At 71.0% G+C, this 54,794-nt stretch carries 60 protein-coding genes and 2 pseudogenes (2 of these 62 cut by a window edge); 25 read left to right on the top strand and 37 right to left on the bottom strand.

The window, feature by feature from the left end; translation table 11 throughout:
* On the top strand, positions 1 to 1,038 hold the 3' portion of the coding sequence (locus tag FVE25_RS25660) for an ATP-binding protein (protein ID WP_246267422.1). It extends 234 nt beyond the left edge of the window; only the last 1,038 of its 1,272 coding nucleotides appear in the window; its start codon lies beyond the left edge, outside the window; it ends in the stop codon at positions 1,036 to 1,038.
* Here FVE25_RS25660 and FVE25_RS25655 read toward each other — a convergent pair.
* Together FVE25_RS25655 and FVE25_RS25650 are read right to left on the bottom strand one after the other, a co-directional pair.
* Positions 927 to 2,516, bottom strand: coding sequence for an alpha-amylase family glycosyl hydrolase (locus tag FVE25_RS25655; RefSeq protein ID WP_157249577.1), 1,590 nt, complete (start codon positions 2,514 to 2,516; stop codon positions 927 to 929). The two genes, FVE25_RS25660 and FVE25_RS25655, sit on opposite strands and share 112 nt — an antisense overlap.
* Positions 2,513 to 3,169: an RraA family protein gene (locus FVE25_RS25650; RefSeq protein WP_157249576.1), complete on the bottom strand. Its 657-nt coding sequence runs from the start codon at positions 3,167 to 3,169 to the stop codon at positions 2,513 to 2,515. Before FVE25_RS25650 ends, FVE25_RS25655 begins: the two co-directional genes overlap by 4 nt.
* 70 nt (positions 3,170 to 3,239) lie before the next feature.
* Here FVE25_RS25650 and FVE25_RS25645 point away from each other — a divergent pair, with 70 nt between their 5' ends.
* The 4 genes from FVE25_RS25645 (at position 3,240) to FVE25_RS25630 (ending at position 6,978) form a co-directional block, all read left to right on the top strand.
* Complete coding sequence (locus FVE25_RS25645; RefSeq protein ID WP_157249575.1) at positions 3,240 to 3,986, top strand: IclR family transcriptional regulator; 747 nt, start codon at positions 3,240 to 3,242, stop codon at positions 3,984 to 3,986.
* Positions 3,987 to 3,995: 9 nt separating this feature from the next.
* Positions 3,996 to 4,754 (top strand): SDR family NAD(P)-dependent oxidoreductase, encoded by a 759-nt coding sequence (locus tag FVE25_RS25640; protein ID WP_157249574.1) that lies wholly within the window; start codon positions 3,996 to 3,998, stop codon positions 4,752 to 4,754.
* Between the two features lie 21 nt (positions 4,755 to 4,775).
* Positions 4,776 to 6,515, top strand: a complete 1,740-nt coding sequence (locus tag FVE25_RS25635) for a dihydroxy-acid dehydratase (protein WP_157249573.1) — start codon at positions 4,776 to 4,778, stop codon at positions 6,513 to 6,515.
* 145 nt (positions 6,516 to 6,660) lie between these two features.
* A complete protein-coding gene (locus tag FVE25_RS25630; protein ID WP_157249572.1) occupies positions 6,661 to 6,978 on the top strand; it encodes a hypothetical protein in 318 nt (105 codons plus the stop codon).
* A 503-nt stretch (positions 6,979 to 7,481) separates the two neighbouring features.
* On the opposite strand, the gene FVE25_RS25625 is transcribed toward FVE25_RS25630, so the two are convergent.
* The 10 genes from FVE25_RS25625 to FVE25_RS25580 form a co-directional block, all read right to left on the bottom strand.
* Positions 7,482 to 8,027 (bottom strand): dihydrofolate reductase family protein, encoded by a 546-nt coding sequence (locus tag FVE25_RS25625; RefSeq protein ID WP_157249571.1) that lies wholly within the window; start codon positions 8,025 to 8,027, stop codon positions 7,482 to 7,484.
* Between the two features lie 114 nt (positions 8,028 to 8,141).
* The gene (locus FVE25_RS25620) at positions 8,142 to 10,964 is read right to left on the bottom strand and encodes a CDP-glycerol glycerophosphotransferase family protein (RefSeq protein ID WP_246267420.1); all 2,823 of its coding nucleotides are present in this window, start codon (positions 10,962 to 10,964) and stop codon (positions 8,142 to 8,144) included.
* Between the two features lie 95 nt (positions 10,965 to 11,059).
* Positions 11,060 to 11,377: an MGMT family protein gene (locus FVE25_RS25615; RefSeq protein WP_157249570.1), complete on the bottom strand. Its 318-nt coding sequence runs from the start codon at positions 11,375 to 11,377 to the stop codon at positions 11,060 to 11,062.
* The gene (locus FVE25_RS25610; RefSeq protein ID WP_157249569.1) at positions 11,371 to 11,724 is read right to left on the bottom strand and encodes a hypothetical protein; all 354 of its coding nucleotides are present in this window, start codon (positions 11,722 to 11,724) and stop codon (positions 11,371 to 11,373) included. Before FVE25_RS25610 ends, FVE25_RS25615 begins: the two co-directional genes overlap by 7 nt.
* Positions 11,725 to 11,748: 24 nt before the next feature.
* Positions 11,749 to 12,903 (bottom strand): S8 family serine peptidase, encoded by a 1,155-nt coding sequence (locus tag FVE25_RS25605; RefSeq protein ID WP_157249568.1) that lies wholly within the window; start codon positions 12,901 to 12,903, stop codon positions 11,749 to 11,751.
* Positions 12,897 to 13,799, bottom strand: a complete 903-nt coding sequence (locus FVE25_RS25600) for a hypothetical protein (protein ID WP_246267418.1) — start codon at positions 13,797 to 13,799, stop codon at positions 12,897 to 12,899. Before FVE25_RS25600 ends, FVE25_RS25605 begins: the two co-directional genes overlap by 7 nt.
* Before the next feature lie 97 nt (positions 13,800 to 13,896).
* Positions 13,897 to 15,117 (bottom strand): S8 family serine peptidase, encoded by a 1,221-nt coding sequence (locus FVE25_RS25595; RefSeq protein WP_157249567.1) that lies wholly within the window; start codon positions 15,115 to 15,117, stop codon positions 13,897 to 13,899.
* Positions 15,111 to 15,830, bottom strand: coding sequence for a hypothetical protein (locus tag FVE25_RS25590; protein WP_246267416.1), 720 nt, complete (start codon positions 15,828 to 15,830; stop codon positions 15,111 to 15,113). Before FVE25_RS25590 ends, FVE25_RS25595 begins: the two co-directional genes overlap by 7 nt.
* A 49-nt stretch (positions 15,831 to 15,879) precedes the next feature.
* A complete protein-coding gene (gene moeZ / locus FVE25_RS25585; RefSeq protein ID WP_157249566.1) occupies positions 15,880 to 17,061 on the bottom strand; it encodes an adenylyltransferase/sulfurtransferase MoeZ in 1,182 nt (393 codons plus the stop codon).
* 43 nt (positions 17,062 to 17,104) lie between these two features.
* The gene (locus FVE25_RS25580) at positions 17,105 to 18,037 is read right to left on the bottom strand and encodes an alpha/beta fold hydrolase (protein ID WP_246267415.1); all 933 of its coding nucleotides are present in this window, start codon (positions 18,035 to 18,037) and stop codon (positions 17,105 to 17,107) included.
* Between the two features lie 205 nt (positions 18,038 to 18,242).
* Between FVE25_RS25580 and FVE25_RS25575 the strand changes: the two genes are divergently transcribed.
* Together FVE25_RS25575 and FVE25_RS25570 are read left to right on the top strand one after the other, a co-directional pair.
* Positions 18,243 to 18,590 (top strand): hypothetical protein, encoded by a 348-nt coding sequence (locus FVE25_RS25575; RefSeq protein WP_157249565.1) that lies wholly within the window; start codon positions 18,243 to 18,245, stop codon positions 18,588 to 18,590.
* A gap of 207 nt (positions 18,591 to 18,797) precedes the next feature.
* Positions 18,798 to 19,238 (top strand): hypothetical protein, encoded by a 441-nt coding sequence (locus FVE25_RS25570; protein WP_157249564.1) that lies wholly within the window; start codon positions 18,798 to 18,800, stop codon positions 19,236 to 19,238.
* A 113-nt stretch (positions 19,239 to 19,351) separates the two neighbouring features.
* On the opposite strand, the gene ku is transcribed toward FVE25_RS25570, so the two are convergent.
* On the bottom strand, positions 19,352 to 20,245 hold the full coding sequence (gene ku / locus FVE25_RS25565; protein WP_157249563.1) for a non-homologous end joining protein Ku: 894 nt from the start codon (positions 20,243 to 20,245) through the stop codon (positions 19,352 to 19,354).
* Positions 20,246 to 20,329: 84 nt separating this feature from the next.
* On the opposite strand from ku, the gene ligD (FVE25_RS25560) reads away from it, so the two are divergent.
* From ligD (FVE25_RS25560) to FVE25_RS25540, 5 genes are all read left to right on the top strand, one after another.
* A complete protein-coding gene (gene ligD / locus FVE25_RS25560) occupies positions 20,330 to 21,211 on the top strand; it encodes a non-homologous end-joining DNA ligase (RefSeq protein ID WP_157249562.1) in 882 nt (293 codons plus the stop codon).
* Positions 21,208 to 22,086 carry a non-homologous end-joining DNA ligase gene (gene ligD / locus FVE25_RS25555; protein ID WP_157249561.1) on the top strand — a complete coding sequence of 293 codons (879 nt, stop codon included), beginning with the start codon at positions 21,208 to 21,210 and terminating at the stop codon, positions 22,084 to 22,086. Before ligD (FVE25_RS25560) ends, ligD (FVE25_RS25555) begins: the two co-directional genes overlap by 4 nt.
* A 35-nt stretch (positions 22,087 to 22,121) precedes the next feature.
* Positions 22,122 to 22,328, top strand: coding sequence for a hypothetical protein (locus FVE25_RS25550; RefSeq protein ID WP_246267413.1), 207 nt, complete (start codon positions 22,122 to 22,124; stop codon positions 22,326 to 22,328).
* Positions 22,329 to 22,401: 73 nt separating this feature from the next.
* Positions 22,402 to 23,022: a TetR/AcrR family transcriptional regulator gene (locus FVE25_RS25545; RefSeq protein WP_181019709.1), complete on the top strand. Its 621-nt coding sequence runs from the start codon at positions 22,402 to 22,404 to the stop codon at positions 23,020 to 23,022.
* Between the two features lie 85 nt (positions 23,023 to 23,107).
* Entirely contained in the window at positions 23,108 to 23,338 is a 231-nt protein-coding gene (locus FVE25_RS25540; RefSeq protein WP_157249559.1) for a DUF3107 domain-containing protein, read from the top strand.
* Positions 23,339 to 23,635: 297 nt separating this feature from the next.
* Here the strand turns inward: FVE25_RS25540 and FVE25_RS25535 are convergent, their stop codons facing one another.
* Entirely contained in the window at positions 23,636 to 24,280 is a 645-nt protein-coding gene (locus FVE25_RS25535; protein ID WP_157249558.1) for a ferritin-like fold-containing protein, read from the bottom strand.
* 339 nt (positions 24,281 to 24,619) lie between these two features.
* Here FVE25_RS25535 and FVE25_RS25530 point away from each other — a divergent pair, with 339 nt between their 5' ends.
* From FVE25_RS25530 to FVE25_RS55380, 3 genes and pseudogenes are all read left to right on the top strand, one after another.
* Positions 24,620 to 26,419 (top strand): DEAD/DEAH box helicase, encoded by a 1,800-nt coding sequence (locus FVE25_RS25530; protein ID WP_157249557.1) that lies wholly within the window; start codon positions 24,620 to 24,622, stop codon positions 26,417 to 26,419.
* A 118-nt stretch (positions 26,420 to 26,537) separates the two neighbouring features.
* Positions 26,538 to 26,948, top strand: a pseudogene (locus tag FVE25_RS55385) (RNA polymerase sigma factor); the annotation flags it as partial.
* Between the two features lie 100 nt (positions 26,949 to 27,048).
* Positions 27,049 to 27,300, top strand: coding sequence for a hypothetical protein (locus FVE25_RS55380; protein ID WP_246267451.1), 252 nt, complete (start codon positions 27,049 to 27,051; stop codon positions 27,298 to 27,300).
* A 3-nt stretch (positions 27,301 to 27,303) separates the two neighbouring features.
* On the opposite strand, the gene FVE25_RS25520 is transcribed toward FVE25_RS55380, so the two are convergent.
* Complete coding sequence (locus FVE25_RS25520) at positions 27,304 to 27,867, bottom strand: GNAT family N-acetyltransferase (protein WP_157249556.1); 564 nt, start codon at positions 27,865 to 27,867, stop codon at positions 27,304 to 27,306.
* A gap of 82 nt (positions 27,868 to 27,949) precedes the next feature.
* On the opposite strand from FVE25_RS25520, the gene FVE25_RS25515 reads away from it, so the two are divergent.
* Both FVE25_RS25515 and FVE25_RS25510 read left to right on the top strand, forming a co-directional pair.
* The gene (locus tag FVE25_RS25515; RefSeq protein WP_157249555.1) at positions 27,950 to 28,840 is read left to right on the top strand and encodes an alpha/beta fold hydrolase; all 891 of its coding nucleotides are present in this window, start codon (positions 27,950 to 27,952) and stop codon (positions 28,838 to 28,840) included.
* Positions 28,841 to 28,853: 13 nt separating this feature from the next.
* Positions 28,854 to 29,795, top strand: a complete 942-nt coding sequence (locus FVE25_RS25510; protein ID WP_157249554.1) for an oxygenase MpaB family protein — start codon at positions 28,854 to 28,856, stop codon at positions 29,793 to 29,795.
* On the opposite strand, the gene pqqE is transcribed toward FVE25_RS25510, so the two are convergent.
* The 10 genes from pqqE to FVE25_RS25460 all read right to left on the bottom strand — a co-directional run bounded on the left by pqqE (position 29,710) and on the right by FVE25_RS25460 (position 36,796).
* Entirely contained in the window at positions 29,710 to 30,792 is a 1,083-nt protein-coding gene (gene pqqE / locus FVE25_RS25505) for a pyrroloquinoline quinone biosynthesis protein PqqE (protein WP_181019708.1), read from the bottom strand. The genes FVE25_RS25510 and pqqE overlap by 86 nt on opposite strands.
* Positions 30,789 to 31,031 carry a pyrroloquinoline quinone biosynthesis peptide chaperone PqqD gene (gene pqqD, locus FVE25_RS25500; protein WP_157249553.1) on the bottom strand — a complete coding sequence of 81 codons (243 nt, stop codon included), beginning with the start codon at positions 31,029 to 31,031 and terminating at the stop codon, positions 30,789 to 30,791. The genes pqqE and pqqD overlap by 4 nt, the downstream gene beginning before the upstream one ends.
* Positions 31,028 to 31,699, bottom strand: a complete 672-nt coding sequence (gene pqqC / locus FVE25_RS25495; RefSeq protein ID WP_157249552.1) for a pyrroloquinoline-quinone synthase PqqC — start codon at positions 31,697 to 31,699, stop codon at positions 31,028 to 31,030. Before pqqC ends, pqqD begins: the two co-directional genes overlap by 4 nt.
* Positions 31,696 to 32,520: a pyrroloquinoline quinone biosynthesis protein PqqB gene (gene pqqB / locus FVE25_RS25490; RefSeq protein ID WP_157249551.1), complete on the bottom strand. Its 825-nt coding sequence runs from the start codon at positions 32,518 to 32,520 to the stop codon at positions 31,696 to 31,698. The genes pqqC and pqqB overlap by 4 nt, the downstream gene beginning before the upstream one ends.
* 9 nt (positions 32,521 to 32,529) lie before the next feature.
* On the bottom strand, positions 32,530 to 32,685 hold the full coding sequence (locus tag FVE25_RS25485; RefSeq protein ID WP_157249550.1) for a hypothetical protein: 156 nt from the start codon (positions 32,683 to 32,685) through the stop codon (positions 32,530 to 32,532).
* A 136-nt stretch (positions 32,686 to 32,821) separates the two neighbouring features.
* Complete coding sequence (locus FVE25_RS25480; protein WP_157249549.1) at positions 32,822 to 33,652, bottom strand: NmrA family NAD(P)-binding protein; 831 nt, start codon at positions 33,650 to 33,652, stop codon at positions 32,822 to 32,824.
* A gap of 63 nt (positions 33,653 to 33,715) precedes the next feature.
* Positions 33,716 to 34,738, bottom strand: a complete 1,023-nt coding sequence (locus FVE25_RS25475) for a RecB family exonuclease (protein ID WP_425489499.1) — start codon at positions 34,736 to 34,738, stop codon at positions 33,716 to 33,718.
* A gap of 2 nt (positions 34,739 to 34,740) precedes the next feature.
* On the bottom strand, positions 34,741 to 35,454 hold the full coding sequence (locus FVE25_RS25470; RefSeq protein ID WP_157249548.1) for an MBL fold metallo-hydrolase: 714 nt from the start codon (positions 35,452 to 35,454) through the stop codon (positions 34,741 to 34,743).
* A gap of 60 nt (positions 35,455 to 35,514) precedes the next feature.
* Positions 35,515 to 36,123, bottom strand: a complete 609-nt coding sequence (locus FVE25_RS25465; protein ID WP_157249547.1) for a MarC family protein — start codon at positions 36,121 to 36,123, stop codon at positions 35,515 to 35,517.
* Positions 36,124 to 36,163: 40 nt separating this feature from the next.
* Positions 36,164 to 36,796, bottom strand: coding sequence for a DUF6758 family protein (locus tag FVE25_RS25460; RefSeq protein ID WP_157249546.1), 633 nt, complete (start codon positions 36,794 to 36,796; stop codon positions 36,164 to 36,166).
* 101 nt (positions 36,797 to 36,897) lie between these two features.
* On the opposite strand from FVE25_RS25460, the gene FVE25_RS25455 reads away from it, so the two are divergent.
* Positions 36,898 to 37,278: an NUDIX hydrolase gene (locus FVE25_RS25455; protein ID WP_246267411.1), complete on the top strand. Its 381-nt coding sequence runs from the start codon at positions 36,898 to 36,900 to the stop codon at positions 37,276 to 37,278.
* On the opposite strand, the gene FVE25_RS56390 is transcribed toward FVE25_RS25455, so the two are convergent.
* The gene (locus FVE25_RS56390; RefSeq protein ID WP_157249544.1) at positions 37,275 to 40,469 is read right to left on the bottom strand and encodes a hypothetical protein; all 3,195 of its coding nucleotides are present in this window, start codon (positions 40,467 to 40,469) and stop codon (positions 37,275 to 37,277) included. The two genes, FVE25_RS25455 and FVE25_RS56390, sit on opposite strands and share 4 nt — an antisense overlap.
* A gap of 227 nt (positions 40,470 to 40,696) precedes the next feature.
* Positions 40,697 to 41,608 carry a CPBP family intramembrane glutamic endopeptidase gene (locus FVE25_RS25445; protein WP_157249543.1) on the bottom strand — a complete coding sequence of 304 codons (912 nt, stop codon included), beginning with the start codon at positions 41,606 to 41,608 and terminating at the stop codon, positions 40,697 to 40,699.
* A gap of 173 nt (positions 41,609 to 41,781) precedes the next feature.
* On the opposite strand from FVE25_RS25445, the gene FVE25_RS25440 reads away from it, so the two are divergent.
* Both FVE25_RS25440 and FVE25_RS25435 read left to right on the top strand, forming a co-directional pair.
* Entirely contained in the window at positions 41,782 to 42,462 is a 681-nt protein-coding gene (locus tag FVE25_RS25440) for a hypothetical protein (protein WP_157249542.1), read from the top strand.
* On the top strand, positions 42,459 to 43,001 hold the full coding sequence (locus FVE25_RS25435; RefSeq protein ID WP_157249541.1) for a DUF6529 family protein: 543 nt from the start codon (positions 42,459 to 42,461) through the stop codon (positions 42,999 to 43,001). Before FVE25_RS25440 ends, FVE25_RS25435 begins: the two co-directional genes overlap by 4 nt.
* Here the strand turns inward: FVE25_RS25435 and FVE25_RS25430 are convergent.
* Positions 42,991 to 43,923 (bottom strand): HpcH/HpaI aldolase/citrate lyase family protein, encoded by a 933-nt coding sequence (locus FVE25_RS25430; protein WP_157249540.1) that lies wholly within the window; start codon positions 43,921 to 43,923, stop codon positions 42,991 to 42,993. The two genes, FVE25_RS25435 and FVE25_RS25430, sit on opposite strands and share 11 nt — an antisense overlap.
* A 105-nt stretch (positions 43,924 to 44,028) precedes the next feature.
* Between FVE25_RS25430 and FVE25_RS25425 the strand changes: the two genes are divergently transcribed.
* On the top strand, positions 44,029 to 44,388 hold the full coding sequence (locus FVE25_RS25425; protein WP_157249539.1) for a hypothetical protein: 360 nt from the start codon (positions 44,029 to 44,031) through the stop codon (positions 44,386 to 44,388).
* Positions 44,389 to 44,425: 37 nt separating this feature from the next.
* Here the strand turns inward: FVE25_RS25425 and FVE25_RS25420 are convergent, their stop codons facing one another.
* A complete protein-coding gene (locus FVE25_RS25420) occupies positions 44,426 to 45,043 on the bottom strand; it encodes a class I SAM-dependent methyltransferase (RefSeq protein ID WP_157249538.1) in 618 nt (205 codons plus the stop codon).
* A gap of 60 nt (positions 45,044 to 45,103) precedes the next feature.
* Entirely contained in the window at positions 45,104 to 46,078 is a 975-nt protein-coding gene (locus FVE25_RS25415) for an EamA family transporter (RefSeq protein ID WP_157249537.1), read from the bottom strand.
* Positions 46,079 to 46,181: 103 nt separating this feature from the next.
* Here FVE25_RS25415 and FVE25_RS25410 point away from each other — a divergent pair, with 103 nt between their 5' ends.
* Positions 46,182 to 47,396, top strand: a complete 1,215-nt coding sequence (locus tag FVE25_RS25410) for a magnesium transporter MgtE N-terminal domain-containing protein (RefSeq protein WP_157249536.1) — start codon at positions 46,182 to 46,184, stop codon at positions 47,394 to 47,396.
* Positions 47,386 to 47,841, top strand: a complete 456-nt coding sequence (locus FVE25_RS25405) for a DUF1003 domain-containing protein (RefSeq protein ID WP_157249535.1) — start codon at positions 47,386 to 47,388, stop codon at positions 47,839 to 47,841. Before FVE25_RS25410 ends, FVE25_RS25405 begins: the two co-directional genes overlap by 11 nt.
* Here the strand turns inward: FVE25_RS25405 and FVE25_RS25400 are convergent.
* A complete protein-coding gene (locus tag FVE25_RS25400; RefSeq protein ID WP_157249534.1) occupies positions 47,825 to 48,286 on the bottom strand; it encodes a MarR family winged helix-turn-helix transcriptional regulator in 462 nt (153 codons plus the stop codon). The genes FVE25_RS25405 and FVE25_RS25400 overlap by 17 nt on opposite strands.
* A 109-nt stretch (positions 48,287 to 48,395) precedes the next feature.
* Between FVE25_RS25400 and FVE25_RS25395 the strand changes: the two genes are divergently transcribed.
* Positions 48,396 to 49,535, top strand: a complete 1,140-nt coding sequence (locus tag FVE25_RS25395) for an Mrp/NBP35 family ATP-binding protein (RefSeq protein ID WP_157249533.1) — start codon at positions 48,396 to 48,398, stop codon at positions 49,533 to 49,535.
* Positions 49,536 to 49,832: 297 nt separating this feature from the next.
* On the opposite strand, the gene FVE25_RS25390 is transcribed toward FVE25_RS25395, so the two are convergent.
* The 5 genes and pseudogenes from FVE25_RS25390 to sigE form a co-directional block, all read right to left on the bottom strand.
* Positions 49,833 to 50,201, bottom strand: a complete 369-nt coding sequence (locus FVE25_RS25390) for a sec-independent translocase (RefSeq protein WP_157249532.1) — start codon at positions 50,199 to 50,201, stop codon at positions 49,833 to 49,835.
* 443 nt (positions 50,202 to 50,644) lie between these two features.
* Complete coding sequence (locus FVE25_RS25385; protein WP_157249531.1) at positions 50,645 to 52,546, bottom strand: trypsin-like peptidase domain-containing protein; 1,902 nt, start codon at positions 52,544 to 52,546, stop codon at positions 50,645 to 50,647.
* A 156-nt stretch (positions 52,547 to 52,702) separates the two neighbouring features.
* On the bottom strand, positions 52,703 to 52,828 hold the full coding sequence (locus FVE25_RS56385) for a hypothetical protein (RefSeq protein WP_281367892.1): 126 nt from the start codon (positions 52,826 to 52,828) through the stop codon (positions 52,703 to 52,705).
* A 285-nt stretch (positions 52,829 to 53,113) separates the two neighbouring features.
* Positions 53,114 to 53,206: pseudogene (locus FVE25_RS55370) on the bottom strand (zf-HC2 domain-containing protein); the annotation flags it as partial.
* Positions 53,207 to 53,208: 2 nt separating this feature from the next.
* The gene (gene sigE / locus FVE25_RS25375) at positions 53,209 to 53,826 is read right to left on the bottom strand and encodes an RNA polymerase sigma factor SigE (protein ID WP_181019707.1); all 618 of its coding nucleotides are present in this window, start codon (positions 53,824 to 53,826) and stop codon (positions 53,209 to 53,211) included.
* A 161-nt stretch (positions 53,827 to 53,987) separates the two neighbouring features.
* On the opposite strand from sigE, the gene FVE25_RS25370 reads away from it, so the two are divergent.
* Positions 53,988 to 54,626 (top strand): O-methyltransferase, encoded by a 639-nt coding sequence (locus tag FVE25_RS25370; protein WP_157249528.1) that lies wholly within the window; start codon positions 53,988 to 53,990, stop codon positions 54,624 to 54,626.
* 119 nt (positions 54,627 to 54,745) lie between these two features.
* Here the strand turns inward: FVE25_RS25370 and FVE25_RS25365 are convergent, their stop codons facing one another.
* Positions 54,746 to 54,794, bottom strand: partial view of a leucyl aminopeptidase gene (locus FVE25_RS25365; protein ID WP_157249527.1) — the 3' end only. The gene runs 1,358 nt beyond the window's last position; the window shows 49 of its 1,407 coding nt (coding positions 1,359-1,407); its start codon lies beyond the right edge, outside the window — the gene reads right to left on this strand; it ends in the stop codon at positions 54,746 to 54,748.

The following is a 54,794-nucleotide window of genomic DNA, read 5'->3' as shown; positions in this document are numbered from 1 at the left end:
CGCGCTCCTCGGCTACTCCTGCCGATCAAGCACGAGGTCGACCGGGACCCACGCGCGGGTCGCTACCTCCTCACCGGCTCCGCCCGCCTCCTCGGCCTGCGCGATCTCCCCGACGCCCTGCCCGGACGGACGGAGACGATCGAGTTGTGGCCACTGTCTCAAGGGGAGATCGACGGCAGTCCAGACGGGTTCGTGGACTATGTCTTCTCCCGCGGCGTCGACGTCACCATGCCTCCCTGCCCGCTACGCAAGCACGACTACGTGGACAAAGCCCTGCGGGGCGGCTATCCAGAAGCGGTCCGGCGAGACCCCGGACGCCGCCGGAGCAGGTTCTTCGACTCCTACATCACCGACCTGATAAGCAGGGACGTGCGCCAGATCTCCGACATCGAACGGCCGGCGGAGATGCGCAGGCTCCTCAGCGTCATCGCCGCCCGGATGGGCGGGCTCGCCGTCGTCCAGTCGATCGCGGGCGACGTGGGCCTTCTCAGGATGACGCTCTCCCGCTATCTGGACCTCCTGGAACTGGTCTTCGTCATCAAGCGCATACCGGCCTGGTCGTCGAACCTCACCCGCCGCGCGATCTCCACGCCGAAACTGCTGGTCACGGACAGCGGGCTCGCCGGCCGGCTCATCGGGATGTCACCCGAACGCGCCAGAGACGTCACCGCCCCCGTCGGCCCGTTGCTCGAGAATTTCGCGATCGGCGAGGTGGCACGTCAGCTCACCTGGGCCAACGAGCCGGTCCAGCTCTTCCACTACCGAGATCGCGACAAGGTCGAGGTGGACGTCGTCCTGGAGCATGCCTCCGGGGAGGTGATCGGCATCGAGATCAAGGCCGCGGAAACCGTGCGAAGCGACGACTTCCGCGGCCTGCGCCATTTGGCTGACCGGCTCGGTGCCCGCTTCCGTGCCGGCTTCGTCCTCTACACCGGCGAGCAGGCACTGGCTTTCGGCGAGAAGCTCCGTGCCCTCCCCATGGCCTCGTTGTGGACGCTGCCGGCTGGTCCGCTGAGCAGGGTGACGCGTCCCTCGTGAGGGCGTAGCACGGGGCTTGTTCCCCCATGGGTGGACAGCAGTGGTGTGCCGGGGATCGGGAGGTCCAGGGCGGCGTCGGTGAGGTTGAGCGTGATCAGCACGTCTTCGCCGGCATGGCTGCGCCGGTAGGCGAGCACGCCGTCGGGGGCGGGCGCGGGCTCGTACGACCCGTCTCTCAGTGCGGCGTGTCCGCGGCGCAGCGCGAGCAGGGCGCGGGTGAGGCGGAGGGGCGAGCCGGGGTCGGATGCCTGGGCGGCGACGTTGACGGAGGGGTCGCCCAGCGGCAGCCACGGCCGGGCCCCGGGCGGGCTGAATCCGGCGTTGGGCGCCGAGGTCCAGGGCATCGGAGTGCGGGCCGGGTCGCGTCCCTCCCAGGGGTCGCGGGCCTGGTGCGGGGGGATCGGCACGTCGGTCATGCCGAGTTCGTCGCCGTAGTAGAGCACCGGTGTGCCGCGCAGGGTGAACAGCAGCATCAGCGCCACGCGCACCTGGCCGGGGCCGAGCCGGGTAGCCATGCGGGAGATGTCGTGGCTGCCCAGCACCCAGTTGGGCCAGGCGTGCCCGGGCAGTGCGCGGTCGTAGGCGGTGACGAGGGTCTGGAGGTCGTGCGCCTGCCAGGGGGTGAACAGCAGCCAGAAGTTGATGGGCAGGTGCAGCATGTCGTCCTGGCCGTAGTAGCCGCTCAGGCGGGGAAGCGGGAGGCGGTATTCCACCTCGCCGATCAGGACGCGCCCTGGATAGGCGTCGGTGACGGCGCGCAGTTCCCTGAGCAGGTCCAGGGTGCCGGGCTGGTTGAGCTGGTGGCGGGCCAGCGCGGGCTCGTAGCGGCCGTGCCGGTCGAGGGGCTCGTCCCGGAAGTGTTCGTCTTTCAGCAGGTAGTCGACCATGTCGATGCGGAAGCCGTCGACGCCTCGATCCAGCCAGAACCGCATCACCCGGTGCATGGCCTGCCGTACCCCCGGGTGGCGCCAGTTGAGGTCGGGCTGCTCGGGCAGGAACGAGTGGAGGTAATACTGGCCGGTCCGCGGGTCGAGGGTCCAGGCCGGCCCGCCGGTGACCGCGCGCCAGTTGTTGGGCGGCCCGTTGTCTGTGGGATCGCGCCAGATGTACCAGTCTCGCTTGGGGTCGTCCGCGGATGCGCGGGACGCGGCGAACCACCGATGGTCGATGGAGGTGTGGTTGGGCACGAAGTCGAGGATCACGCGCAGCCCGCGGCGGTGTGCTTCGGCCAGCAGGCGGTCGACGTCGGCGAGGGTGCCGAACAGCGGGTCCACCTCGGTGTGGTCGGTGATGTCGTAGCCGAAGTCGCGCTGGGGTGAGCGGTAGAAGGGCGAGAGCCAGATCGCCTCGACCCCGAGCCAGGACAGGTAGTCCAGGCGCGCGGTGATGCCCGGCAGGTCGCCCACGCCGTCGCCGTCGCTGTCGGCGAAGGATCGGGGGTAGATGTGGTAGATCGCGCCGTGCTTCCACCAGGTCACAGGACGCCGTGCCGCTGGAAGGCGTCGGCGAGCGAGCCGCTCTCGGCGACCGCGGCGCGGAAGGCGTCCTCGGCCGCGCACTTGCCCGCGACCAGTTCGGCGACGCGGCCGGTGACCTCGGCCGGGATGACCGTGACCCCGTCCAGGTCGCCGACCAGCACGTCGCCCGGCCGGATCCGCACGCCGTCCAGCGTGACGGCCTCGCCGTACGCGATCACGTCGAGTCTGCCCTTGCTGTCGTAGGGCACCGTCCCCCGGCTGAAGATCGGGAAGGGCCCGCCGGCCAGCTTCGCCGCGTCCCGGACCAGGCCGTCGGTCAGGGCTCCGGCGACCCGGCGCGTACGGCAGGCGGTGGTGATCAGCTCTCCCCACACGCCCGCCGCGTCGGACCTTCCGGTGCCGAACACGACGATCTCACCGGCTTGCACGTGCTCCATCGCGCGCAGCAGTCCGTGGTACGGCACGGCCGGCCGCTTCTCGCGGGCAGGCTCGGCACGCAGGCAGAAGGCCCGGCCGAGCAGCGTGTGCGCGGGTGAGAGGGGTACGACGTCCGGGGCCAGGCACTGGTTGGGCAGGTTCAGGTGGTCGAGCGCGTCGGCCGCGAGGGCGCTGGAGACGACCGGGAACAGCTCGTGGAGTGAAGGCTGTGACATGCCGGGAGTGTGCCTGCTTTAATCTCATATATGCAAACAAGGTTGTTGCACTATATGAGACAGAGGTGAGATGTCCAGCTCGCTGGAGCGCGCCCTGGACGCCTTGGAGCTTCTGGCCGAGGGCCAGGAGACGACGCTGGCCGGGCTGGCCAAGCGGCTCGGCGCCTCTCGCGCCACCGTGCACCGGCTGCTCGCGGTGCTGCAGGCGCGCGGTTACGTCCGGCACGTGCCGGAGACGCATGAGTACCGGCTCGGCCCGGCACTGAACGATCTGACGGCGCGCTCGGACTCCGGCTCGCTGGTTTCCCTGGCCGCGCCCGTGCTGGCCGAGTTGTCCGGCCTCACCGGTGAGACGATCAACCTCGCGGTGCTGCGGCGCGGGCGCATCGTGTGGGCGGACACCGTGGACGCCGTGCACGCCATCCGGCTGACCACGACGCTGGGCGAGCGGGTGCCCCCGCACGCCACCGCGATCGGCAAGGCCGTCCTGGCCGCGTTGCCCGAAGCCGAGTGGGGCGCGCTGCTGGGGCGCGAGCCGTACCCGCGGCTGACCCCGTCCAGCTGCACCACGCTGGCGGCGCTGCGCCCGGCTCTGGACGAGGCCCGCGCCTGTGGTTACGCCCTGGACGAAGAGGAGTCCGAGATCGGGGGCATCTGCCTGGCCGCCGCCGTCCTCGGCCGCGCCGGTCGGCCCATCGGCGCGATCTCGGTATCGGCGGTGGCGGCCCGCCTGCCCAGGACGCAGTGGCGGCAGGTGGGCGAAGCCGTACACGAAGCCTGCGCGCGGCTGTCGGCGTGGATCACGACCAACCCATGAGGAGGACCCTTGCGGCTGGCAGGGAAAGTAGCGATCGTCACCGGCGCGGCGGGCGGCATCGGAGCCGCGACCGCGGCCAGGTTCGCCGCTGAAGGCGCCTCGGTGGCCTGCGTGGACCGGCGGGCCGAGGCGGTGGCGGAACTCGCGCGGCGGATCGGCGCCAACGCGTTCGGCATCGCCGCGGACGTGGCCTCGCCCGACGGCAACGCGCGCATGGTCGAACAGACCGTCCGCAGGTTCGGCGGGCTCGACATCCTGCACGCCAACGCGGCGGTGCAGATCATGGGCCGGATCGAGGACACCGGCCCCGAGCAGTGGGACCAGTTGCACGCGGTCAACCTCCGCGGCGTCTACCTCGGCGTACAGGCCGCGCTGCCGGCGCTGCGGGAAAGGGGCGGCGGCTCGATCGTCATCACCGCGTCCCTGCTCGGCATCGTCGGCGACCCGGACCTGCCCGCCTACGGCGCGATGAAAGGCGGGCTGCGGTCCATGACCCGGGCGCTGGCCACCGCCCACGGGCCTGAGGGCATCCGCGTCAACACCATCTGCCCCGGCGACGTGGAGACGGAGCTGCTCGACGACTTCTTCGCCTTCCAGCCCGACCCCGGCGCCGCCCGCGCACGGCTGACCGAGCGCTACCCGCTCCGCCGCTTCGCCGCGCCCGAGGACGTGGCCGCCGCGGCGCTCTTCCTCGCCTCCGACGACGCCGCCTACATCACCGGCACCGATCTCGTCGTCGACGGCGGCCTGCTGGCCCGGATCTACTGACTCCCGAAAGGAGCTGACACCGTGTCGCTGCGAAGCGCCGCATGGTTCGCCGGCGAGGACCTGCCAGGGTTTCTGCACCGAGCTTCCCTGCGCGCCACGGGGCTGTCCCAGGCCGCGCTGTCCGGGCGGCCGATCGTCGGCATCGCCAACTCCTGGTCGGAGCTGGTCAGCTGCAACGCCCACTTCCGCGGGCTCGCCGACGCTGTACGGCGTGGCGTGCTCCAAGCAGGCGGCCTGCCGCTGGAGTTCCCGACGATCTCCCTGGGCGAGAACCTCATGAAACCCACCGCCATGCTGTACCGCAACCTGATGGCCATCGACGTCGAGGAAAGCCTGCGCTCCTATCCCTTCGACGCGGTCGTGCTCCTGGGCGGCTGTGACAAGACCATCCCGGCGCAGCTCATGGGCGCGGCCTCGGCCAACGTACCCGCCGTGATGGTGCCCGGCGGCCCCGCCGTACCCGCGATCTTCCAGGGACGGCGGCTCGGCGTCGGCACCGACCTCTGGCGCTACACCGACCGGCTGCGCGCCGGGCAGATGAGCGAGGCGGAGTTCGCCGAGCTGGAGCAAGCGGCCATGCCCGGAGCCGGGCACTGCACCGAGATGGGTACCGCGTCCACCATGGCCACGCTCGCGGAGGCCCTCGGCCTCGCGCTGCCCGGCTCGGCGGCCATCCCCGCCGGGGACGCGCGGCGCTACGCCGCGGCGGAGAGCGCGGGCGCCCAGGCGGTGTCCCTGGCACGCTCCGGACCGCGCCCCCGCCAGATCATCACGCGCGCCGCCCTGCTCAACGCGGCCACCGTGCTGGCCGCGATCGGCGGCTCGACCAACGCGATCGTGCACCTGCTCGCGCTGGCCAGGCGCAGCGGGGCGCCGTTCTCTCTCGACGACCTCGACGCCGCCGCGGCGCGCACGCCAAGGCTGGTCAACGTACGGCCGGCGGGCGAGCACCTGTTCGAGGACTTCTTCCATGCCGGTGGCGTCCCGGCCCTGCTCCGCGAGCTGGAGCCGCTGCTGAACACCGACACTCTCACCGTGACGGGCCGCCCCCTGAAGGAGCGGCTTCACGGACCCGTCTCACCCGACCGCCGCGTGATCGGCACGCTCGGCGAACCGTTCGGCGGCCCCGGCGGCCTGGCGGTGCTGCGCGGCAACCTGGCGCCTGACGGCGCGGTCATCAAGGCGTCGGCCGCCTCCGGCCGGCTGCTCCGCCACCGCGGGCCCGCCATCGTGTTCGACGGAGTCGCCGACCTGGCCGCACGCATCGACGACCCGGCGCTGCCGGTGACCGCCGATTCGGTCCTCGTCCTGCGCAGCGCGGGTCCCGTCGGGGGCCCTGGCATGCCGGAATGGGGGCAGCTTCCGATTCCCGCGAAGCTGCTGCGCGAGGGCGTCACCGACATGGTGCGCGTCTCCGACGCCCGGATGAGCGGGACCGCTTATGGGACCGTCGTCCTCCATGTCGCCCCCGAGTCCGCCGTGGGTGGCCCGCTGGCGGCCGTCCGCGACGGCGACCTCATCGACCTGGACGTCCCCGGGCGGCGTCTGCGTCTGGATGTGGACGACGCTGAGATCAGCCGCAGGCTCCGCGAGTCTCCGCCGCGGGCTCGCACGGGCGCGTCCGGCTGGGCCCGCCTTTACGGCAGGTACGTGCTGCAGGCCGATCAGGGGTGCGATTTCGCCTTCCACGCGCCGGAAACGGACGCGGACACCACCCCGTTGCCTTCCGGCCTGCTGAGTGGATGGCACGGGGGCTGGTGACCTTGACGTGCTTCGGCGGACGCGTATCTTTCGCTTAGGAAAGTTTCCTAAGAATTCCTGGCCACGCCGCATCCCCGGAATGAGGGCGTGACCTGGGGCGTACGGAACGTGCACCGGACATCCGCCACCAGTACCAGGAGAGAGTATGAGCAGAACCCTGCGCGTCCTCGCCGCGACCTTGCTCGCGGCGGGAGGCTTAGCCGTCGGGTCGGGCCTACCGCGCTCGGCCTCAGCGGCACCGCCTACTGACTGTCAGTTCAGATTCGGGCAGAACTCGTTCTCCGCCCTCTGCTGGGCGACCAGTCCCGCCTACGAGTACCGCACCTGGGTCGACTGCATCACCGGCGTCCGTAGGTACGGCGCCTGGACACGGTCCGACAGCGGGTGGTGGAGCGACGCGCTCTGCGGCCCGCCGTGGATCGACCGCATGAACTACGGCCTGGAGCACCGCCCGCTCATCTGACGCCGGTACGGCGGTGCCGCCTTTCGCGGCGGCACCGCCGGCCGGTTCGCCGTCCAGCGGCATGGCACGCGCCCATTGCAGCATGGGCAGCCGGCTTTCCGATCAGCACCGGTCACAGCGTTACCGGGCGGCTGTGAGCTGGTCGGGCGTGGCGTCGCCGCGGGCCAGAGTGTTGAGGATCTGCCAGTGCCGGCGTCCGAGACCGAAATCGGCCAGGGCCGCGTCGAGCTGCTTCTCCACCCTCCAAGCCGGGCTCCTGCGACGTGAGGCCGACCAGTTCGACGGCCGCCGGTCGTTGCTGGCCCTCACTCCCGAAGGGCGGGACGTACTCTCACGGATTCGAACATTCCGCCGCGAGATCATCGCTGAAGCCACCGCCGGCTGGACCACCGGAGACCGAGCCGTCCTCGCCGGCCTCTTGACCCGCTTCGTCCACGACTTCTCGGCCATCCCACCGCGTTAAGCCGGCCAGCCCTGCCCTAGGTCCAGCCTTCACCATGCGCCTACTTTCGCACGCGGAAGCGGAGCATGGTGACGGCGCCCAACCGGGTAGTGCTGAAAGGTTCCAGGTCGATCCTGCCGAAGCTGCCTGGAGGCGAGAAACGGACACCGTCGCCGAGCAGCAGCGGTAGGACGTACACCAGGATCTCGTCGACGAGGCCGAGCCGCAGGCACTGGGCGGCCACATCGGCGCCGAGGATCTCCAGGTTCTTGCCGCCCGCGGCGCTGCGTGCCGTGGCGACGGCTTCCTCGAGTTCACAGGTGAGGAATGTGACGGCGGGGTCCGGCTCGGCGGGAGGATTGTGGGTGAGGACGAACCGTGCTCCCCCGTCGTAGCTGGTGTCCTGGTCGGCCATACGCTTGCCGACCTCGTACGTACCCCGGCCGATGAGCATGGCACCCGTGGCCGCCATGACCTCCGGGACGGTGTCCGCCGTCATGTGCTCGAAGATCCAGTCCATCGCGTGGTCAGGACCGGCGATGAAGCCGTCCAGCGACATCACCCGGTTCACGACGACCTTGCCAGTGATGGTTCCTGCATCACTCATACGTTTCTCCAAGGATCTTGGAACCGAGGTCGGATCCTAGTTCGGCCCGGCGGGGAGGGCAAGGGCGTGAGGCGCACGCATCCGCGGTGGCACGACGCGTACCAACCTTGCCTGTCAGGAGAAGAGGCGGTCCACGACGCGCACCGTGGCCTTGCCGTCGTCCTTCGGGGCGAACGTGGCGCGGAAGGCCGAGTAGCGGTCCGCGTACGACGCCGATACCGTGTCGATCTCCCGCAGTGCCTCCACCACCTCGGCCGACGTCGACAGCACCGGCCCCGGCGCCTGGGAGTCCAGGTCGATGTACAGGCCCCGCTTCGACGCGTACTTCGCCTGGTCGTAGGCGTACAGGACGATCGGCTTGCCTGTGGCCGAGAAGTCGAACATCGAGGACGAGTAGTCGGTCACGAGCACGTCCGCCACCAGCAGCAAGTCCGTCATATCGGGATAAGTGGTGACGTCATGGGCGATATCCGGTACGGCGGGCATCGCCTGCATCGGGTGGGCCCGGACCAGCAGCTCGTGGTCGGCCCCCAGCGCCTGCCTGGCCTTGGCCAGGTCCAGCTTCACCATCGCGTTCTTGCGATCGTAGTCACGCCACGTCGGAGCGTACAACACCACGCGCTTGCCCTCGGCCAGCCCCAGGCGGGCGCGGATCTCGGCGGCCATGCGGTCGCGGTCCGGCGAGGCCAGGGCGTCGTTGCGGGGCAGGCCGCTCTCCAGGACCTCGCCCTTGTAGCCGAACGCCTCCCGCAGCACCGGCGTCGCCCACGGGGACTGCGACAGCAGCAGGTCCCAGCCGCGCACCTCGGCCGCCTGCCGGTGCCACACCGGCGGGCGCGGGTCACGGGTCATGTGCGGCAGGTCGTTGCCGATGTGCTTGGCGGGCGTGCCGTGCCAGGTCTGCAGCACCATCTGGTCCTCGCGGGAGCGGAACCACACGGGCAGGAAGGCGTTGGTGACGATGTGCCGGGAGCGGGCCAGGGCCGCGTGGTGTTCCCGGCTGCCGGCCCGGACCACGGTCGCCGGGCCGGGCGGGACGAAGGCGCCGTCCTTGACGATCCAGATGTGCTCGCGGTCGTCGCCGCGGCGCAGCCGCTCCTCGTAGACGGCACGGACGCTGTCGGCGTACAGGCGGCCGTCGTTGACCACGTAGACCGTGGCGTCGGTCAGCGGTTCCGTGCGCTGCGCGGGGTAGAAGACCCGGCGGAGCACGTGGGTGCCCGCCACGCCCTTCTCGTCGGCCGGCCGTACCTCCTCGACGAGCACCACGGGCACGTCGAAGCGGGTGGAGACCATGCGGTAGGCGTGGCCGCCGATCGTGCGCGGGTCCTCGTCGAGGGCGGCCAGGGCGGCGTGGTCCATGCGGGCCGGGACGATCTCGCCCGCGGGGTGCCGCATCGAGAGGTTCCACATGCCGGAGGACAGCGGCACCTGCTCGCCGAAGCGGTCCATCGCGGCGGGCGTCAGCCGTACCGTGAAGGTGTCTTCGGAGCGCTCCATCGGCGCGGTATAGGTCAGGCCGGAACGGTGGCGCAGCGTGAGCGTGCGCGCGCCCGCCGCGTCCGGGTAGGAGCCGCGCAGGACCAGCGACTCACCCTCCCACACCGCGGAGGTGATCACCGGGCGGATGCGGTGGGCGCTGACGACCACGCGGTCGCGGCGGTCGGCGAGCACGGTGATCTCGCGGTCGCCCACGCTCGCGCGCACCTCGGCGGCGTCGCCCAGCATGACCGAGGCCGCGGGGTCGCCCTTGGGCTCGACCCACAGCCTGCGCCCGTCCTTCTCCTGCAGCAGCGTGGGTACGGCGAGGCCGATCGTCACCAGCGTGCCGGTGGCCTCCGGCGTGAAGTCGGCGGCCATGCGGTGCCCGCCGAGCCGGGCGTGGCCCTTGGTGACGCTGCGGCCGGGCAGCGAGATCTTCAGCTCCAGCCGGTCGCCGTCGACGCTGACGCCGGTGAGCTCGGCGCGGTTGGGCTGCAGGACGACCTGGAGCGCGCGGTCGGAGGTCCAGACCGGGCGCACCCACAGGCCCTGCTTGACCCGCAGCCCGGCGGGGCGTTCGGTACGGCCGGCGGCGGCGCCGCGCAGGAGTCCGGTCGCCCGGGCGCCGCGGCTCCAGAAGACGATCTCGGCCCGCCACGTCGTGGCATCGCGTACGGCCGGCCGGTGCCGCATCCGGCGGCGTACCGCGGAGACCAGCCCCCGCAGCCCGCCACGCCAGCGCAGCGGCCAGGAGCCGAGCTCGGCGGTGAACCCGGACCAGTCGTAGTTGCAGCCCGGCTCGCGCGCGCCGTGGGTGGCCTCGGGCGCGTACACGCGGCGGGTGCGCATGCGCACCGGCGGCAGCCAGCGCGGCCCGCGCAGGACCACGGTGGCGCGGTTGAAGCGGCGGCTGCGCACCGACAGGCCGGCCAGGTAGGCGTGCCCGCGCACCTGCAGCTTGCCGTCACGCCAGACGATGTCGTCGATCTGCGTCACGGGCACGAGGTCGGCCCGGCGCAGCCGGTAGAGGGCGGGCGGCAGCTCGTCGCGATAGGGCAGATCGGCGTACCAGCGCAGGCCCTTGCGGATGCGCTTGGACGGCTCGGCCGCGGCGGCCACGACGGTGGTCAGCGCCTCGCCGTCGACCAGCTCGGCGAGGTCGCGGTGCTCGATCAGGTGGCACAGGAGCCTGCGGGCGACCGGAAGGTCACGCTTGATCTTGGGATCGACGCCGGCCAGGTAGGGGCGCAGGAGCGTGACGAGCTCGCGCCTGCGGGCGGGGCCGCGTTTGACCGCTTGGTCCATCCGGGCGCCCAGCGGGCCGCTGAGGATCTCGGCGGCCAGGTCGGGACCCGCGTCCCGGACCGCCTCCATGATCGCCTCGAGCGGCTCTCCGCGGTCGCAGAGGTCCTGGACAGCCCGCAGCCGCTCCTGGGCTGTGACGCCGGTGGCCATCAGGGAGGCACCGCCTTTCGGACCCGCAGTCACTGTTCAGGCCATCGTAATGGGAATCACATGCCCGGGATCCGCCGCCGGAGGGGTTCGGCAGCTCAGGGGGTTTCCTGAGAATCCGCTGAATCTCCGTGCCAGCGGGCCTTGCGCATGTCGACCCGGTCGCCGCGCAGCGGGGTGCCCTCGTCCCGCCAGTGCCGCAGGCAGCGTTGCTCGTGCTCGGAGTCGGCGGCGGTGCCGTTGGCGTGGACCACCCGCCACCACGGCACGCCGCCGCCCCAGACGGACATGACGCGGCCGACCTGCCGGGGGCCGCCTTCGCCGAGGTACTCGGCGATGTCGCCGTAGGACATCACCATGCCGGGCGGGATGCGCTCGACCAGGTCGAGGACCCGCTCGGCATACGGGTTCACCATGACGCGGGCCCCGCGGCGACGATCTCGTCGAACTTGCCGATCTCCGCGACCGTGCCGCCGCTGATCAGCTCGACGACGCCGTCGGTGAGCGCGTAGACCTCGCCGTCCTCGCCGACGAGCCGGCCGCCGAGCAGCGACGAGAGCCGCACGAGTTGTGCCACGTGCCAGTCGGAGCCGGGCTGGCCGACGATCTGGTCGCGCCACCGGCCCACGACGTGGGTGTCGTCGCCGTGCTTGACGACGATCTCCTCCGCTGCGCTCAGCTCGAATCCGGCCGGCGCGATCGCCCTCGCGAGCTCCGCGAACGCCAGGGGCGATTCACGAACCACGCGTAGCTCGTATCCCATGACGCGCGACCATAGCGGATCTTTTTACGGCTTGCGCTGATTGAGCACGACGATCGCGCCGCAGAACGCGACCAGGCCCAGAAGGACGCCCGCGCCGTACAACCAGAGCCGCCACGGATCCGGTCCGGGCGGGGAGGGCTGCGGTGATTCGGACCCTTCGCCGAAGTGCCGGCCGGAGGGGACGGCGACCTCCCGCTGCTGGCCGGCCAGCCGTTCGGCGGCGTTGAGCGCGGCGAAGGCGTCCGCAGTGCCGAATCCCACTTTGTCGTCGTATCCCGCCGCGGGCCGGCCGCGGGCGCTGAGCGCGATGGCCTGCGCCACCTGCGCGGGCGACATTTCTGGATATCTGGACTTGATGAGGGCGGCCACCCCGGCTACCAGCGCCGTGGCCGAGCTGGTGCCCGACGACAGGGTGTAGGACTTCCTGTCCTTCACCACCGGCACCTCCACCCCCGGCGCGGCCACCAGCACCGAGAGGTTGTCGCTGCTGAACGGCGCCCGCCTGCCCTGCTTGTCCACGGCGCCCACGCCGATCACGCCGGGATAGCCGGCCGGGAAACTCCAGTAGGAGGTCTGGTTGTCCTTGGCGTACGCGCCCTGCCCGTCGTTGCCCACCGCCGCGACCACCACCACGCCCTTGCCCAGCGCGTAGGAGACCGCCTCCCGCTCCGGCTTCTGCGCCCCGTAGGTGCCCAGCGACAGGCTCACCACCTTGGCCCCGTGGTTGGCGGCGTAGCGGATGGCCCGCGCCAGCGGGCTCTCCCTGGCCGGCATCTGTTCCTGCGCGGGCGGCAGGAAGGACGGGCGGTCCTCCTCCTCGGGCAACGGCAGCGACAGGATTCTGGCCGCCGGGGCGACGCCCACCAGCCCGCCGTCCGCGCCGGAGCCGGCGATCAGCGCCGCCATCGCGGTGCCGTGCCTGCCCGCCGGGAGCTTGCGCTCCAGGGCCGGCTCGGTCATGTCGGGGCCGACGGTGACCCTGTCCTTCAGCTCCTTGATCCCCGGGTCCACGGCGCTGTCCACGACCGCGACGGTGATGTTCTCGCCCTTGGTGACGGCCCACGCCTGCTCGACGTTGAGCGCGTCCAGGACCCACTCCTGCTGCGCGCGCACGGGCGGCGCCGCCGTACCCGCGAGTGCGAGCCCGGCGGCGGCCAGCAGGCGCACGGCGGTCAGCACACGTTCCCCTGGGTGCAGGGCGGGACGGTGGGCGGGTCGGCCAGGAAGTAGGCGATCTGGTTGCCGATCGACTTGGCGGCCGGCCAGAGCTCGCTGTGCAGGATCTCCTCCGGAGGCACGGCGGCGCGCGTGCGGCCGTCCACGTAGCCGCCGGTCGAGAAGACGAGGTACGGCCCGGCCCCCACCCAGCCGTTGCGCTGGCGCTGTTCGAGGCCGAAGCGCTCGGTCAGGGTGCCGGGGAAGGCGACGGGCAGCACGCCCACGCGGTCGTCCAGGGCGAGTTCCTCGGTGACCGAGGCGCGGGCCGCCTCGTCCCCGAAGACCGCGACGCCGACGGTGAAGACGAACGAGGCGGTCTGGTCGACGTAGGTGGCGCGGAGCATGGTGACGCAGCCGTACTCGTTGAGCACGCCGGCCACGGCCTGGTCGGCGGCCTTGCCGCACTCGGTCTCGGGGGCGATGCCGACCCGCCTGGCGTACTGGGTGGCCCGCTGCAGGCCGAGGTACTTCACCTCTTCGGGGAAGACGCCGGTCGTCGGCCACGCCTGCCAGCGGCGGGCGATCTCCTCCTGTTTGTAGCGGTTCTGCTCGGCCACGGTCAGCGGGCGGGACCTGGTCTCGGCGAACAGGCCGGCGGTGCCGATGAGCACGATGCCGGCCGCCAGGACGATGATGCCGGCGAGCAGGGCACGGAAGATCCTCCGGTAGCGGACGCCCTGGCGGAGGGTCGCGGCCTCGGCACGCTCCCTGAGCGCGGCCGCCTTGGGGCCGGTCGCGGGCGGCCAGGCGCGCACCCGGGAACGGCGGCTTGCGGCGGCGCCGAGGGGGTTGTCCCGTCGCGGCCCGTCGCCTCCCCCGGCGCGCGGCAGGCCCGAGCTTGACCTACGTGCCCTCACCACCGCCTCGTTTCCGAACCGATTCGCTTTTGTGCCTATTTCGTCCCCAAAGCGGGGGAGATCATGCGTCCCCGCGATGGGGAGTACCCCACCAGAATCACATGTCCCGGCGGATGACGATGCGCCGTCCCCTTCTTACCAGGGCTATCAGGACGGCCAGCGAGAGGAGCGCGGCCACGGCGCCCGCGGCGGAGATGACGGCGTAGACGGTGACCGCGCGCCGGTCGCGCTGGACGATCTGGATCGGCTCACCGGGGCCGCCGGCGAGCGGCTTGGCGGGGTCCTGGGCCTGGCGGCCCTTGGCGGTCTGCGTGTGCCCGGCGAGCCTGGCCGCCTCAGCGAGCGAGCCGGCGGCGTTGACGACGCCGAAGCCGGTGCCGGTGTCGTAGCCGCCCGGGGGCCGCCGGGTGGCGCCGGCGGTCAGCGCCTGGGCGATCAGCGCAGGCGACATATCCGGATATTTGGACTTAATGAGGGCGGCGACGCCCGAGACCAGCGCGGTGGCCTGCGACGTGCCCTTGCCCACCCAGTACTCGTCGCCGGGCCCCGCGCCCAGAATGTCCACGCCAGGCGCGGCCACCAGCACCGACGGGTTCCAGTTGGAGAACGACGCCCGCCGCAGCCCCCGATCGGTGGCCCCCACCGAGACCACGCCGGGGAAGGCGGCCGGATAGGAATAGGGCGCGAACCCGTTGGCGTCCGGCTTGCGCTGGCCGTCGTTGCCCGCCGCCGCGACCAGCACGACCCTCTTGGAGATCGCGTACCGGACGGCCGCGCGCTCCTCCTTGGTCGCCAGCTCCTTGGAGATCGACATGTTGATCACGTCGGCGCCCTGGTCCACCGCGTAGCGGATGCCCTTGGCCACCACGTCCTCATACCGCTCGGAGCTGTTGAAGTCGCGAAACCCCGGCTCCTCGTCCTCCAGGATCACCCGCACCGACAGCAGCTTGGCCTCCGGCGCCACCCCGATCACCCCGCGCCTGCCGCCGGGACCGTGGCCGTGCCCGGCGATGAGCGAGGCCATGTAGGTGCCGTGCAGCTTGCGCGGCGGCACGCCCGCCGGATTGGCCCCCGCCGTGAAGTCCTTCCCGGTCACCACCGACCCGGCCAGATCCCGATGCCCGGGATCGACCCCGGAGTCCAGCACGGCCACGGTCACCCCGGTGCCCTTGCTGACCCGCCAGGCCCGCTGCAGCTCCAGCGTCTTGATCACCTGCTGCTGGCTGCCGCGGATCTCGTCGGCCCGCGCGGGCACCCCAGGCAGGACCAGAAGCCCGGCCACGGCGACGACCCCGCCCCTCCGCAGCCCGCTCAGCATCGCCACTCCCTGGCGCCGCACTCGGGCATCCGCGGCTCGCTCAGATCGGCCAGGATCCGCTCGGACAGCTCCGCGGCGAAGGCGAAGATCGTGGGACGCTGCTCGCCGACCGCCTGCGCGGGGCGTCCGTCCACCTGGCCGGAGGTGGTCAGCACCAGGTACGGCCCGGCCTGCCGTACCGAGCCCGCCTGGCGGACCGCGGCGGTGAAGCGGTCGGTCACCGTTCCCTGGAAGGCGACGGGACGCAGGCCGGGCTCCGGCTTGCCCCCTTGCGGGAAGGCGGCCTTGGCCCGGGCGGCGCGCAGTTCGTCGGGCATGGCCACCACGCCGACGGTCACCACGACGCCCTGGAGAGCGTCCAGGTAGGTGGCGCGCAGCACCGCGCGGCAGCCGTGGACGCGCAGGGCCTTGGCGGCCTTCTTGTCGACGGCCTGCTGGCAGCCGGTCTGCGGGGTGATGCCGATGCGGGTGGCACGTTCCTGGCCGCCCTGCTCGGCGGAGTACGGCAGGGTGGCGGGGAAGATCTTCCCGGCCTGCCAGTTGCGCCAGCGTTCGGCCACCTCGCGTTTGGCGGCGGCGGCCAGCTCGGCGGAGGTCGGCCCGCGTGACAGCTCGGAGCCCGCCGCGCTGACCGCGACTCCGGCGGCCACCGCGCAGACCAAAGTCAGCGCGGAGGCCACCACGAGTGCGGGCCAGGGGCGGACGTTGCTCACGGCACCGACCTTAATGCTGGGAACCGAATGCCAGCCCCAGATGCCGAACTCAGTATGTCGGCAAGCTGGGGTCTACGGTCTTTACCCAGCTCAGGACCCCTCCACCCACGTGGACCGCGTCGGCGAACCCGGCGTTCTTGACGATCGCCAGGGCCTCGGCGCTGCGGGCGCCGGACTTGCAGTGGAGCACGATCCGCTTGTCCTGCGGCAGCTTCTCCAGGGCCGAGCCGTTGAGGAACTCGCCCTTGGGGATCAGCGTGGCGCCGGGGATGGAGACGATCTCGTACTCGCCCTGCTCGCGGACGTCGATGAGGAAGATGTCCTCGCCCTTGTCCTGCATCTCCTTCAGCTCCAGCGCGGTGATGGTGGAGCCGGACGCGGCCTGGGCGGCCTCGTCGGAGATGGTGCCGCAGAACGCCTCGTAGTCCTCGAGCAGCTCGGTGACCGTCGGGTTCTTGCCGCACAGGACGCACTCGGGGTCCTTGCGGACCTTGACGTCGCGGTACTTCATCTCCAGGGCGTCGTAGATCATCAGCCGGCCGACCAGCGGCTCGCCGATGCCGGTGAGCAGCTTGATGGCCTCGTTGACCTGGATGGAGCCGATGGAGGCGCACAGCACGCCGAGCACGCCGCCCTCGGCGCAGCTCGGCACCATGCCGGGCGGCGGGGGCTCCGGGTAGAGGCAGCGGTAGCAGGGCCCGTGCTCGGCCCAGAAGACGCTCGCCTGCCCGTCGAAGCGGTAGATCGACCCCCAGACGTACGGCTTGCCGAGCAGCACCGCGGCGTCGTTGACCATGTAACGCGTCGCGAAGTTGTCGGTTCCGTCGACGATCAGGTCGTACCCGGAGAAGATCTCCATCACGTTGTCCGTGGACAGCGCGACGTTGTGAATGACCACGTCGACCAGGGGATTGATCTCCCGGACCGTGGCGGCGGCGCTTTCGGCCTTCAGCCGGCCCACGTCGGACTGGCCGTGGATGATCTGGCGCTGCAGGTTGGACTCGTCGACGACGTCGAAGTCGATGATGCCCAACGTGCCGACGCCCGCCGCCGCGAGGTACATCAGCGCGGGCGAGCCCAGGCCGCCCGCGCCCACACACAGCACCTTGGCGTTCTTCAGCCGCTTCTGCCCAGCCATGCCCACGTCGGGGATGATCAGATGGCGCGAGTAGCGGCGCACTTCATCTACGGTCAGCTCGGCGGCCGGCTCGACCAGCGGTGGCAACGACACGTTCTACGCTCCCGATTTCGGGGTCCCTATCTCACCTAGAAACCTAGCTGGCGAGTGGGGCATTCCCCAATCGCGTCTCACCGATCAGACGACGGGCCTCGGCGGCCACGAGCGCGGGGTGCTCCATCTGCGCGACGTGCCCGGCGTGCGCCAGCAGGATCAGCCTGACCTGCCGGAAGGTACGGCCGGCCTTCGCGGCCATCGCGGGGCGGACGAGGCGGTCGTGCCTGCCGTACACGATGAGCGTCGGCGCGGTGATCCGGGCGGCCTGGCTCCAGAGGCTGCCGGCGCCGCGGCGGAAGTACTCGGCGACGATGCCGCGGGCGGAGGCGATCATGGCCCGGCCGGCGTACGGGAGGTCGTCGCGGCGGCGCAGTTCCTCGACTGCCTGGCTGAGGCGGTCGGGGTGGATCCTTCCGGCGTCCGCCCAGACCATGTTGAACGTCGCGTTGACCCGCTGCGCGGCGGGGACGAACCTGAGCCGGTCGGCCACCCACTCCCCCAGGCGCGGGGTGGCCGCCGCGGCGGCGATGCGGGCCGGGCCGTACCTCGGCAGGAGGTCGGGCAGCGCGGGCGAGATGAGCGTGAGCGAGCGGACGAGGTCGGGGCGGAGGGCGGCGACGCGCACGGCGACTGCGCCGCCGAGGGAGTTGCCGAACAGGTGGGCGGGGCCGACGTCCGCCAGCAGGCCGATGACGGCGCGGGCGTGGCCGTCCACGGTGTAGTCGCCGTCCGCCGGGGCCGGTGAGAACCCGGCGCCGGGCAGGTCGAGGGCGTAGCCGGTGGCGACGTCCTTGAGCTCGTCCATCAGGTCGGTCCAGTTGGTCGCCGATCCGGCCAGGCCGTGGACGTAGACGGCACGTTCTGGCGCCCCCTCGGGGGTGGATCGGACGAAGACCGGGCCGAGCATGCGTCCCGGCCAATGCGGAATCGGCTGCTGCGTCACGCCTTCTCCCTTCTCGTCGGCCCTTCTCACGGTAGCCCGTCCTTCCGGATGGGGCGCACAAACCAGGACATATAGGGCTAAACACTCTTATTAACTCATAAGTTAGGAATAAAAGACATAAAGTGCTGTTTCTCGGGACGAATGGCTGGAAATCTCGCCTGCAGGATGTCGTCACGGTTGCGTGTCATCTCAACGCGACCAGGCACGAGAGTGCAGACCGATAGGGGGAAGCACGATGTCCAGGTTCAAATCCACGCTCATGGCAGCGGCTCTCACAACCGCCCTCGCCGGCGGCACCATCGTGCTCGGCGCGGCCACGGCCGGCGCCGCCAGCGCGGCCACCAGCGTCACGGCCGCATCGCCCGTGCTCACCGGCCGCGGCAGCTGCTGGTACCGCGGCAAGAAGTGCACGTACAAGCTCGAGACCAACAGGCCCAGGTCCCGCTTCTTCGCCGGCCACTGGCGGGTGAACAAGAAGTACTGCCCCGGCGGCAAATGGAAGAAGTCCGGCTTCGGGCCGTGCAGCAAGGGGCCGAAGGCCGGGCCCAAGCACCGCTACCACAAGAACATGTGGCTGCAATAGCACCGAGCCGCCCCGCCTGATGTAGGCGACGGCTCAACGGGCGAGGCCGCGGAACTCCGAGGTTCCGCGGCCTCGCCATGCCCGTGTTTCCCCGTCCGTCTCCTGCCGACGAATACCGACATATCCGTGCGAGCCATGCCAGGCTCGACCTGCACAAATCGGGACAAAGCGTGAGAAGAACTATCAATAAATGCAATCTCAGGGTTTATGGGTGGCAAAACCATTCCGTCCACCGTTTATGATCATGAATGGTCGGAAATTCTGACAACCAGGATGGCTCTAGAAGTACGAACCATCCCAGGCATTAGCCAGGCAAAACCGGCCGAGTGCCTGAAAATGCAAGAGACCGTCAAGGGGAAGCACATCATGTCCACAGTCAAGAGGATGCTCACGGCCGCGGCTCTCAGCACCGCCCTTGCGGGCGGCGTCGTCGGCCTCGGAACGACCATGACCGCAACCGCGGCGAACGCCAGCGCCTCCAGCGTCGGCTTCTCCGAGTGGCGCGGTCCCTGCCTCTTCGCCGGCCCTGCCGGCGCCATTCGCAGGGGCCACTACATCAACAAGGCACACCTGAGCTTCAAGCACTGGCGCGGCTGGAAGGTCCACCGCGAGCGTGGCTGCGTCCGGACGCGTCACTTCGTCTGGTAGTAAAAAGCTCCAGCCGTAGAAAGAAGGGGGCCCCAGCAAATGGGGCCCCCTCCCAACGTGTGTTCACACCCATGTTTCCATCCTGACGACGGAATGGAAGAAAAGGGCAGCGCTCAGGCGGACTTCCTGGATTTCCGCTTGCGCGCTGCTTTTTCGTCGTCTTTGGCTGCTTTTTCGTCGTCGTCTTTGGCCGCCGCGGTCTTCTTGCGCGGAGTGCCGCTCTCACCGGACCGCTCCCGCTTGGCCGCCTCGACGCTGGCCCGGAGCGCGGCCATGAGGTCCACGGCCGGCCCGGCCTCCTCCTCGCCGGCAGGAGGCGCGATGACCTCCTTGCCCGCCACCTTCGCCTCGATCACCTGCTGCAACGCTTCGCGGTAGGCGTCGTGGTACTCGGTCGGGTCGAAGTCCGCCTCCATCGTGGTGATGAGCGACTCGGCCATCTTCAGCTCCTGCGGCCTGACCTCGACGTCCTCCTCCAGGAAACCGAAGTCGGGCGTGCGGATCTCGTCCGGCCAGAGCATCGTCTCCAGGACGAACACCCCGTCGCGCACCCGCAGCGTGGCCAGCGACTCCCGCTGACGCAGCGCCACCTTCACCACCGCCACCTGCCCGGAACTCTCCAGCGCGGTGCGCAGCAGCACGTACGGCTTGGCGCCCTGCCCATCGGGTTCCAGGTAGTAGGACTTGGCGAAGTAGATCGGGTCGATCTGGTCGGCCGGCGCGAACTGCAGCACGTCGATCCGGCGGGAGGTGGTCAGCGGCAGATCCTCGAAGTCCTCGTCGGTGAGCACGACGATCTCGCCGGTGGCCAGCTCGTAGCCCTTGGCGATGTCGGCGTACGCCACTTCCTCACCGTCGATCGTGCACACGCGCTTGTAGCGGATCCTGCCGCCGTCCTCGCGGTGCACCTGGTGGAAGGTGACGTCCTTCTGCTCGGTCGCCGAGAACAGCTTCACCGGGATCGTGACCAGCCCGAAGGAGATCGCACCTTTCCAGATGGCGCGCATCGACCCTCCTCACCGGCTACAAAAAGGCGTACCAATGGGCACATACCCGTCATGGCTCAACCAATGCCATACCCGGTCGAACCTATGCTCGCCGTGGCCGGAGATCTCCCTTCCGACCGCGAGCGGTACGGCCTCGAGGTCAAGTGGGATGGCATCCGCACGCTCATCCACGTCAACGGCGAGCACCGCCTCACCGGCCGGCACGGCGCCGAGTACACCCGCCGCTACCCCGAGATCACCGCCTTCGGCCTGCGCGACGCCATCATCGACGGCGAGGTCGTCGCGCTCGACCCCCGCGGGCGCCCCAGCTTCGTCCGCCTCCAGCGGCGCATGCACCTGACCGACCCCGAGCCCTTGATGCTCGCGCGCTACCCGGTCACCTACCTCCCCTTCGACCTGCTCTATCTCAACGGCACCACACTGTTCGACCTGCCCTACCGGGATCGCCGGGCGCTCCTGGACGAGCTGGACATCGGGGCGCCGCCGTACTTCCCCGGAGAATCCGACCTGCTCGGCGCGACGCACGAGCAGGGGCTGGAGGGGGTCGTCGCCAAGCGCCTCGACTCGCCCTACCGGCCGGGCGTGCGCTCGCCGTGGTGGGTCAAGGTGAAGAACCTGAGCACCCGCGAGGTGGTCATCGGCGGCTGGAAACCCGGCAAAGGCCGCCGGCAGGGCGGTATCGGATCACTGCTGATGGGCGTCTTCACCGGCCACGGCCTGACGTACGTGGGACACGTGGGCACCGGGTTCACCGAGGCCGCGCTGACCGGGCTCCTCGCGGCCCTGCGGCCGCTGGAGATCGCGCACAATCCGTTCCGCAATGCGGTCCCTTGGCGAAACCACTGGGTTAGACCCGATCTGGTAGGGGAGGTCGCTTACACGATGGTGACCGATGACCTGCGGCTTCGTCACCCGGTCTGGCGCGGACTGCGGCCGGACAAGATTCCCGCGGAGGTACTGCTGTGAGCTCCAAGACGCCCGTGCGCGTGGACGGGCGCGACCTCGTCCTGACCAACCTCGGCAAAGTGCTCTACCCCGAGGCCGGCTTCACCAAGGCCGAGGTCATCGACTACTACTCACGCATCGCCCCCGTCCTGCTCCCCCACCTCGCCGGCCGCCCTCTGACGGCCAAGCGCTACCCGAACGGCGTGGACGGCGCCTTCTTCTTCGAGAAGAACGCCCCGAGCCACGTTCCCGAGTGGCTCCGCCGCGCCACCCTGCCCGTGCCGGGCAGCACCATGGACCGTGACACCATCGACTTCGCCATCGTGGGCGACCTGCCGAGCCTCGTGTACTACGCCAACCTCGCCGCCCTCGAACTGCACGTCCCGCAATGGCGCGTGTCCCCCGACGGTACGGCGCGGCCGCCCGACACCCTGGTCTTCGACCTCGACCCGGGCGCCCCCGCCACGATCGTGGAGTGCTGCCGGGTGGCGCTGGCGCTGCGCGAGGTGCTGGCGGCCGACGGCCTGAACGCCCGGCCCAAGACCAGCGGCAGCAAGGGCATGCAGCTCTACGCCCCCTGGGACGGCAGGCAGGAGCCCTCGGCCTACGCCAAGGAGCTGGCCCAGCGCCTGGAGAAGGCCGACCCCGCCCTGGTGGTCAGCGTGATGGCGAAGAAGGCCAGGCCCGGCAAGGTCTTCATCGACTGGAGTCAGAACAACCCCGCCAAGACCACCATCGCGCCTTACTCCCTGCGCGCCAGGCCGTACCCGACCGTCTCCACCCCCCTGACGTGGGAAGAGGTGGAGGAGTGCGGACATCCCGGCGACCTCGTCTTCACCGCCGCCGACGTGCTGGCCCGCGTGGAGGAGCACGGCGACCTTTTCGCCCGGGCGTAGGCTGGATCCGTCCGCACCGGAAAAGGGGATCTGAGATGTCGGAGATGGACGTACGCGGGGACGACCTCCCCTTCGACGATGACGAGTTGTCGCCGGAGACGCCCGAGGCCGACGCGGCGGAGCAACATCGCCAGCTACGCGACCAGGAGGACCCGCGCCGGGAGTATCCCCTGGAGGTCGATCCGGCCGACGCGGCCGAGCAGGATCGCGTGGTGGACTACGACGATGACGACTATCGCTGAAGCCATCGAGCGCGGGATGGTTACCCGCACGTAGGATGTCCCAACCCGCTAGAGAAGACCTATGGAGACGCGCGTGACCGCTACCCCGGACGCCAAGCCCCGGGGCACCCGGCTGCCCCGACTCGCCCGCCGCAGGCAGCTGCTCACTGCCGCGCAGGAAGTGTTCGTCGAGAACGGCTACCACGCCGCCGCCATGGACGAGATCGCCGACCGGGCGGGGGTCAGCAAGCCCGTTCTCTACCAGCACTTCCCGGGCAAGCTCGAGCTGTACCTTGCGCTGCTCGACCTCCACGTGGACGACATGGTGGGCCGCTGCCGCGAGGCGCTGGCCTCCACGAACGAGAACAAACTGCGTGTGCAGGCGACCTTCAGCGCCTTCTTCGACTTCGTCTCCAGCCAGGGCGAGGCATTCCGGCTGGTCTTCGAGTCCGACCTGCGCAACGTGGCGCCCGTGCGCCAGCGGGTCGAACGCTCGCTGCGCGAGTGCGCGGAGATGGTCAGCGCCGTCATCCAGGAGGACACCGGCTGCTCCAGCGAGGAGGCGCACCTGCTGGGCGTGGGCCTGGTCGGCATGGCCGAGGTGAGCGCGCGCTACTGGGTGACCACCCACGGCTCCATCCCGAAGGACGCCGCCGAGCAGCTGATGGCCAGGCTGGCCTGGCGGGGCATCAGCGGTTTTCCGCGTACGGCGTAAACCCGTTCGCTGGGCGCGATCAGCGGCGTTTCCGGGCTGGGGAGCGGCGACGATGGGTGCAGGCCCGTCGAAAGGGAGCACCACGATGGAAGTCAAGATCGGCGTACGTTCGGTACACCGTGAGCTCGTTATCGAAACCGACCTCACCTCCGAGCAGGTGGAGTCCGAGATCAGGCAGGCACTGGCCGCCGAGCGCGGCGTCTTCGCCATCACCGACGCCAAGGGCCGCCGCGTGGTGGTTCCCGTAGCGGCGCTGGGCTTCGTCGAGATCGGTGAGGACGAGCAGCGTCCCGTCGGTTTCGGCGGCACCCTGTAGCCGAAGTTCCTTCACGAGGGCGGCGCCGCGTATGGGCCGCCCTCGTGCGCGGACAACGTTCCCGGACCGGAAGTTCAGCAGGTCAACGGGAGATCCGGCACCAGCGTCCCCGGCGTACGGTCACCGGCGCGTGCCGGCGATCCACCGCAGGGCAGGGCGAACTCTGCCGGCTCATGATAGGTCGGGCGATCCAGTGATTCTGCGCACATCTGGTGGAGCAGCTGCCGTAGCGGCGCGTGGCCCTCATGACCGCACGGTACAACCCTTTCGTGTCCCCGTGCCGCCCGAAGGCCAGGATCAGATGCCCAGCGCCGCCATCCGCTTGCCGTGCTGCTCGGTCAGCCGGGCGAACAGCCGCGAGATCTCGGCCTGGTCGTCGGCCACGGCCTCCACGAGCAGCTGAGCCAGCTCGGGACGGGCGGCCGCGACCCGCTGCCCCTGGCTGAGCGCCTCGCCGACCAGCCTCCTGGCCCACAGGGCGAGCCGGCCCGCGGCCGCGGGGTCGGCCGCCAGCGCGTCACGCACCCGCTCGATGGCGAACTCCGACCGCTCCTGGTCGGCGACCACCTCGTCGACCAGTGCGGCGATGGAGGCGTCCAGGTGCCGGGCGGCCTCGCGGTAGAAGTCGAGCGCGATCCCCGTGCCGACGTACGCCTTGACCAGCGCCTCCAGCCAGTCGCCCGGCCGGGTCTGGGTGTGCCAGCCGTCCAGGGCCTCGACGAAGGGGGCCATGGCCGCGTCGGGATCGGCGCCGAGCTCGGTGAGTTTCGCGCGCACGAGCCGGAAGTGTCCGAACTCGGCCACGGCCAGTTCGCCCAGCGCGGCCCGGTCGCTGAGGGTGGGCGCGAACTGGCCGGCGTCCTCCGTGAGCCGCATGAACGCGCTCAACTCCGCATAGGCCAGCACACCAAGCAGATCCACGACACCAGGGGACTCATTCATGGAAGGCAGCGTACTTCGGCGAATCTCGGGGAATCTTTAGGAACACAGGCAGCGTTGTGGTATCGAGTACACTGCTCTGTGAAAGTGCGACCGCACTGTGTGAATTCGGGGGGTTCTCTCCCGATGCTCCCCGCTCCCCGGGCCTGCGGTCGCTGATGACGCGAGAGGGCTGGCTCTACCGCGAGGACCCAGGTTACGACCCGCTGGTCCCGGCAGGCCCGCCTTCATTTGAGACTGAGGCAGGCCACGCTGACGACTTTCCGAGACCTCGGAGTCACACCAGAGATCGCGGATGCCCTCGAAACCGAGGGCATCACCGCACCGTTCCCGATTCAGGAGATGGCGCTCCCGCTCGCACTGAGCGGCCAGGACGTCATCGGCCAGGCCCGCACGGGCACTGGCAAGACCTACGCGTTCGGCATCGCGATGCTGCAGAGCATCGGCAAGCCGCGCAAGAACCGCAAGAAGCCGCGCGGCCTCGTCGTCGTGCCCACCCGCGAGCTGGCCATTCAGGTCAGCGAGGACCTCGTGACCGCCGCTGGAAAGCTCGGCTCCCGCGTCCTCACCGTGTACGGCGGGCGCGCCTACGAGCCGCAGATCGAGGCGCTGAAGGCCGGGGTCGACGTCATCGTCGGCACCCCGGGCCGGCTCCTCGACCTGGTCAAGCAGAAGCACCTGGACCTCGGCCAGATCACCTCGCTGGTGCTCGACGAGGCCGACCGCATGCTCGACCTGGGCTTCCTGCCCGACATCGAGCGGATCTTCAACCTGATCCCCGCCGAGCGGCAGACGATGCTCTTCTCGGCCACGATGCCGGGCGAGATCGTCGCGCTGTCGCGCAAGTACCTCAACCGGCCCACCCACGTCCGCGCCGAGCACGACGCCGGCGAGGGCGAGGCCACGCCGCAGGTGCGCCAGATCGTCTGGCGCGTGCACCGCATGGACAAGATCGAGATCGTGGGCCGCCTGTTGCAGGCCCGCGAGCGCGGTCTGACCATGGTGTTCTGCGAGACCAAGCGCGCCTGCGACATGGTCGCCGAGCAGCTCGACACCCGCGGCTTCGCCGTCGCGGCGGTCCACGGCGACCTCGGCCAGGGCCAGCGCGAGCAGGCGCTGCGCGCCTTCCGCAACGGCAAGATCGACGTGCTGGTCGCCACCGACGTGGCCGCCCGCGGCATCGACATCGACGACGTCACCCACGTGGTCAACTACGACTGTCCCACCGACGACAAGACCTACGTGCACCGCATCGGCCGTACCGGCCGCGCGGGTCGCACGGGCATCGCGGTCACGTTCGTGGAGTGGGAGGAGCTGACCCGCTGGAAGATGATCAACAACATGCTCGGCGGTGAGTTCGCCGAGCCTGTGGAGACCTACTCCACCTCGCCGCATGTCTTCTCCGAGCTGGACATTCCCGAGGGCACCAAGGGCGTGCTGCCGCATGCCAGCCGCTCCCGGGCCGGCCTGGCGGCCGAGCAGCTCGAGGATCTGGGCGAGACCGGCAAGTCCCGCGTCAGGGGCCGCCGCCGGGACGAGCGCGAGGAGCGCCCGCCCCGCGCGCCGCGCCAGCGCCGCCGCACCCGCGGTGGCCGGGTGGCCGAGGGCGTGGAGGGTGCCGAGACCGTCGAGCAGGCCGAGATCGCAGAGACCGTGGAGGGCGAGAGCATGGACAGGCGCCGCCGGCCGCGCAGGGCCGAGGAGACTCCGGCCATCATCTCCCACGACGAGCTCGCCGCCGCAGCCGGCGACGTGCTCGCCGACGTGGAGGAGGCCGGGCCCGCCCGCCGTACTCGGTTCGCCGATGTGCAGGAGGCCGAGCCGGTCGAGGAGGTGAAGCCCGCTCGCCGTACCCGTGCGCGCAGCGGGGCGGCCACCGAGGCGATCGACAGCGCGCTCACCGACGCCCGTCCGTTCGGCTACGACGAGCCCGAGCCGAGCTTCCTGGCGGCGCCGCCCGCGCCGGTGCGCCGGGAGCCGGAGCGGATCGTCCCGCCGAACCCGTTCACGGTGATCTTCCAGTCACCCGACCTGGCCACGGACGACGACGACATCGCCCCGTCCGCGGCCTCGGAGCGCCAGGCGCAGCGGCGTAACGGCCGCCCGCGCACTGGTGGTGGCAACCGCCGCCGCCAGGGCTGAGTTCCCGCCTGAGAAGGGCGCGTGTCCACCTGTGGGCATGCGCCCTTTTTTCATGCCCTGGTGTAAGAACGGCCCGCCGCCCGTCATTACCCCGTGAACGACGTCGAAGGGGCTCAGGGTGCTGGGTGAGAAGGAGTTCGCCGATCTCTACGACCGACTGCATCCCCACGTGTTCGCCTACGCGGTGAGCCGGTGCGGGCGGCGGCTGGCCGAGGAGGTGGTGAGCGAGACGTTCGCGGTGGCCTGGCGGCGCCGGGCCGACCTGCCGCGCCGGGCGGTCCTGCCGTGGCTGCTGGGGGTGGCGCGCAACGTCGTCCGTGAGCTCTACCGGGACGAGGTACGGCAGGCGGCGCTGGAGACGGCCCTGCGGACCTGGGCGGGCGAGGCCGAGGCCGACGTGGCCGAGGAGGTGGCGCGGCGGGCGGCGGTGTTGGCCGCGCTGGCGACCTTGAGCGATGAGGACAAGGAAGTGCTCACGCTCGTCTCCTGGCACGGGCTGTCGTCGGCGCGGGCGGCGAAGGTGGTGGGGTGTTCGGTTCCCGCGTTCTTCGTGCGCCTGCACCGGGCCAGGCGGCGTCTGGAATCCGCCATGCAGGGGAGCGTTCCGGCGCTCGTGCGTGCTGCAGAGGATGCCGGGTGTGCAGGGGTTCGCCAGGCCGCGGGATCTCAGCGGGCGGGTCGTCGTGGAGGTCCGGCGTGCGAACGCGCGCCTGCTCGTATGGGAGGACAGCGGGCAGCTCAACGCCCGGCAGACCCTCGACGCGTCCGGGCGGGTGATCCACAGCGTGGAGTTCGACGACCTCCGGTGGCGGGACGAGGCGCCGAAGCTGCCCGGGTCCTGCCCGAAGGTCCTCGACGAGAGCACGGACTGCGTGAGGTGAACCTCACAGGGTGCGGCGCATGACCGGCCGGGCCGGGCTCGGCCTGGCCACCTCGGTGAAGCCCGCGCCGGTGAACAACGACGGCCAGCCGTGGTAGAGCTCCCCCGCCTGGAGCTTGCGGGCGGCGTCCGCAGGGTAGCCCTCCAGGGCTCGGGCGCCGGCCGTACGGGCGTAGTCGACGGCGGCGGCCAGCAGGGCGGCGGGCAGGCCGTGGCCGCGGCCGGCGCGGGTGACGTAGAAGCAGGTGACGGACCAGACGCCGGGCTCGCTCAGGTCGAGCGGTTTCGTGACCGCGGAGCGGGCCAGGCGCGGGTAGTCCTCGCGGGGCGCCACGGCCACCCATCCGGCGGGGGTGTCGTCCAGGTAGCCCACGAGGCCGGGCGCGGGGTCGCCGGATTCGATCAGGTCGCGCAGCCGGTCACGGCGCTCCTCTTTCGGCCAGGACCGGAACTCGTTGTTTGTGGCCCGGAACCACATGCACCAGCATCCGCCCTGCGCCCCGTTGGGCCCGAAGACCTGTACGACGTCGTCCCATGAGGTCGCCGGGTGTATCTCAACCGTACTCATACCTCACAACTCCCCAGAACTCGCACCAGCGTACCCGGTTTGCTGGTGTCGTTGCCATGAGCTCTGGGTATTGTTGCCCCACGTGAGTACGCCGCGATTCCTGAACCTGCCACCTGGCGTCGTCCCCCAGCGCATCGAGACGTCGCTGGGCGTTTTCGCGGCCCTCGAGGCGCTGCCGGTGAGCGGCGTCGTGGAACGCTGGCCCGCGCTGCTGGTGCCGGGCCTGACCGGCAGCAAGGAAGACTTCATCGCGGTCATGCAGACGCTGGCCCAGTCGGGCCGCCGCGTGCTCGCGATCGACCTGCGCGGGCAGTACGAGACGCCGGGCCCCGACGACCCCGACGCCTACACCTGCGCGGCCCTGGGCGCCGACGTGGACACGATCGCGCACGACCTCGGCGGCGGCGAGCCGATCCACCTGGTCGGCCACTCCTTCGGCGGGCTGGTGGCGCGCGAGGCGGTGATCGACGGGCGCACGAAGTTCGCCTCGTTCACGCTGATGAGCTCCGGGCCGTCGGCGATCACCGGGCAGCGGGCGCACAACGGCCGCAAGATCATGAAGGAGCTGCCCGAGCACGGTCTCGAGCACCTCTGGCACACCAGGTTCGAAGCCGAGGCGCTGGCCAACGGCGTGCCCGACGAGATCGTGGCGTTCCTGCGCAAGCGGCTGCTGGCCAATTCACCCACGGGCCTGACCCGGATGGCCGAGGAGGTGCTGAGCATGCACGACCGCACCGAGGAGCTGCGGCAGGTCGAGATCCCGACGCTGGTGCTGTTCGGCGAGCACGACGACGGCTGGCCCACCGACATCCAGCGGCACATGGCGGCCAGGCTCGGCGCGGAGTGCATGGTGGTGCCGGGAGCGGTCCACTCTCCGGCCGTGGAGGCCCCGGAGACGACCGCGCAGGCGCTGGTGCGCTTCTGGAATGCCGCCGAAGCTCACTTCTTGGACATAAGGTCGAATGTAATGTAATTATCTACTTACTATGGCGAGCATCGAAGAGATCGTCGTCCAGCCGCCGCAGACCGCCACCTGGCGGGTCCACCTCGACCGCTGCATGTGGGTCGGCGGCGTGCGCGGGCTGATGCTCCAGGCGCTCCACCCCCTGGCGATGCGCGGCGTCTGGCAGAACTCCACCTTCCAGGAAGACCCCTTCGGCCGCCTGCGCCGCACCGCGGACTTCGTCGGCCGCACCACGTTCGGCACCCCCGCCGAGGCCGAGGAGATCGGCCGCCGCGTGCGCGGCATCCACCGCTCGCTGCGCATCTCCAGCGACGGCCGCACCCACCGGGTGGACGACCCCGAGCTGCTGCTGTGGGTGCACTGCGCCGAGGTCTCCTCCTACCTGGAGGTGGTACGGCGGGGCGGCCTGGCCCTCACCGGCCGCCAGGCCGACCGCTACCTCGCCGAGCAGCGCAGAAGCGCCGGCTACGTCGGCCTGCACCCCGAGGACGTGCCCGGCTCCCGGGCCGAGATGGCCGCCTACTTCAAGGAGATGCGCCCCAAGCTGCGCGTCATCGACGAGTCGGCCGCCACCGTGCGCTTCCTCATGTGGCCGCGGCTGCCCAAGGAGATGCGCCTGCTGGCGCCGGGCAAGCCGCTCTGGTTCCCGTTCGGGGCGTTGTGCTACTACACGCTGCCGGCGTGGGCCCGGCGGATGTACCGGGCGCTGCCCGAGGTGCCGCAGGCGGCGGTGACCGCCGGGCTGCGGGCCTTCAGCCTGGCCATGAACGCGCTGCCGGAGCCGTTGCACGACCGCGCGTTCATGCCCGCCACCCAGCGGATGCTCCAGTCCTCCCGCGAACGGCTGGGCGCCTCCGGCTACGACGTGCGCAAGGGCCTCAAGGGGCTGACCGACCCGCGGCGCTGGGCCGTACCGCCAGTTCCCGGTAGACGAACGGCTGGGAGCCGCCCGTCAGCTCGGTGACCAGGTGGTGGTCGGGTGAGAGGCGGCAGGCGGGGTCGGTCCTGGCGGCGTCGCCGGTCAGCGCGTACGTCTGGCAGCGGCAGCCGCCGAAGTCCAGTTCCTTGCGCGGGCAGCTCCGGCACGGCTCGGACATCCACTCCGTGCCGCGATAGGCGTTGAAGGCAGGCGAGTCCCGCCAGATCCAGCTCAGCGGGTGCTCGCGCACGTTGGGCGCCTCCAGCGGCAGGTCGTAGGCGGCGGGACAGGGCAGGACCCGGCCGTCCGGGGCGACGGTGATCGAGATGGCGCCCCAGCCGCCCATGCACGGTTTGGGGATGCCGTCGAAGTAATCCGGGATCACCCAGATCAGCTCAACCTCCGTTTTGGCACGATATTTCGTGACTATGGTGGAAGCCCTGGCCAGCTGCTCACGCGTCGGCAGCAACGCCTCCCTGTTCAGCAGGCCCCAGCCGTAGAACTGGGTGTTGGCCAGCTCGATCCGCTCGGCGCCCCAGGCCAGCCCCAGCTCGATGATCTCCTCGATCTGGTCGAGGTTGTGCCGGTGCAACACCACGTTGAGGCCCAGCGGCAGCCCCGCCTCCACGACCGCCGCCGCCGCGAGCTCCTTGGCCATGAAGCTCCTGCGCCCCGCGATCCGGTCGGAGTCCGCGCCCGAGGCGGCCTGGACCGACAGCTGCACGCTGTGCAGCCCCGCCTCGACCAGCTCGGCCACGCGCCGCCCGGCCAGGCCGACGCCGCTGGTCACGAGCTGGGTGAAGATCCCGGCCGCACGCGCCGCGGCGACGATCTCGACCAGGTCCCGGCGCAGCAGCGGCTCGCCGCCGGACAGATGGGCGTGCACCACGCCGAGCGCCGCCGCCTCGCGGAAGACCCGCGCCCATTCGCCCGTCTCCAGCTCGGAGTCTCTGGCGACCAGTTCGGTGGGGTTCGAGCAGTACGGGCAGCGCAGCGGGCACCCGTGGGTCAGCTCGGCCAGCATCGCCCAGGGCGGGTTCACCGCAACCACCCCTCGGCCCGCACGCGCTCCAGGAACTCGCTCACGTCCGGCCCGGCTTCCTCGGGAAACTCCGCGACGATCTCGGCCACGGTCCGGCGGCCGTCGCACAGGCCGACGATCTCGGCCGCCTCGTCGTTCAGGACCACGATCCGCTCCGGGACGATGAGCAGCTCGGCCTGCCGTACGTCGCAGTGGCGCAACATCGCCGAGCGGGACAGCGCCGGACGCCACTCGCTCATCGGTATGCTCCGTCCACCGCGTCGAGCAGCGCCCACAGCACCTCGCACTTGAAGCGCAGCGCCGCGACCGCCCTCTCCTGGTCGCCACGGCCGCGCGCCCAGTCGAGAACGAGGGCCAGCGCCTCCCCGCTGTCCTGCCTGCCCTGATGAACCCGGATCTGGAAGTACCGCAGCCCTTCCGCGTCGATCCACGGGTAGTGCTTCTCGAAGGCGGCGATCCTGGTGCGCATGATGTCGGGGGCGAACAACTCGGTCAGCGAGGCGGCCACCGCCTCCAGCAGGGTGCCGTGGCGGCACAGGTTCACGTATCCGTCGACCGCCAGCCGTACCCCGGGAAGGACGCCCTCGCCCGACAGCAGCTCCTCGCGGTCGAGCCCCGCGGCCTCGCCCAGGCGCAGCCACCGCTCGATGCCGCCCTCGCCGGGCGCGGCGCCGTCGTGGTCCTGGATACGGCGCAGCCACATGCGCCGCAGGGCCGGGGTGTCGAACTTGGCCAGGATGTGAGCGTCCTTCACCGGGATGTGGCGCTGGTAGTGGAAGCGGTTGAGTATCCAGCCGCGCAGCTCCTCCCGCGACAGCTCACCGGCGTGCATCCGCAGGTTGAACGGGTGCAAATGGTGGTAACGCTGCTCGGGCACCGCCCGCAGCTCGACCTCGAAAGGGTTCACAGCTCGATCACCATCCCGTCGGCGGCCACCTCGATGCCCAGCTCGGCCAAGACCTTGTGGTGCTCGGCGCCGGGGTCCACGAGGGGGTTGGTGTTGTTGAGGTGGGTGTAGAGGCGGCGTCCGGGCAGCGCCGCCAGGCGTTCCATGGTGGCCTCGATCGGGAGATGGCCCATGCCGGTCGCCGTCTTGCTCGAGATTCCGGTACGGCGGGGCTCCTCGTCATCCCAGAACGTGCCGTCGACGATCACACAGTCGGCCGCGGCGAAGGCGGCGTCCAGCTCCGGGCTCCAGACGCCCATGGCCGGAGCGTACACAAGGCCGGCCGTCCCGTCGGTGAACCGCAGCGCCGACACCCAGCCGGCGTCCTCGGGGCCGCCCTCGGCGGCGTAGCGAGGGCGTTTGCCGGAGACGGGGATGGGTTCGGCGAAGCCGGCCAGGTCGTGCCAGCGGATCGGGGCGTAGGGGCGCAGGATCTCCTCGAGGGGACCCAGCGCATGCCGTACGGCAGGGGTGGCCGCGACCTCCAGCTCGGCGGCCTCGCGCATGCGCAGCAGGCCGAGCGTGTGGTCGAGTTCGGCGTCGGTGAGCACCACCGGCGGCGCGCCGGCCCGGTCGGGCTCCAGCCAGGGACAGTCCTCGAGCTGGGCGGCGATGTCCGGAGTGGCGTTGACGACGACCACGCGAGCGGCGATCTGGACGGCGAGGCCGGCGTGACGGCGGCGCCACGAGGGGTGTGCGCGCGCCCCGGAGCAACCGGGGCACGCGCAGTTCCACTGAGGGACGCCGCCGCCCGCAGCGGTGCCTAGCACCTGCAGGCGCATCGCGTCCGGTTACCTGGTGGCGAGGAAGTAAGCGGACATCTCCATCGACGCCTCGACGACCTGGTAGTCGGGCTTGTGCCAGGTGGTCTCCTCGCCGCGGGTGCGAACCTTCTTGGAATGGATCCTCGGGGGCTGCTTCTTGCCGGGCTCCTTGGGCTGAGCCATGTGCACCTGCCTTCCGTACTATCGGGGGGTTACCCACGATCTGACTTCGACAGACGCATTCCGTCAATCCCTGAGATCGGATCTATTGCCGACAATTCCGTGCGATCACCTCAAAAGGTGAGCCGCGCTAGGCCCTTCATCGGATGTCTGGCTGGAAGTTTTCCACGTGCTCACTCACCCACTGCGTGAACGTCAGCGGCGGGCGCCCGGTGATCTCCTCGACCGTCGCCACCACCGTACGCGCCGCGGCCGGCGGATCGCTCTGCCAGCCGGCCAGGATGTCGATCATCTCCTCGTCGTACCCGGCCTGCCGCCAGCCCTCACGCGCCTGCGCCTCGGTCAGCTCCGTGAGCTCCAGGCTCCTGCCCAGCCCCTCGGCGAGTACGGCCAGCCGCTCGCGGGCGGTGAGCGCCTCCGGGCCGGTCAGCGAGTACGCCTTGCCCGCGTGCCCGCCCTCGACCAGAATCCGGGCCGACACAGCTCCGACGTCCGCCTCGTGCACGACCGCCCCCGGCACGTCCACGAACGCCGCGGAAACCCGGCCCTCCGCCTTGACCGCCCCGGCCCAGCCCAGGGTGTTGCCCATGAAGTCGACCGCCTCCAGGCGGGTCCACTCCAGGTCGCTGTCCTCGAACGCCGTCTCCACCGGGCCGACGTGCCCGTTCCAGAGCAGCGTCGCCCGGCGCACCCCCGCCTTCCGGGCCAGCTCGACCAGCTCGCGTCCCGTCTGCAGGGTGGCGTAGTCGTCGCCGGCCGCGGTCAGCAGATGGACGCCCGTCACCCCGTCGAACAGCCCCTCCAGCGTCGCCGGGTCGGCCAGGTCCCCCTTGACCACCTCGACCGCGTCGGGCAGGCGCACCCGGCCCGGGTTCCTGGTCAGCGCCCGCACCTTCTGGCCCTGCCGCAGCAGACCGTCGACCACGTGCCGGCCCGCCTTGCCGGTCGCTCCGGTCACAAGAAACGTCATGCTCCCCGACGCTAGGGGCGAATCACCTCCCGGCCATCGGGCGCGGGCCCTAGGACCTTCGGCCTAGGACTCGGCCAGGCCGTCCCAGGGACGGCGTTCGGCCGCCGCGGCCTGGCCCTCCGGGCAGTGGCGGCGGAAGTCGCACCAGCCGCAGATCGGGCCGGGGTTCGGGGCGAACACCTCGTCCAGCTCGGCGGTCACCGCCCGCGCACCGGACACCGCCGCCCTGGCCGCCACCGCCTCGGACGCCGCCTCCCACGACCCGGAACCACCCGGCCCAGACCCGCCCGGCCCTGATCCGGTCTGCGCGGGCTCGCCGGGGACGGATCCGCCGGCCGTACCGGACTCCGGGGGGCGGGGCGCGGGGACGCCGGCACGGGCGGCGGCGCGGTAGCGCTCGTCGGCGTCGGCGGCCTCCATGGCCACGTCCTCGGCCCGCTCCAGATGGCGGCCCAGCGACTCCTCCGTGTGCCGCCACTCGATGATCTCGCCGGTCGGCAGGTGGTGCAGCTCGACGGAGTAGCACGGCGTGCGCATCATCCGGGAGGCCGCGATCGCGTAGACGGCCAGCGCCAGCGACGATCGGGCGTCGTCCTGGGTGAGGGGCCGGCGGCCGGTCTTGTAGTCGACCACGACGAGCTCGTCACCGCGCCGGTCGAGCCGGTCGATGCGGCCGGAGAGGGCGATGACCTTGGTGCGCGTGGCGACGGTGCGCTCGACGCCGACCGGGTCGTCGGCGGGGTCCAGCGTGGCGGCGTAGCCGGACACGAGGTCGCGGGCGCGGGCCAGCCACTGCGCGGACTGCTCGGCGTCGCGGAATCCCTCGGTGATCCACCCGTTGGTGAGCAGGATGGCCGCGGTCAGCGGCGTCCTCTTCTCGTACGGCTCCCGCCACCACGCGGCCAGCGCGTTGTGCACGCTCGCGCCCACCGAGTTGTGCGCCCACGCCGGCCCCTTCTGCGGCTGCGGCCGGTCGAGGTAGGTGAACCGGTAGCGGCGCCGGCAGTCGAGCCAGGCGTTCAACCGCGACGGCGTGCAGGAGTAGAGCCGCCGCGGCATCCCTTCCAGCGGTAGCTGGTCGTACACGCTCAGTCGTCCGGGTTGAGCTTGATCCCGGAGATCTTGGAGGCGTCGGTCAGCGGGCCTTCGCGGACCTCGTCGGTTTCGACGCGGGTCAGCGAGCCGGAAACCCAGTCGTCGAAGTGCGGCTCGAGGTCGCCGACGGTGACCTCGTCGCCGTGGTTGGCCAGGATGCGGGTGGCGTGCGGCAGCGTGAACAGCCGCCCGCCGATCGAGGTCAGCTGGTCGGCCAGCGCGGGGTACTCCCCGCCCAGCTTGCCGGGCCCGTCGGCCTGCAGCGACTTGCCGGTGAAGACCGCGTTGAGCCCCTCGCAGTACAGCGAGACGCCGCCGGGGCTGACGCCCGGGGTCTCCATGACGTCGAGCTGGACGTCGGCCACGCCGAAGATGCCGTCGTCCTCCATGTCGATGTCCGGCCAGGTCTCCGACCAGGTCTCCCGCCACAGGGGCTTGTCCTTGGGGTGCAACGCGACGACGGCCTCGTCACGGGCCGCCACCTCGATCGCCGCGCCGACGTGGTCGGGCAGGCCGTGCGTGCAGATGACGGCCAGCACCTCCCGCTCGCCCACCTGCTCGAGAATCTTCTCCGCGGCCCTGGCGGGGTCGATGACGATCACCTCGTCGTCGTCGCCGATGATCCACGTGTTGTTCTCGACCTTGAATTCGGCGCCGTCGATGTCGACGACGCCCTCGGTCACCACTCGCTCGATACGCGCTGTCACGCCACGAACAATACTGAGTTTTCTTGATGTACGGCGTCAGGCGAAGTTACGGCTTTCGCCTCAGCGCAGCAACGCCCGGATCGCGTTGATGATCAACTGGACCGCGAGCGCGGACAGCAGCAGACCGGCGATCCTGGTCACCAGCTCCACGCCGTTCTCCTTGATGACGCGGATGATGCTCACCGAGAACCGCATGAACACCCACAACACCAGGTGCACGGCGGCGATGGCCAGCCCGAGCGCGAGGTATCCGCCGGGGCGGCTCGCGGCCTGCTGGGAGAAGACGATGGTGGCCACGATCGCGCCCGGCCCGGCCAGCAGGGGTGTGCCCAGGGGCACGAGCGCCACGTTGACGTTGCTGCGCATGGCCTCGGCGGACGGCTGGGCGGCGCCGCGCAGCAGTTCCAGGGCCACCAGCAGGAGCAGCAGGCCGCCGGCGATCTGCATGGCGGGCACCTCGACGTGAAGGTAACCGAGGATCGCCTGGCCGAAGACGGCGAAGACCACGATCAGGCAGAAGGCGGTCACCGCGGCCTGCCAGGCGATGCTCTTGCGTTCCTGGCGGGAGCGGCCGCCGGTGTAGGCGAGGAAGAGGGGGATGACGCCGGGCGGGTCCATGATGACGAACATCGTCACGAACGCCTCGACGAAGAACCTGGTGGCCGACACCGCTCCCCCTCTTGCCGCGTGGGGGAGCCTTCTGCCGATCTTAGTCTTCCAGCCTCGGAGAGAAAGCACCGAAGGGCAGGTCGAGGTCCTGGTCGTGCTCGCGCAGGTCGCGCAGGCTGAGCTGCAGCAGCGCGATCAGGCAGCCCGCCTCGGCCGGCCAGGCGATGGTCCAGAGCCAGTTGCCCATGGCCTCGCCCGCGTAGGCGGCCCGGTCGGCGGCGCCGACCACGCACCACAGGGGGGCCGGGTGGCCCAGCACGTCGACCTTGGCGTTCGGCGGCCCGGCGTCGAACCCCGCGCCGGGGTCGGGACCGTCGAGTCCGGCGAAGGCCGCGCCCAGCCCCACGCCGGGCTCCTCGGCGATGATCAGCAGGTCGGCCGGTCCCATCGTGACGGAGGGGCCGCTCAGCGCGACGACGCTGGCCCGCCCGCCGGTACGCTCGTCGCCGGCCTCGGCGAAGCCGCTCACCAGCCACCCGGGCGGCAGCGGCCACGGCAGCCACACCGGCACCGCGGACGACTTGCGCATCGCCTCCACCGCGGCAACGGACGGTTGCCACGGCGGCTGATAGGGCAGCACGTCGCCGTGGGCGTCGCAACGCCAAGCGCTTGACCACACGCTGGGCGCATGAAGCGAGCCGAAGCATCGTGGACAGGTTGGAGCCGCTCTCACAGCTACCCACGGTGCGTCGTCGACCACGCTGCCGTCAACCCCGTAGCCCGTTATCCGGTCGTAATCTTTGCCGCTATCTTGGCCAGATGCGCGTCAATTGCGTGGGAGCCATAATTTTCGATGACGTCGGCCGCCTGTTGCTCATCCAGCGCGGGCATCCACCGGGCGAGGGCCTGTGGTCCCTGCCCGGCGGACGGATAAATCCCGATGAATCCGACCACGACGCGCTGAAGCGCGAAATTTCGGAGGAAACCGGGCTGCTCATCACCCCGGGCCCCCTGGCCGGCATCGTCGAACGCCCCGCACCCGGCGGCGCCGTCTTCGAGATCCGCGACTACCTCGCCACCGTCGCCGGAGGCGGCCTCACCCCCGGCGACGACGCCAAGGACGCCCGCTGGTGCACCGCCGCCGACCTGACCCGCCTCCCGCTCACCGACGGCCTCCTGGCCGCCCTGCGGTCCTGGAACGCCCTGCCCCGCTAACCGGCCAGCCGGAACGTCCACAGCGTCAGATGGTCGGCGTCGTACGTCGTGGACCGGCCCAGCGCCACCACCTGGGCGCCGCTGGTCGTCACCGCGGCCAGCCACTGCATGCCCGCACCGCGCAGCCTCGGGTCCTTGAGGTCCTCGCGCACCCAGCTCTGCCCGTCCGCCGAGATCCAGGCGGCGCTGTCCGCCCCGCCCGGGGGCCCGTGCCAGCCCACCGCCACCAGCCCGTTCTCACTGGCCGCCAGATCGTGTACGGCTGCCGCCCGCTCGGCCGGCAGCCACGCGTACCGCCACGTGGACCCGCCGTCCTCCGAGGACGCGGCGAAGGCCCTGGCCATCCCGTTCACCTGCGCCGTGCCGGTCGCCACCACCATCTGCCCGAACGCCACCACCTGCCGCAGCCCCGCGGAAGAGGCGTCGGGCGGCGCCGGCCGCTTGCGCGGCGTCCAGTTGAGCCCGTCCTTCGACGTCCACACCACCGCGCTCTCCGCCTCGCCCCAGCCGGAACTGCCCACCGCCACGTAACCGTCCGGAGTCGCGGCCAGGTCGTGGATCCGCACCCCAGCGCCGTCCTGCGGCAGCCGCTCGCTCCTGGTGAACCTGCGCAGGTCGGGCGTGAACCAGATGGCCGCCCGCGCCGTGTCCGGCCCCCGGTCCTCGCCGGACAGGATGTAGCCCTTGTCGTCCGCGGCCACCGCCTGCACGTCCAGGTAGGCGTGACCGTTGGGGCGGGCCGGCGCCTCCGCCCGTTTCCAGGTGCGGCCGTCGGCGCTGGTCACGATCAGCGGGTCGGTGGCCGAGGTGCCCGATTCCGTCGATCCCGCCGCCAGCCAGCCGCGCCGGCCGTACACGAGGTCGTTGAGCAGTTGGCGGCGCGGGCCGCCGAGGCTGGTGGCGGTCCAGTTCTGCCAGTCCGCGCTGGTCCAGACACCGGCGTCGCCGGAGGCGGCGCCCACCGCGACGTACTGGCCCTTCGCGGCGGCCAGCCGCGTGGTCTCGCGGGCCACCCGCGACAGGCCCTCGATGCCGGCCAGCGCGACCCTGGAGGCGGCCCCCTTGGCCGGGGCGGACATCAGCACGAGCTGGTTGCCCACGTCCGCGGCGGCCTGGTCGCCGCCGGCGAACAGGGTCCCCGAGTCGGCGACGGCGAAGCCGCGCAGCGAGGCGCCTGACAGGTTGCCGAGGTCGGCGCGTTTGGTCCAGGTCTTGGCGTTCGCGCTGGTCAGCACCTGGTACTTGCTCATCCCGGCCTGGCTGACCACCGCGACGCCGGCGCCGTACGAGATCGCCGTCTCCACGCCCGGGCTCTGCCCGCTGAGACCGGCGATCGTGCCGCACTGGCCCCAGTCCGCGCCCGTGGGCGAGCAGTAGACGCGCACCTCGCCGCTGATCGCGCGCTGCCGGATCGGCACCAGCACGAACTGCTTGGGCAGCACCGCCAGCGACCCCGCCCGCGGCAGCGCCTCGGGCAGCTGGAACGCGGTCGTCTGCCAGGTCAGCCCGCCGTCCGCGGAGCGCACGACGCGTGAGCCCTCGCCCTGCGCGGGTTGCGCGAGCGCCACCACGATGTCCCCGCGCGCCACCACCGCGCGCAGCTCACCGGCCTCCAGCCCGCGCAGGTCCACGCGCTGCCAGCTCCTGCCGTCCGGCGACTGCCAGGCCGCGGGCCCGGTGGTGCCGTCCTGCCGCGTGGTACGGCCGGCGGCCACGAACCCGGAGGCGGTCCTGGCGATGTCGTGGATGTAGTCGCCCCGGCGGAAGGCGGCGGCGACGGCGGCGGGTTCGACGGCGGTCCAGGAGGCGCCGTCGGCGCTGGTCCACAGGCCGTGCTCGGCGCCGGTCTCGTCGCCGCCCGCGGCCAGCCAGCGGCCCGCGCCGCCCGTCACCCGGGTGGCCGTGGCCGTGGTGGACTCCGTGACCGTGCCGAGCCGCCACTGCCGGCCGCTGTCGGCCGAGTACAGGAACAGCGGGCGCGGCGTCGGGCTCGTGGTGTCGCTGCCCACGGCGACGAGGGTCCTGCCGACGGCGCCCATGGCGTTGAGCTTCTGGTTGGAGGCGTCCGCGGCCCCGGCCACCCGGAACACCTCGTCGCCCGACCGCCCGGCCGCCGCCTCCAGCCGCAGGCCGCCCTGGCTGCCCGGGCCCGAGTTCCACCAGCGCCAGCCCAGGATGCCCCCGGTCACGACGACGGCCAGCGCCACCACGAACGCCACCGGCCTGAGCACGCTGCGGCGCCGGAGCGGGCTGGAGCGCCGGTAGGCGGAGGGCGCCTGGCCCCGGTGATGCCGGCCCTGCCGGTCGGGCCCGGTGGCCACGAGCAGATCGGGCCTGGTCGGCCGCCCGCCCGGCGGCCGCCCCACCCGCCGCACAGGCTCGTCCCGCGGCTCGTCAGCCCCCTGCCCGGCCACCCAGCGCTCGGCCCGCTCGTCCTGCGCCTCCCCGCTGTCCGCGCGGTCGCCCTGGAAGCCCCATTCCTGCCCGGCCTCGTCCTCCGCCATCGGGGTGTCCGGGGATGGGCGCTGGAAGCGGGCCACGTGAACGTCCCGCTCCTCGCCCCAGAACTCCTCGTACTCCCGTTCGGCGTCCCGGTCCCAGCGGGCGACCTCGTCCCCGGCGTCATCGGGACCGGCCCGCCAGGCGGGCGGCACCAGGCTGCCCTCCTCGGCCGGCGCCTCGGCCGGCGGCTTCAGGTTCTGGGGCGGCGGCGCCTCGGCCGGCGGCTTCAGGTTCTGGTACGGCTGAGCCCGCCGTTCCTGCTGAACCCGCTCCTGCGGCTGCGTCTGCTCACCCGGCTCCTCAGCGGCCGGCGGCAGGGGACGCGGCTCCTCGGCGGCCGACGGCAGGGGACGCGGCTCCTCGGCGGGCGGCGGCAGGGGGCGCGGCGGCCCGGAGGCGACGAGCTTGTCCGGGCGGCTGACCAGGCGGGGGCGGCGACGCGGCTCGGCCTCGGGTTCGGCGGTCGGCGAGGTGTAGGGCCGGCGGCCCTTGGGCGGCTCGGGAGGGTCCTCCTCCTCCGGCGGCGGCGAGGAGAACGGGGGCAGCCCCCAGGGAGAGGCGAGCGGCACGCCGCGGGCCCGATCGTCGGTGGGGCCCGGCGGGGTGTGCCGGATCCTCGGCTCCTCCGGGGGACGCGGGTCATCGTCATCCGGCGGGTGCCGGGGCGGTTCGCTGGGGCCGGAGGCCACGCGTCGCACCTCCTCGCAAGGGGTTTCCGGACCGTTCCAGTTCGTCCGTCCTCTTTGGACACCTATATGGAGATAAAGCCACCAGGGCAGAGCACGCAGATACCTCTACCCCATCCCGCAGAGACGATCACCTCCGGAATCCCGCGACACCCACAGATTCCAGAGCAACACGTCAAACCCGGAAAGACGAGACCTCTCTAGCGAGATTCGTAGCACCACACGGTGATTTATCCAGAAAAAGTGCCGATTGACCGCTTCCGCGATAGAAAGAGCACCCCCAGCGCGAACACACTCAGCTGCACCACCGTCCCCGACAGCGACTGCCAGGGCACCTCCCCCTGCTCCATCGCCTTCTCCAGTTCCCCCGCCGCCGCGCTCAGCCCGAACGCCGTCATGTTGTTGACCACGTGCAGCGCGATCGGCGCCTCCAGCCCGCCGGTCCGCACCGCGAGGAACCCGGTCACCACCCCGAAGCTGAACACGTCGAGCATCCCGGCCCCGGTGTAACCGTGCAGCGAGACGAAGATCAGCGACCCGATCACGATCGCCCACCAGGGGCTGTTCAGCCGCGACCCCACGGCCTGCACCAGCCACCCGCGGAACAGGTACTCCTCCGTGGCCGCCTGGAACGGCACCAGCAACACGATGATCACCAGCGCGGGCAGGAACCCGCTCCACCCGGCCCACGAGAACCCCGCCTCGTCCCCCCTGCCCGTCAGCGTGAAGGTCAGAACCTGGACAAGCTGCCCCAGAACCACGGCCACGACCGCCACCCCGACGCACTGGAGCAACCACGGCCACCGCAACCGCCCGGCGACCGAGGAGAGCGTCCCCGGCCTGCGGCGCTGGATGAGCGCCGCCGTACCGAAGACCAGCGGCAGCACGAGCGCGATCGACAGCAGCAGGAACACCAGGCCGAGCAGCGGATCGCCGGACAGCTGCTCCGGCCGGTCCGGCGGCGCCGGCATGCCCAGGGCGGCCGAGATGACCACCCCGGCCACCACCACGACCACGCCGACCAGCACGAACGCGAGGGCGACCGTGATGGTGCCGACGATCGGCCGCCAGATCTCACGGGCGCCGTTGCGGGCCAGATGGTCGTAGCGGGCGCCATGCGGTGTTGGGAGAAACCAGGGCATGCGCTGAGGAGGCGGCGGGTAAGGACCCTGCTGCGGAAAGGGCTGGCCGTACGGAATCTGGTTCTCCTGCATCCCATCATTCTGTCCGGCGGGTGAGCATTAGTTCACAGACGGCCCGCCCGAACGGGCGGATTCTTGGGGACGTAGAACGTTTCGACCCTGGGAGCCATCTCATGTCAAGGCTGGGACCTGTCATCACCTTGGCGGCGGGGGCTGTCCTCGCCGCCGGGCTCGGTGTCGCCAGCGTCACCGCGGCCCCGGCGGCCAACGAGAACACCGCCGCCCCGCCGCCGTCGAACGCGGCGACCGCCGAGCCCACCCCAACGCAGACGCAGACGAACACACAGGCCCAGCCGCAGGCGGAGCGGCCGACTCCGGCCCGCGCCGACTACGCCACCCGGATCAAGGGCGGCCTGCTCGCGATCTCCGTCAGGAACGGCAAGGCCATCGCCTACTTCTGCGACGGCAAGACCGAAGCCTGGTTCAAGGGCCCGGCCGCCGACGGCGCCGTCGAGCTGAAGGGCTTCGGCGAGGCCACCGTCTCCGCCGAACTCGGCGGCGGCAAGGCCAAGGGCGAACTGGCCCTCGCCGGCAGCACCGTGGACTTCTCCGCCCCGCTGGTCAAGAAGCCCTCCGGCCTCTACCGCGCGACCGCCGTCGTCAGGGGCGCGCAGGTCAAGGCCGGCTGGATCGTCCTGAAGCGGCCCGACGGCAACGGCTTCTACCAGGTCGGCCTGGCCGTACAAGGGGAGACGCGCACGCCCGCGCCCACCCTCGACCCCGGCACCCCCAACGCCCCGGTCCGCCTGGGCGAGGCCACGCTCTACCCCGAAGACATCGAGGAGATCTCATGACCGCCGTCGAGCACCGCAGCGGAAGCTTCGCGCCGCTGCTGCTGCCCCTGCTGATCGGCGGCCTGGTCATGGTCGCCCTGGGCGTGTACGGCAGGGCCCACACGCCGACCGGCTTCGCGATCGGCCCCGCGGGCTTCTCCGGCGCGCTGGCCATGAAGTCCTGGCTGACCACCGGCGCGTTCGTGCTGGCGTTCGTGCAGGTGATCAGCGCCCTGTCCATGTGGGGCAAGATCGGGGTCAGGATTCCCGCGTCCGTGCACCGCTGGTCGGGCCGGATCGCCTTCGTCCTGACGATCCCGGTCGCCTTCCACTGCCTCTACGCGCTCGGCCTGCAGTACGACGTGCCCCGCGTGATGATCCACTCGCTGCTCGGCTGCTTCTTCTACGGCGTCTTCACCGCGAAGATGCTCGTCCTGCCCAAACGCGGCCTCCCCGGCTGGTCCCTCCCCGTCCTCGGCGGCCTCGCCTTCACCGCGCTGGTCGGGCTCTGGCTCACCTCGTCGTTCTGGTTCTTCACCACGATCGGCGTCAAGGTGTGAAACTCCGGGTACGGCGCAGCCCCGCGGCCCGGCCCTTGGCCGCCACGACCAGGGCCATCTTGCGCGAGGCTTCGTCGATCATCTCGTCGCCCAGCATGACCGCGCCGCGCTTCTCCACGGTGGTGTAGTACTCGTACGCCTCCAGGATCAGCTCGGCGTGGTCGTAATCCTCCTGGGCCGGGGAGAACACCTCGTTGGCCGCCTCGACCTGCAGCGGGTGCAGCACCCATTTGCCGTCGTAGCCGAGCGCGGCGGCCCGGCGGGCGACGCGCTTGTACCCCTCGACATCCTTGATCTGCAGATACGGCCCGTCGATGACCTGGAGATCGTGCGTCCTGGCCGCCATGAGCAGCCGCATGAGGATGTAGTGGTAGGCGTCGCCCTCGACGTAGCCGGGCGGCTGCTCCCCCACGACCAGCGTGCGCATGTTGATCGAGGCCATGAAGTCGGCCGGCCCGAACACCAGCGTCTCCAGCCGCTTGGACGAGCCCGCGATGGCATCGACGTTGACCAGGCCGCGGGCGTTCTCGATCTGGGCCTCGATGCCGATCCCGCCCACCTCGAAGCCCATCGTCTTCTCGATCTGGGTGAGCAGGGTGTCCAGCCAGACGACCTCGGTGGGGTCCTGCACCTTGGGCAGGATGATGCCGTCCAGGAACTGGCCGGCGCCCTCGACGACCTCGATCACGTCCCGGTAGGTCCACTGGGTGGTCAGGTCGTTGACCCGGACCGCGCGCACCTTGCCGCCCCAGTCGCCCTCCCGCAGAGCGGCCACGACGTTCTTGCGCGCCTCCGCCTTGGCCAGTGGCGCGACGGAGTCCTCCAGGTCGAGGAAGACCTCGTCGGCGGGGAGCGTCTGGGCCTTCTCCAGGAAGCGCGGGTTGCTGCCGGGAACCGCGAGAACCGAACGTCGTGAGCGCATGCGCACACCGTAATAGGCGAGGCCCGCGCCGGGCAGGCAGGGTCCCTTCTCCGGCGGCTACCGTCTCTCCGGCGGCACCGTCTCTCCGGCGGCTACAGTCGGAACGTGACCGTCATCGAAGAAGGCGCCAAGAAGTCGAGCGTCCTCTGGCTCACCCTCGACCGCCCGCGCCTGGCCTGGCACGCCTTCCACGAGGGCGCCGTCTACCTCGTGACCGGCGGCGGCGAGCAGGAACTGCCTGGCCTGGCCGGTCTGGCCGAGGTCCACGTGACGCTGCGCAGCAAGGACAACGGCGCCCTGCTGGCAGAGTTCGACGCGCCGGTGAGCGTGGTCGACGTGGCCGCCGAGCCGGAGGCCGTGGCCACGCTGGCCAAGGAGCGCCTGAACGCCCCCGACACCGAGCACCTCACCGAACGCTGGGCCCGCGACTCGACCGTGATCCGCCTGACCCTGCCCACCACCTGACCGTGCCGTCGTCTGACCCTGCCCGCCGTCTGATCTCTCAGGTGGCTTTGCGGCGCAGGAGCAGCACGTTGTCGGTGCGGGTGGCGGGCCGGCCGTCGGGCGCGGTCATCTCGCGCACGTGCTCCTCGCTGCGCTCCACCTCCCACTGAGCCTGGGGCAGGTCGAGCGCGGCCAGCACCTCCCGCGTGGTCGGGAAGCTCACGTGCGCCGGCATGTCCGGCTGCCAGGACGGCGGGGCCGCGTGCCCCAGCACCAGCAGGACGCCGCCGGGCGCCACCGCCGCGGCCGCGCGCCGCAGGATGTTCTCCCTGGGCATCTCCAGGAAGCTGTGCAGGAATGCCGCCGAGACCAGGTCGTACTCTCCCGCGGGGAAGGTCTCCGCCAGGTCGCGCCATTCGAGCTCGGCCTCCACGCCAGCCTCGGCCACGTGCTGCGCCGCTCGCTCCAGGGCCACGCGGGAGACGTCCACGCCGGTCACGCGCCAGCCCTGCCTGGCCAGCCAGACGACGTCGGCCCCCTCGCCGCAGCCCAGGTCCAGCGCGCGGCCCGGTTTCATGCCCGTGACCTCGCGCACCAGCAACGCGTTGGGCTCGCCGCTCCAGATCCGGTCGCTCTCGCGGTAGCGGTTGTCCCAGTGCTCCTCGTGTTCTTTCACAGGCGCACTCTGCGTCGCCGGAGGCTGAGAAGGCAAATCCCGTTGCCGGTTCAGCAACTCCTACGCCTCGGCGGCCACCTGCCGCTCGCCTGTGAAGGCGTCCTCGACCGGCTGCCGCTTCTCCACCTGACCCGGGCGGGCGGCGGCCGTCTGGGCCAGCAGGGCGCCGGCCAGCACGGTCAGGCCGCCGATGATCTGGAACACCCCCAGCGACTCCCCGAGCAGCCCCCAGGCCACCAGAGCGCCGCCGATGACCTCCAGGGACGCCACGGTCGCCCCCACGGCGGCCGACAGCCGGCGCACCGCGTTCACCCCGAGGATGTAGGCGATCACGGTGGCCACGACGACCATCCACAGGTAGGCGCCCAGCACGGGCAGGGCCAGACCGCCGTTCGGGGCGGTCGTCCCGGTGAAGGCGCTCCAGGGGATGTTCCAGGGCTGCGCGAAGGGCGCGAGGACGACGGCGGCGCCGAGCATGCCCCAGGCGATCAGGCCAAGCGGGTCGATCTCATCCCCGAAGCTATCGTTCATCAGGAAATATCCGGCGCAGCACGCTCCAGCCAGCAAGGCCAGCGCCAGCCCCAGCGCATCCAGGCGCATCCCCTGCCATGCCTCCACCACGACGCCCAGGCCGACGACGGCCACCACCGCCCCGACGAACGCCGCCCGCGGCAGCCGTACCTTGCGCACGAAACGCACCCACACCACGACCATGACCGGCGCCATGAACTCCAGCAGCAGCGCCACCCCCACCGGCAGCCGGGTGATGGCCACGAAGAACAGCGCCTGCACCCCGGCCACCGCCATCACCGCATAGGCGGCGAAGAAGCCCAGCTTGGCCCGCGGGATGCGCAGCGCGGCCGGCCGTACGACGACCAGTGCCGCCAGCAGGAGCAGTCCCGCGCCGGCCATGCGCGCCCAGACCGCCTCGATCGGTGCGAGGCCGGCGGCGATGAGGTACTTGGCCATCGGGCCGGAGAAGGCGAAACAGCACGAGGAGACAAAGGCGATCGCCAGTCCCGCATACCTCGTCATGGAGCACGTCCCATAGGTAATGAGTGTTCTATTCGGTAGATACTTACATGCCCCTTGGGCGAGGCGCAACGGTTCCCGGCGTCCTCTCGTTTAGCCTGCTCAGATGAGGATCTTCGTCGCCCGGCTGGCCGGGACGCCGGTCTTCGACCCCGCCGGCGACCAGATCGGCCGCGCCCGCGACGTCGTCGTGGCCCTGCGCCCCACCGCGGACGGCACCCTGCCGCCGCGTGTGCACGGCCTGGTCGTCGAAGTACAGCCGCGCCGCCGCGTCTTCCTCCCCATCACCCGGCTGCGCTCCGTCGAAGCCGGGGCGATCGTCTTCTCCGGCCAGCTCAACATGCGCCGCTTCGAGCAACGGGTCACCGAGACGCTCGTGATCGGCCAGCTGCTCGACCAGACCGTCACCCTGGACGGCCTGCCGTACGTCGTCTACGACCTCGCGATGGAGCAGGGCAGGAACGAGTGGGCCCTCACCAAGGTCGCCGTCCACAGAAGGGGCAACCGGCGCGAAACCCGCATCGTGGACTGGGGCGAGGTGCGCGGCTTCGACGCCATGCAGCTCGACCAGGGCGCCGCCAGCCTCATCGCCGCCTTCGAGACGCAGCGCGCCGCCGACCTGGCCAGCGCCCTGCACGAACTGCCGCTTAAACGCCGCATCGAGGTCGCCGCCGAGCTCGGCGACGAACGCCTGGCCGACGTCCTGGAAGAGCTGCCGGTCGCCGACCAGATCGGCATCCTCGGCGCGCTGGCGCCCTCCCGCGCCGCCGACGTCCTGGCCGAGATGGGTCCCGACGACGCCGCCGACATCCTCCAGGACCTGCCCGTCAACCAGGCCGCGCAACTGCTGTCGCTGATGGAGCCCGGCGAGGCCGCGCCCGTGCGGCGCCTGCTCGACTACGCCGAGGACACCGCCGGCGGCATCATGACCAGCGAACCCGTCATCCTGCCGCCCAGCGCCACCGTCGCCGACGCCCTCGCCCACATCCGCCAGAGCGACCACACCCCCGCCGTGGCCGCCCAGGTGTATGTCACCCGGCCGCCCACCGAGACGCCCACCGGCGCCTACCTCGGCGTCGCCCACTTTCAGCGGCTGCTGCGCGAACGCCCCTCGATGCTGCTCGGCGCCACCCTCGACCACACCATCGACCCGATCAAGCCCGAGCTCGCCCTGCCCGAGGTCACCTCCTACCTCGCCACCTACAACCTGGTGGCGGTGCCCGTCGTGGACGAAGCGGGCAGGCTGGTCGGCGCGGTGACCGTCGACGACGTGCTCGACCATCTGCTGCCCGAGGACTGGCGGGAACGACATGCCACGTGAGCGACTCGACCAGCCGCGCGAGCTGAAGCGCTCGCTCCGGCCGCACTACGACCCCGAGGACTTCGGCCGGCTCTCGGAACGCATCGCCCGCTTCCTCGGCACCGCCCGCTTCATCGTCTACATGACGGTGTTCGTGCTGTGCTGGGTGCTCTGGAACATCCTGGCGCCCGACGGCCTGCGCTTCGACCCGTACCCGTTCATCTTCCTGACGCTGATGCTGTCCCTGCAGGCGTCCTATGCGGCGCCCCTCATCCTGCTGGCCCAGAACCGGCAGGCCGACCGCGACCGTATCCAGAGCGAACAGGACCGCCAGGCCCAGGAAGCCAGCCAGGCCGAGCTGGAGTTCATCACCCGGGAGATCGCCGGCCTGCGCCTCGCCGTCGGCGAGGTCGCCACCCGCGACTTCATCCGATCGGAGTTCCAGCAGGTCAAGGCCCCTCAGTGAGCCCCAGCTTGTCGAGCATCGCCCGGCACCGGGCGAGATCGTCGGGCGTGAGCAGATCGAGGAACTGGGTGCGGATCCCGCGCAGATACGTAGGTATCGCCGCCGCCAGCCTTCCCTCACCTTGAGGCGTCAGCACGGCGAACAGCCCGCGCGCGTCGCTCGGGCACGCCTCCCGCACCACCAGCCCGTCGCGCTGCAACCTGTCGATGAGCCGCGTCAGCCCGCTGCGCGACAACAACACCCGATCGGCCAGGTCATTCATGCGCAGGCGCCGCTCCGGCGCCTCCGCCAGGTGCGTCAGCACGTCATAGGAGGCCAGCGGCAGATCGTGGGCGACGAGCAGCTCCGCCTCGAGGTGCCGGGCCACCCGCACCTGCGCCCGCTGCAACGCCCGCCAGACCGCCAGCTCCTGGGCGTTGAGGCCCTCGTCGTGCAGAACAGTCACGGAGTAACCTTAGAACGTTGCACGCACATCTAAACAGAGCAGCGACTTGCCTCGGGTTCATACGATGGAACCCGTCATCCATAAACCACGAAGGAGTGCCGAGATTTCCATGGCACCGACGCAGGAACTGGTGACGGCCGCCCTCGCCACCGTCATCGACCCGGAGATCCGCCGCCCGATCACCGATTTGGGCATGGTCAAGAGCGTAGACATCGCCGCAGACGGCGCGGTCCGCGTCGGCGTCTACCTGACCGTGGCCGGATGTCCCATGAAAGACACCATCCGCCGCGACGTGGCCAACGCCGTCTCCAAGGTCGACGGCGTCACCGCCGTGGAGCTCGAGCTCGACGTCATGAGCCAGGAGCAGCGCAAGGAGCTCCAGACCAAGCTGCGCGGCGACCGCGGCCCCGAGAAGGAGATCCCCTTCAACCAGCCCGGCTCGCTGACCCGCGTCTTCGCGGTCGCCTCCGGCAAGGGCGGGGTCGGCAAATCCTCGGTCACCGTCAACCTCGCCGCCGCCATGGCGGCCGGCGGCCTCAAGGTCGGCATCGTCGACGCCGACATCTACGGCCACAGCATCCCGCGCATGCTCGGCGCGGCAGAACGCCCCACCAAGGTCGAGGACATGATCATGCCGCCGATGGCGCATGACATCAAGGTCATCTCGGTGGGCATGTTCAAGCCGGAGGGCAACACCCCCGTCGTCTGGCGGGGCCCGATGCTCGACCGCGCCCTGCACCAGTTCCTCGCCGACGTCTACTGGGGCGACCTGGACGTCCTGCTGCTCGACCTGCCCCCCGGCACCGGCGACATCGCCATCTCCGTCGCCCAGCGCCTGCCCGGGGCCGAGATCCTCGTCGTCACCACCCCGCAGATGGCCGCCTCCGAGGTGGCCGAACGCGCCGGCTCCATCGCCGCTTCGACCCACCAGCAGATCGCCGGCGTCATCGAGAACATGTCCTGGCTCCCCTGCCCGCACTGCGACGAGCGCATCCCGGTGTTCGGCGAAGGCGGCGGCCAGAACGTGGCCGACGCCCTCACCCGCACGCTGGGCGCCCGCGTGCCGCTGCTGGGCCAGGTGCCGCTGGACATGCGGCTGCGCGAGGGCGGCGACGAGGGCAAGCCCCTGGTCCTGACCGACCCCGACTCCCCCGCCGCGGCCGAACTCCGCTCGATCGCGGGCGCTCTCAGCAAGCGCTCCACGAGCATCAAGGGCCTCCAGCTCGGCCTCTCACCGCAACGCGCGTAGTTCTCGAGAGCCGGCTTTTCGGGGCGCCCGCGCCATCGCGGGCGCCCTCCCATTTTTCGGGGTTTGTTACGGCAGGCCACCCCCACGCCATCCGCCGTCGTGGGCGGGCGCCGATCGTGGGGGTCGCTTCTCACGTCGGACGTGGTCCCCGCCGATACGGCCAGATGGTGACCACCTGGGTGGAAACCCGGGACCCGTGGCGTCTTGCGAGGTGCCTGGAAAGCCCCTTCGGCCAGGCGGCCTTGAACCCAGGGAGCTCGGAGGCCCTGGAGCCCAGGGGCCTTGGGGCCTTGGGGGTTAAGTGGCTTCGGGGTCGTACGGGGGGAGTTCGCCGTAGCCGAGTTCTTCCAGAGGCTCCGGGACATAGGCGCCGTCGTTGACCGCGTCCAGTTCGGCCTGGCTGGGCCGGTCGTTCCAGGCGTCCTCGACGTCGTCCAGCAGGTGCTTGCGGACGAAGTTCTTCGGGTTGAGATCAGCCGGGTCGAAGTTGGAGAACTCCGGGCCCAGTCCGGTGCGCAGGTCGTCGCGGGCGGTGGTCGCCAGCCGGCGGAGGTTGCGCAACGTCTGACCGGCCTGCGCCGCAACCTGAGGCAGCTTGTCCGGGCCGAAGACCAGCAGCCCGATGACAATGAGCGCCCCGATCTCCGCCCACCCGAGTCCGAACACCTGGAACTCCTACCGCAGTCCAACTGGATCCGGGGACAACCCCGACCACTCCCAGACTAAGGGCTAACAAGCTCACTTAGAACGCCCACCTGCCTCCAGGCTGCCCGAATCCACCTGGTTCGTACGGGGCCTCCAGGCTCCCGGAGCACCCCCGATCCCCGGTCCTGAGCAGCCACCCAGGAGGTCAACGGCTCGCCGTGACGGCGGGGACCCCGTCCGACGTGAGAAGCGACCCCCACGACCGGCGCCCGCCCACGACGGCGGGTGGCGTGGGGGTGGCCTGCCGTAACAAGCCCCCGAGAACGGGACGCGACAGAAACGGGCCTACCGTAACGAGGCCCCAAGAGCGGGACGCGACAGAAACGGGCCCGCCGTAACCAACCCCCGAGAACGGGACGCGACAGAAACGGGCCTGCGGTAACCGATCCCCTACGAGGGGAGCATCAAGAGGGACTGGGCGTCGGGGTGTCTTCGGCGACGACGGTGAGGGTGGCGGTGCGTTCCTGGCCGCCGCGTTCGTACTTGACCGTGATCTTGGAGCCCGGGGCCTTGGCGCGGATCAGGGCGATGAGTTCGTTGCCGTCCTGCAGGCGGAGGCCGTCGATCTCCAGGATGACGTCGCCGGCCTTCAGGCCCGCCTGGCCCGCGGGGCCGCTCGCGTCCACCGGCTGGCGGCCGCCCTGGGGCTCCGAGGCGATGCGGACGCCCTGGCCGCGGTAGCTGTTGTCCAGCACGATGCCGATCTTGGGGCGCTTGGCCTTGCCGGTCGTGATGAGTTCCTGGACCACGCGGCGCGTCTGGTTGACCGGGATGGCGAAGCCCAGGCCGATGCTGCCGCTCTGGTTGGACGCCGAGCGGCTCAGCGTGGCGATCGCGGAGTTGACGCCGATGACCTCGCCCTTGACGTTCACCAGGGGGCCGCCGGAGTTGCCCGGGTTGATGGCGGCGTCCGTCTGGATGGCGGAGATGTAGGCGGGCTCCTCGCCCGTCTGGCCGCTGTCGTCGCCGGCGATCACGGGGCGGTTGAGGGAGCTGACGATGCCGGTCGTGACCGTGCCGGTCAGGCCCAGCGGGGAGCCGATCGCGATGACCGGGTCGCCCACGACCATCTGGTCGGAGTTGCCCAGCGTGATCTCCGGGGTGCCGAACGTCTCCTCCGGCTTCACCACCGCCAGGTCGGAGCCCGGGTCGCGGCCCACGATGCGGCCGCTGGTGGTCTTGCGGTTGCCGAACATGATCCGGATCTCGCCGCCCTTGGCGGCCATCGCGACCACGTGGTTGTTGGTGACCACGTAGCCGTCCTTGATCAGGAACCCGGAGCCGCTCGCGCCGTCGGTGGTCACGCCGTTGCCCACTTCGAGGGAGACGACGCTGGGCAGCACCCTGGAGGCCACGCCGGCCACCGAGTCGGGGGCGCGGTTGGTGGCGCCCGAGGGGACGGGGCCGAGGGAGTATGACGGGTCGGTGCCGCCGCTGGGGCGGGTGAGCAGGTAGGTGCCGAAGCTCCCCAGACCGGAGGCGATCAGCGCGATCGCCAGTGCCACCGCGATCATGCCGCCGGTGCCCAGGCCCATCTTGCGCGGCTGGCCGCCCATGCCGCCGGCGCCGCCGCCGGGCCCCGGGGGCGGCGGTGCCCAGCCTGTGCCCATGCCCAGGGCGTGCTGGGGTGGGGGCGGGGCGTCGCCGCCGAAGGGCGACGGGGTGCTGTAGACGGCGGTGTCGCCCTGCTGGGGCGGAGAGGTGTAGGAGGCGCCCGCGTAGGAGCCTGAGTACGGCGGGGGGCCGAACGACGGCTGCCCGGACGGGCTGCCGAACCTCGGCTCGGATTCGCCGTTCTGCGGGCTGGCGAACGAAGGCGCCGTTTCCCCCGAAGGGCTGCCGAACGCCGGGCCAACCTCCCCCGAGGGCCTGCCGAACGCCGAGCCGGCCTCCCCCGAAGGGCTCCCGAACGACGGCCCGGAACCTCCTGAAGGGCTGCCGAACGACGGGTTCCCAGCCGGCGGGCCGGAGGCGCCCGAAGGGCCTCCTGCGGGGATCTCTCCCGAAGGGCTGCCGAAGGATCCGGCCGAGCCGCCGTAGGACGACGGCCCGCCGTACGGTGACGGCCCGCCGTAGGAGGACGTCCCGCCGTACGGCGACGCCCCGGGGCCCTCCCCGCCGGAGGAGGGGTTTCCGAAGCTGGGTGGCGCCGGTTCGCCGAAGGAGATGGTGTCCCTCGGCCGACCGGACGGGTCTCCCCAGGAGTCGGCGCCCTGCTCACCGGCGGGCAGGAACTCCGGCCGCTCCTGCGGCTCGGGGTAGTCCGACGGCGTGCGTCCTTCGGTGGGGCGCGTCTCGTCGGTCATCTAGTTCTCACCACTCCTCGCTAGGGCACCGCAATCATGGCGTGACCGCCATACGTGGGGTGTAAAGCCCGTGTAAGGCCGAACCCAGATCGTATGCCCGTCCTGCCGTTGACTACGCCATCCTTCGAGTATCCCAGTCCGGCCCGGATCCGGGTCTCACGGGGTGTTGCCGGGCGCCTGCTGCACTTGGAAGAGTTCGACGGGCGGCGGGGTGCCGGCTTCGGTGGTGTTGTTGACCGCGAGGAAGGTGCCGAGCGCGACCGCGGCGGACACGACGCCCACGGCCACGTATGCGCCGCGGCGCCTACTCCCCCGACCAGGGCCGGAAGAACCACCGAAAGCGTCCCTTCGCGGCCGGTTGTCCAAAGGGGAGATGCTGTGCGGTCCCGGGAGCGGCACTCCTCCAAAGGTCTGCGGGAAAGGGCGCTCTCGCGGCGGAAGCGGCCCTCCTGGCTCGGACATCCGCAGCAGGGACATGGTCAGGTCGGCGGGCATCGCCGGGCCGTCGAGTGAGCGCAGGCGCGACTTGAGCGCCCGCATCGACTCGACCTCCCTTCTGCAGTCAGCGCAGAAGGTCAAGTGGGCAAGCGCCCGTTCTCGGTCGACATGGCCGAGTTCTCCATCGACCAGCGCGGATACACGCTCTCCAAGATGAGACATATCTAGCCTTCCTCCCCACGGATCACGGTCGGGGGGAGTTCAGCGCCGCGGGGAGCCCGATGTTCGAGCGCCTCCCGCAGCTGAGCCCGGCCACGATGAATACGGCTTCGGACCGTACCCAGCTTGACGCCGAGCGTGGCCGCGATCTCCTCGTACGACAGGCCTTCGATGTCACAGAGCACCACGGCGGCCCGGAACTCGGGCGCGAGCGCGTCGAGCGCCGCCTGGACGTCGGCCTCGAAGTGCGCGTCGTCCCATGCCTGCGCCGGTGACGGTTCGCGACCTCGTAGCCGTTCGGCCGCGTCGTCCGCGAGTCCCTCGAACCGGATGCGCTGCTTGCGCCGCGCCATGTCGAGGAACAGGTTCGTCGTGATCCGGTGCAGCCATCCCTCGAACGTTCCGGGGGTGTAGCTGGACAATGACCTGAATACCCGGACGAAGACCTCCTGTGTGAGGTCTTCGGCGTCGTGGACATTGCCGGTCAGCCGGTACGCCAGCCGATAAACGCGCGCGGAATGTGTCCGCACGACCTCCTCCCAGGTGGGAGGAGTCCACTCAGACACCTGGTGGTCGCTTCCGTCCACCAAGGCTCCTCTCTTTGGGACCACCGCTACCGCCATAGTGCCTGGTTTCGTCCCTTCGTGCGCACTGCCTGCCTTCCGGACCGGCAAAGCCCGTTTAAACCTGCAACGCCTTAGGAGCGACTTGAGTTCCCGTCCGGGCGTGTCTCCCCTAGGCTGCGATCGGTGACCAATCGCATGAAAGTGGGGGGAGGGGGCCGATGACCAGCCCGGTAGAGGCCACTCTGGCCTATGCGGAGCAGTTCCATCAGGAAGATGAGGTGCTTCACGCGGCGCGGCAGCGCGGCCAGGAGATGGGTGCGGTGCCCATCCTTCCCGGAGGCGGTGCGGCGCTCTGCTTTCTCGCCACGGCGCTCAACGCCAAGTCCGTCGTCGAGATCGGCACCGGATGCGGCGTGTCGGGGTTGTGGCTGCTCCGTGGCATGCGTTCCGACGGCACGTTGACCAGTGTGGACGTCGAACCCGAGCATCAGCGGCTGGCCCGCCAGGCGTTCGCCGACGCCGGGTTCTCCGGCGGGCGCGTGCGGCTGATCACCGGACGCGCCCTCGACGTGCTGCCCCGGCTGTCGGACGGCGGGTACGACATGGTCTTCGCCGACGGGAAGAAGCAGGAGTACTCCGACTACCTGGCCGAAGCGGTGCGGTTGTTGCGAGTGGGCGGCATCGTGGCCTTCGACAACGCCCTGTGGCACAACCGTGTGGCCGATCCCACACAGCGCGACCCGGACACGGTCGCCCTGCGCGAGCTGGGCAAGCTCGTGCAGGGAGACGACCGGCTCCGGCCGGTGATGATGCCGCTGGGCGACGGCCTGCTGGCCGCGGTGAAGCTCGCCGACTGAAACACCAGCGGGTGAAGCTCGCCGACTGAAACACCAGCGGGTGAAGCTCGCCGACTGAAACACCAGCGGGTGAAGCTCGGCGACTGAAACGCCGGCGGGTGGAGCTCACCCGCCGAAGCTCAGCGACTGAGCCACTCCACGAGGAGGCGGACACCGAAGCCGGTGGCG

The organism is Nonomuraea typhae (assembly GCF_009760925.1).
Lineage (GTDB): Bacteria > Actinomycetota > Actinomycetes > Streptosporangiales > Streptosporangiaceae > Nonomuraea > Nonomuraea typhae.
Note: the sequence above shows the minus strand (reverse complement) of the source record. Positions and strands in the feature narration are given on the sequence as shown.

Bases quoted from the DNA above. Each gene is read 5' to 3' on its own strand.
- FVE25_RS25395 (WP_157249533.1), top strand. From the start codon at position 48,396: ATGGCACCGACGCAGGAACTGGTGACGGCCGCCCTCGCCACCGTCATC.
- ligD (WP_157249562.1), top strand. From the start codon at position 20,330: ATGCTCGCCGTGGCCGGAGATCTCCCTTCCGACCGCGAGCGGTACGGC.
- FVE25_RS25385 (WP_157249531.1), bottom strand. From the start codon at position 52,546: ATGACCGACGAGACGCGCCCCACCGAAGGACGCACGCCGTCGGACTAC.
- FVE25_RS25480 (WP_157249549.1), bottom strand. From the start codon at position 33,652: ATGACGTTTCTTGTGACCGGAGCGACCGGCAAGGCGGGCCGGCACGTG.
- FVE25_RS25595 (WP_157249567.1), bottom strand. From the start codon at position 15,117: ATGCTGAGCGGGCTGCGGAGGGGCGGGGTCGTCGCCGTGGCCGGGCTT.
- FVE25_RS25415 (WP_157249537.1), bottom strand. From the start codon at position 46,078: ATGACGAGGTATGCGGGACTGGCGATCGCCTTTGTCTCCTCGTGCTGT.
- FVE25_RS25530 (WP_157249557.1), top strand. From the start codon at position 24,620: ATGGCGCTCCCGCTCGCACTGAGCGGCCAGGACGTCATCGGCCAGGCC.
- FVE25_RS25410 (WP_157249536.1), top strand. From the start codon at position 46,182: ATGAGGATCTTCGTCGCCCGGCTGGCCGGGACGCCGGTCTTCGACCCC.
- FVE25_RS25370 (WP_157249528.1), top strand. From the start codon at position 53,988: ATGACCAGCCCGGTAGAGGCCACTCTGGCCTATGCGGAGCAGTTCCAT.
- FVE25_RS25520 (WP_157249556.1), bottom strand. From the start codon at position 27,867: ATGAGTACGGTTGAGATACACCCGGCGACCTCATGGGACGACGTCGTA.
- sigE (WP_181019707.1), bottom strand. From the start codon at position 53,826: ATGGCGGTAGCGGTGGTCCCAAAGAGAGGAGCCTTGGTGGACGGAAGC.
- FVE25_RS25430 (WP_157249540.1), bottom strand. From the start codon at position 43,923: ATGCGCTCACGACGTTCGGTTCTCGCGGTTCCCGGCAGCAACCCGCGC.
- FVE25_RS25630 (WP_157249572.1), top strand. From the start codon at position 6,661: ATGAGCAGAACCCTGCGCGTCCTCGCCGCGACCTTGCTCGCGGCGGGA.
- FVE25_RS25405 (WP_157249535.1), top strand. From the start codon at position 47,386: ATGCCACGTGAGCGACTCGACCAGCCGCGCGAGCTGAAGCGCTCGCTC.
- FVE25_RS25440 (WP_157249542.1), top strand. From the start codon at position 41,782: ATGTCAAGGCTGGGACCTGTCATCACCTTGGCGGCGGGGGCTGTCCTC.
- FVE25_RS25540 (WP_157249559.1), top strand. From the start codon at position 23,108: ATGGAAGTCAAGATCGGCGTACGTTCGGTACACCGTGAGCTCGTTATC.
- FVE25_RS25645 (WP_157249575.1), top strand. From the start codon at position 3,240: ATGTCCAGCTCGCTGGAGCGCGCCCTGGACGCCTTGGAGCTTCTGGCC.
- FVE25_RS25610 (WP_157249569.1), bottom strand. From the start codon at position 11,724: ATGGGATACGAGCTACGCGTGGTTCGTGAATCGCCCCTGGCGTTCGCG.
- pqqB (WP_157249551.1), bottom strand. From the start codon at position 32,520: ATGCGCCTGCAGGTGCTAGGCACCGCTGCGGGCGGCGGCGTCCCTCAG.
- FVE25_RS25435 (WP_157249541.1), top strand. From the start codon at position 42,459: ATGACCGCCGTCGAGCACCGCAGCGGAAGCTTCGCGCCGCTGCTGCTG.
- FVE25_RS25535 (WP_157249558.1), bottom strand. From the start codon at position 24,280: ATGAATGAGTCCCCTGGTGTCGTGGATCTGCTTGGTGTGCTGGCCTAT.
- FVE25_RS25620 (WP_246267420.1), bottom strand. From the start codon at position 10,964: ATGGCCACCGGCGTCACAGCCCAGGAGCGGCTGCGGGCTGTCCAGGAC.
- FVE25_RS25625 (WP_157249571.1), bottom strand. From the start codon at position 8,027: ATGAGTGATGCAGGAACCATCACTGGCAAGGTCGTCGTGAACCGGGTG.
- FVE25_RS55380 (WP_246267451.1), top strand. From the start codon at position 27,049: ATGCCGGGTGTGCAGGGGTTCGCCAGGCCGCGGGATCTCAGCGGGCGG.
- FVE25_RS25650 (WP_157249576.1), bottom strand. From the start codon at position 3,169: ATGTCACAGCCTTCACTCCACGAGCTGTTCCCGGTCGTCTCCAGCGCC.
- FVE25_RS25445 (WP_157249543.1), bottom strand. From the start codon at position 41,608: ATGCCCTGGTTTCTCCCAACACCGCATGGCGCCCGCTACGACCATCTG.
- FVE25_RS25485 (WP_157249550.1), bottom strand. From the start codon at position 32,685: ATGGCTCAGCCCAAGGAGCCCGGCAAGAAGCAGCCCCCGAGGATCCAT.
- pqqD (WP_157249553.1), bottom strand. From the start codon at position 31,031: ATGAGCGAGTGGCGTCCGGCGCTGTCCCGCTCGGCGATGTTGCGCCAC.
- FVE25_RS25550 (WP_246267413.1), top strand. From the start codon at position 22,122: ATGTCGGAGATGGACGTACGCGGGGACGACCTCCCCTTCGACGATGAC.
- ku (WP_157249563.1), bottom strand. From the start codon at position 20,245: ATGCGCGCCATCTGGAAAGGTGCGATCTCCTTCGGGCTGGTCACGATC.
- FVE25_RS25570 (WP_157249564.1), top strand. From the start codon at position 18,798: ATGGGTGGCAAAACCATTCCGTCCACCGTTTATGATCATGAATGGTCG.
- FVE25_RS25575 (WP_157249565.1), top strand. From the start codon at position 18,243: ATGTCCAGGTTCAAATCCACGCTCATGGCAGCGGCTCTCACAACCGCC.
- FVE25_RS25510 (WP_157249554.1), top strand. From the start codon at position 28,854: ATGGCGAGCATCGAAGAGATCGTCGTCCAGCCGCCGCAGACCGCCACC.
- FVE25_RS25615 (WP_157249570.1), bottom strand. From the start codon at position 11,377: ATGGTGAACCCGTATGCCGAGCGGGTCCTCGACCTGGTCGAGCGCATC.